The organism is Acinetobacter sp. KB005 (assembly GCF_049949095.1).
GTDB lineage: Bacteria > Pseudomonadota > Gammaproteobacteria > Pseudomonadales > Moraxellaceae > Acinetobacter > Acinetobacter calcoaceticus.
Genome location: NZ_CP188191.1, coordinates 230,685 through 288,355, shown reverse-complemented (window position 1 = coordinate 288,355; position 57,671 = coordinate 230,685). Strand labels below are relative to the sequence as shown.

53 protein-coding genes, 1 tRNA gene, 1 pseudogene and 1 riboswitch (2 of these 56 cut by a window edge) are annotated in these 57,671 nt (G+C 38.5%); of the genes and pseudogenes, 24 read left to right on the top strand and 31 right to left on the bottom strand.

Annotation, left to right across the window (positions count from 1 at the left end; all coding sequences use genetic code 11):
- The 4 genes in view from mnmC to ACPF64_RS01385 are tightly spaced (at most 34 nt apart) and all read right to left on the bottom strand, a layout consistent with a single transcriptional unit that may run on beyond the window.
- A protein-coding gene (gene mnmC, locus ACPF64_RS01400) for an FAD-dependent 5-carboxymethylaminomethyl-2-thiouridine(34) oxidoreductase MnmC (RefSeq protein ID WP_426455313.1) crosses the window boundary here: on the bottom strand, positions 1-792 show its 5' end (the start). Its footprint begins 1,083 nt before the window's first position; only the first 792 of its 1,875 coding nucleotides appear in the window; it begins with the start codon at positions 790-792; its stop codon lies beyond the left edge, outside the window.
- A gap of 23 nt (positions 793-815) precedes the next feature.
- Positions 816-1,280, bottom strand: coding sequence for a hypothetical protein (locus tag ACPF64_RS01395; RefSeq protein ID WP_426455311.1), 465 nt, complete (start codon positions 1,278-1,280; stop codon positions 816-818).
- A 4-nt stretch (positions 1,281-1,284) separates the two neighbouring features.
- On the bottom strand, positions 1,285-1,587 hold the full coding sequence (locus ACPF64_RS01390) for a YciI family protein (RefSeq protein ID WP_005309522.1): 303 nt from the start codon (positions 1,585-1,587) through the stop codon (positions 1,285-1,287).
- A gap of 34 nt (positions 1,588-1,621) precedes the next feature.
- The gene (locus tag ACPF64_RS01385; RefSeq protein ID WP_045435602.1) at positions 1,622-2,236 is read right to left on the bottom strand and encodes a septation protein IspZ; all 615 of its coding nucleotides are present in this window, start codon (positions 2,234-2,236) and stop codon (positions 1,622-1,624) included.
- A gap of 44 nt (positions 2,237-2,280) precedes the next feature.
- On the opposite strand from ACPF64_RS01385, the gene ACPF64_RS01380 reads away from it, so the two are divergent.
- Positions 2,281-3,132: a PHP domain-containing protein gene (locus tag ACPF64_RS01380; protein ID WP_004638753.1), complete on the top strand. Its 852-nt coding sequence runs from the start codon at positions 2,281-2,283 to the stop codon at positions 3,130-3,132.
- Positions 3,133-3,136: 4 nt separating this feature from the next.
- Here ACPF64_RS01380 and ACPF64_RS01375 read toward each other — a convergent pair whose 3' ends face one another.
- Positions 3,137-4,048: a bestrophin family protein gene (locus ACPF64_RS01375; RefSeq protein ID WP_003655126.1), complete on the bottom strand. Its 912-nt coding sequence runs from the start codon at positions 4,046-4,048 to the stop codon at positions 3,137-3,139.
- Between the two features lie 61 nt (positions 4,049-4,109).
- On the bottom strand, positions 4,110-4,829 hold the full coding sequence (gene radC, locus ACPF64_RS01370; RefSeq protein WP_426455307.1) for a RadC family protein: 720 nt from the start codon (positions 4,827-4,829) through the stop codon (positions 4,110-4,112).
- 99 nt (positions 4,830-4,928) lie between these two features.
- Here radC and coaBC point away from each other — a divergent pair, with 99 nt between their 5' ends.
- The gene (gene coaBC, locus ACPF64_RS01365; RefSeq protein ID WP_003655128.1) at positions 4,929-6,182 is read left to right on the top strand and encodes a bifunctional phosphopantothenoylcysteine decarboxylase/phosphopantothenate--cysteine ligase CoaBC; all 1,254 of its coding nucleotides are present in this window, start codon (positions 4,929-4,931) and stop codon (positions 6,180-6,182) included.
- A 63-nt stretch (positions 6,183-6,245) separates the two neighbouring features.
- On the opposite strand, the gene secF is transcribed toward coaBC, so the two are convergent.
- The 7 genes from secF to queA form a co-directional block, all read right to left on the bottom strand.
- On the bottom strand, positions 6,246-7,211 hold the full coding sequence (secF, locus tag ACPF64_RS01360) for a protein translocase subunit SecF (RefSeq protein ID WP_017392409.1): 966 nt from the start codon (positions 7,209-7,211) through the stop codon (positions 6,246-6,248).
- An 8-nt stretch (positions 7,212-7,219) separates the two neighbouring features.
- Positions 7,220-9,121: a protein translocase subunit SecD gene (gene secD, locus ACPF64_RS01355; RefSeq protein ID WP_004638762.1), complete on the bottom strand. Its 1,902-nt coding sequence runs from the start codon at positions 9,119-9,121 to the stop codon at positions 7,220-7,222.
- Between the two features lie 51 nt (positions 9,122-9,172).
- Entirely contained in the window at positions 9,173-9,502 is a 330-nt protein-coding gene (yajC, locus tag ACPF64_RS01350; protein WP_003655131.1) for a preprotein translocase subunit YajC, read from the bottom strand.
- Positions 9,503-9,599: 97 nt separating this feature from the next.
- Entirely contained in the window at positions 9,600-10,733 is a 1,134-nt protein-coding gene (gene tgt, locus ACPF64_RS01345) for a tRNA guanosine(34) transglycosylase Tgt (RefSeq protein ID WP_004638765.1), read from the bottom strand.
- A gap of 153 nt (positions 10,734-10,886) precedes the next feature.
- Positions 10,887-11,456, bottom strand: a complete 570-nt coding sequence (locus ACPF64_RS01340; protein WP_426455302.1) for a LemA family protein — start codon at positions 11,454-11,456, stop codon at positions 10,887-10,889.
- A gap of 84 nt (positions 11,457-11,540) precedes the next feature.
- Positions 11,541-12,569, bottom strand: coding sequence for a hypothetical protein (locus ACPF64_RS01335; RefSeq protein ID WP_426455300.1), 1,029 nt, complete (start codon positions 12,567-12,569; stop codon positions 11,541-11,543).
- Positions 12,570-12,804: 235 nt separating this feature from the next.
- Positions 12,805-13,842 (bottom strand): tRNA preQ1(34) S-adenosylmethionine ribosyltransferase-isomerase QueA, encoded by a 1,038-nt coding sequence (gene queA, locus ACPF64_RS01330; protein ID WP_426455298.1) that lies wholly within the window; start codon positions 13,840-13,842, stop codon positions 12,805-12,807.
- Between the two features lie 182 nt (positions 13,843-14,024).
- Between queA and ACPF64_RS01325 the strand changes: the two genes are divergently transcribed.
- The 4 genes from ACPF64_RS01325 (at position 14,025) to ACPF64_RS01310 (ending at position 17,871) form a co-directional block, all read left to right on the top strand.
- A tRNA-Leu gene (locus ACPF64_RS01325) sits at positions 14,025-14,111 on the top strand.
- A 143-nt stretch (positions 14,112-14,254) separates the two neighbouring features.
- A complete protein-coding gene (locus tag ACPF64_RS01320) occupies positions 14,255-15,202 on the top strand; it encodes a hypothetical protein (protein ID WP_426455296.1) in 948 nt (315 codons plus the stop codon).
- A gap of 127 nt (positions 15,203-15,329) precedes the next feature.
- Positions 15,330-16,589 (top strand): nucleoid-associated protein, encoded by a 1,260-nt coding sequence (locus ACPF64_RS01315; RefSeq protein ID WP_426455294.1) that lies wholly within the window; start codon positions 15,330-15,332, stop codon positions 16,587-16,589.
- Positions 16,564-17,871, top strand: a complete 1,308-nt coding sequence (locus ACPF64_RS01310; protein ID WP_426455292.1) for a hypothetical protein — start codon at positions 16,564-16,566, stop codon at positions 17,869-17,871. The genes ACPF64_RS01315 and ACPF64_RS01310 overlap by 26 nt, the downstream gene beginning before the upstream one ends.
- Before the next feature lie 313 nt (positions 17,872-18,184).
- On the opposite strand, the pseudogene ACPF64_RS01305 reads toward ACPF64_RS01310, so the two are convergent.
- Positions 18,185-18,325, bottom strand: a pseudogene (locus ACPF64_RS01305) (TraR/DksA C4-type zinc finger protein); the annotation flags it as partial.
- A gap of 295 nt (positions 18,326-18,620) precedes the next feature.
- On the opposite strand from ACPF64_RS01305, the gene ACPF64_RS01300 reads away from it, so the two are divergent.
- The 8 genes from ACPF64_RS01300 (at position 18,621) to ACPF64_RS01265 (ending at position 28,228) form a co-directional block, all read left to right on the top strand.
- Positions 18,621-19,892: a sensor histidine kinase gene (locus ACPF64_RS01300; protein ID WP_426455290.1), complete on the top strand. Its 1,272-nt coding sequence runs from the start codon at positions 18,621-18,623 to the stop codon at positions 19,890-19,892.
- A gap of 67 nt (positions 19,893-19,959) precedes the next feature.
- Positions 19,960-22,710 (top strand): bifunctional [glutamate--ammonia ligase]-adenylyl-L-tyrosine phosphorylase/[glutamate--ammonia-ligase] adenylyltransferase, encoded by a 2,751-nt coding sequence (glnE, locus tag ACPF64_RS01295; protein ID WP_426455288.1) that lies wholly within the window; start codon positions 19,960-19,962, stop codon positions 22,708-22,710.
- Between the two features lie 24 nt (positions 22,711-22,734).
- Entirely contained in the window at positions 22,735-23,661 is a 927-nt protein-coding gene (locus tag ACPF64_RS01290) for a branched-chain amino acid transaminase (RefSeq protein WP_151743457.1), read from the top strand.
- A 67-nt stretch (positions 23,662-23,728) separates the two neighbouring features.
- Positions 23,729-24,619, top strand: a complete 891-nt coding sequence (locus ACPF64_RS01285) for a mitochondrial fission ELM1 family protein (protein WP_426455286.1) — start codon at positions 23,729-23,731, stop codon at positions 24,617-24,619.
- Between the two features lie 22 nt (positions 24,620-24,641).
- Entirely contained in the window at positions 24,642-25,670 is a 1,029-nt protein-coding gene (locus ACPF64_RS01280; RefSeq protein WP_426455284.1) for a glycosyltransferase family protein, read from the top strand.
- Positions 25,667-26,422, top strand: a complete 756-nt coding sequence (locus tag ACPF64_RS01275; RefSeq protein ID WP_426455282.1) for a polysaccharide deacetylase family protein — start codon at positions 25,667-25,669, stop codon at positions 26,420-26,422. Before ACPF64_RS01280 ends, ACPF64_RS01275 begins: the two co-directional genes overlap by 4 nt.
- Entirely contained in the window at positions 26,419-27,186 is a 768-nt protein-coding gene (locus ACPF64_RS01270) for a glycosyltransferase family 2 protein (RefSeq protein WP_426455280.1), read from the top strand. Before ACPF64_RS01275 ends, ACPF64_RS01270 begins: the two co-directional genes overlap by 4 nt.
- A 7-nt stretch (positions 27,187-27,193) precedes the next feature.
- Entirely contained in the window at positions 27,194-28,228 is a 1,035-nt protein-coding gene (locus tag ACPF64_RS01265; RefSeq protein WP_426455278.1) for a glycosyltransferase, read from the top strand.
- On the opposite strand, the gene ACPF64_RS01260 is transcribed toward ACPF64_RS01265, so the two are convergent.
- The 4 genes from ACPF64_RS01260 to ACPF64_RS01245 form a co-directional block, all read right to left on the bottom strand.
- Positions 28,225-29,118 (bottom strand): glucosamine inositolphosphorylceramide transferase family protein, encoded by an 894-nt coding sequence (locus ACPF64_RS01260; RefSeq protein ID WP_426455276.1) that lies wholly within the window; start codon positions 29,116-29,118, stop codon positions 28,225-28,227. The two genes, ACPF64_RS01265 and ACPF64_RS01260, sit on opposite strands and share 4 nt — an antisense overlap.
- 11 nt (positions 29,119-29,129) lie before the next feature.
- Positions 29,130-29,954 carry a glycosyltransferase family 25 protein gene (locus ACPF64_RS01255; protein ID WP_198079398.1) on the bottom strand — a complete coding sequence of 275 codons (825 nt, stop codon included), beginning with the start codon at positions 29,952-29,954 and terminating at the stop codon, positions 29,130-29,132.
- A gap of 284 nt (positions 29,955-30,238) precedes the next feature.
- Positions 30,239-31,012, bottom strand: a complete 774-nt coding sequence (locus ACPF64_RS01250) for a glycosyltransferase family 32 protein (RefSeq protein WP_426455273.1) — start codon at positions 31,010-31,012, stop codon at positions 30,239-30,241.
- 64 nt (positions 31,013-31,076) lie between these two features.
- Complete coding sequence (locus ACPF64_RS01245; protein ID WP_005036150.1) at positions 31,077-31,292, bottom strand: hypothetical protein; 216 nt, start codon at positions 31,290-31,292, stop codon at positions 31,077-31,079.
- Between the two features lie 204 nt (positions 31,293-31,496).
- Here ACPF64_RS01245 and ACPF64_RS01240 point away from each other — a divergent pair, with 204 nt between their 5' ends.
- Positions 31,497-32,525, top strand: coding sequence for a stealth conserved region 3 domain-containing protein (locus tag ACPF64_RS01240; RefSeq protein WP_426455271.1), 1,029 nt, complete (start codon positions 31,497-31,499; stop codon positions 32,523-32,525).
- Positions 32,526-32,590: 65 nt separating this feature from the next.
- Here ACPF64_RS01240 and aspS read toward each other — a convergent pair whose 3' ends face one another.
- Entirely contained in the window at positions 32,591-34,375 is a 1,785-nt protein-coding gene (aspS, locus tag ACPF64_RS01235) for an aspartate--tRNA ligase (protein ID WP_132071537.1), read from the bottom strand.
- A 172-nt stretch (positions 34,376-34,547) separates the two neighbouring features.
- A complete protein-coding gene (locus tag ACPF64_RS01230; protein ID WP_426455270.1) occupies positions 34,548-35,312 on the bottom strand; it encodes a DUF4184 family protein in 765 nt (254 codons plus the stop codon).
- A 137-nt stretch (positions 35,313-35,449) separates the two neighbouring features.
- Between ACPF64_RS01230 and znuD the strand changes: the two genes are divergently transcribed.
- The gene (gene znuD, locus ACPF64_RS01225; protein WP_426455269.1) at positions 35,450-37,495 is read left to right on the top strand and encodes a zinc piracy TonB-dependent receptor ZnuD; all 2,046 of its coding nucleotides are present in this window, start codon (positions 35,450-35,452) and stop codon (positions 37,493-37,495) included.
- A 75-nt stretch (positions 37,496-37,570) separates the two neighbouring features.
- Positions 37,571-39,034, top strand: coding sequence for a phospholipase D family protein (locus tag ACPF64_RS01220; protein ID WP_426455268.1), 1,464 nt, complete (start codon positions 37,571-37,573; stop codon positions 39,032-39,034).
- A gap of 215 nt (positions 39,035-39,249) precedes the next feature.
- On the opposite strand, the gene ACPF64_RS01215 is transcribed toward ACPF64_RS01220, so the two are convergent.
- Positions 39,250-39,696 carry a hypothetical protein gene (locus ACPF64_RS01215; RefSeq protein ID WP_004638883.1) on the bottom strand — a complete coding sequence of 149 codons (447 nt, stop codon included), beginning with the start codon at positions 39,694-39,696 and terminating at the stop codon, positions 39,250-39,252.
- A 165-nt stretch (positions 39,697-39,861) separates the two neighbouring features.
- On the opposite strand from ACPF64_RS01215, the gene ACPF64_RS01210 reads away from it, so the two are divergent.
- The gene (locus tag ACPF64_RS01210; protein WP_424608069.1) at positions 39,862-40,251 is read left to right on the top strand and encodes an RcnB family protein; all 390 of its coding nucleotides are present in this window, start codon (positions 39,862-39,864) and stop codon (positions 40,249-40,251) included.
- Positions 40,252-40,299: 48 nt separating this feature from the next.
- Here ACPF64_RS01210 and ACPF64_RS01205 read toward each other — a convergent pair whose 3' ends face one another.
- From ACPF64_RS01205 to ACPF64_RS01190, 4 genes are all read right to left on the bottom strand, one after another.
- The gene (locus tag ACPF64_RS01205) at positions 40,300-40,782 is read right to left on the bottom strand and encodes a phosphate-starvation-inducible protein PsiE (protein ID WP_005036172.1); all 483 of its coding nucleotides are present in this window, start codon (positions 40,780-40,782) and stop codon (positions 40,300-40,302) included.
- A gap of 120 nt (positions 40,783-40,902) precedes the next feature.
- Complete coding sequence (locus ACPF64_RS01200) at positions 40,903-42,684, bottom strand: acyl-CoA dehydrogenase C-terminal domain-containing protein (protein WP_426455267.1); 1,782 nt, start codon at positions 42,682-42,684, stop codon at positions 40,903-40,905.
- 167 nt (positions 42,685-42,851) lie between these two features.
- Positions 42,852-44,654 carry an acyl-CoA dehydrogenase C-terminal domain-containing protein gene (locus ACPF64_RS01195; protein WP_426455266.1) on the bottom strand — a complete coding sequence of 601 codons (1,803 nt, stop codon included), beginning with the start codon at positions 44,652-44,654 and terminating at the stop codon, positions 42,852-42,854.
- 289 nt (positions 44,655-44,943) lie between these two features.
- The gene (locus tag ACPF64_RS01190) at positions 44,944-45,321 is read right to left on the bottom strand and encodes a hypothetical protein (protein ID WP_017392434.1); all 378 of its coding nucleotides are present in this window, start codon (positions 45,319-45,321) and stop codon (positions 44,944-44,946) included.
- 133 nt (positions 45,322-45,454) lie between these two features.
- On the opposite strand from ACPF64_RS01190, the gene baeS reads away from it, so the two are divergent.
- Positions 45,455-47,113: a sensor histidine kinase efflux regulator BaeS gene (gene baeS / locus ACPF64_RS01185; RefSeq protein WP_035360300.1), complete on the top strand. Its 1,659-nt coding sequence runs from the start codon at positions 45,455-45,457 to the stop codon at positions 47,111-47,113.
- 21 nt (positions 47,114-47,134) lie between these two features.
- Complete coding sequence (locus ACPF64_RS01180; protein WP_003655179.1) at positions 47,135-47,821, top strand: response regulator; 687 nt, start codon at positions 47,135-47,137, stop codon at positions 47,819-47,821.
- 71 nt (positions 47,822-47,892) lie between these two features.
- On the opposite strand, the gene ACPF64_RS01175 is transcribed toward ACPF64_RS01180, so the two are convergent.
- The 3 genes from ACPF64_RS01175 to ACPF64_RS01165 form a co-directional block, all read right to left on the bottom strand.
- Positions 47,893-48,474 (bottom strand): L,D-transpeptidase family protein, encoded by a 582-nt coding sequence (locus ACPF64_RS01175; RefSeq protein WP_080027761.1) that lies wholly within the window; start codon positions 48,472-48,474, stop codon positions 47,893-47,895.
- A gap of 77 nt (positions 48,475-48,551) precedes the next feature.
- Positions 48,552-49,994 (bottom strand): protein adenylyltransferase SelO, encoded by a 1,443-nt coding sequence (locus tag ACPF64_RS01170; protein ID WP_426455265.1) that lies wholly within the window; start codon positions 49,992-49,994, stop codon positions 48,552-48,554.
- Between the two features lie 99 nt (positions 49,995-50,093).
- Positions 50,094-51,266: an acyl-CoA desaturase gene (locus tag ACPF64_RS01165; RefSeq protein ID WP_017392438.1), complete on the bottom strand. Its 1,173-nt coding sequence runs from the start codon at positions 51,264-51,266 to the stop codon at positions 50,094-50,096.
- A 208-nt stretch (positions 51,267-51,474) separates the two neighbouring features.
- Here ACPF64_RS01165 and ACPF64_RS01160 point away from each other — a divergent pair, with 208 nt between their 5' ends.
- Positions 51,475-52,014 carry an META domain-containing protein gene (locus ACPF64_RS01160; RefSeq protein ID WP_005050118.1) on the top strand — a complete coding sequence of 180 codons (540 nt, stop codon included), beginning with the start codon at positions 51,475-51,477 and terminating at the stop codon, positions 52,012-52,014.
- A gap of 30 nt (positions 52,015-52,044) precedes the next feature.
- Here ACPF64_RS01160 and ACPF64_RS01155 read toward each other — a convergent pair whose 3' ends face one another.
- The 3 genes from ACPF64_RS01155 to ACPF64_RS01145 all read right to left on the bottom strand — a co-directional run bounded on the left by ACPF64_RS01155 (position 52,045) and on the right by ACPF64_RS01145 (position 55,424).
- The gene (locus ACPF64_RS01155) at positions 52,045-52,758 is read right to left on the bottom strand and encodes a glycerophosphodiester phosphodiesterase (protein WP_426455264.1); all 714 of its coding nucleotides are present in this window, start codon (positions 52,756-52,758) and stop codon (positions 52,045-52,047) included.
- Positions 52,759-52,832: 74 nt separating this feature from the next.
- Positions 52,833-53,411 (bottom strand): cob(I)yrinic acid a,c-diamide adenosyltransferase, encoded by a 579-nt coding sequence (locus ACPF64_RS01150; protein WP_209831998.1) that lies wholly within the window; start codon positions 53,409-53,411, stop codon positions 52,833-52,835.
- A gap of 96 nt (positions 53,412-53,507) precedes the next feature.
- Complete coding sequence (locus ACPF64_RS01145) at positions 53,508-55,424, bottom strand: TonB-dependent receptor plug domain-containing protein (RefSeq protein WP_426455263.1); 1,917 nt, start codon at positions 55,422-55,424, stop codon at positions 53,508-53,510.
- Between the two features lie 24 nt (positions 55,425-55,448).
- Positions 55,449-55,655: riboswitch (cobalamin riboswitch) on the bottom strand.
- A gap of 126 nt (positions 55,656-55,781) precedes the next feature.
- On the opposite strand from ACPF64_RS01145, the gene ACPF64_RS01140 reads away from it, so the two are divergent.
- The 3 genes in view from ACPF64_RS01140 to ACPF64_RS01130 are tightly spaced (at most 12 nt apart) and all read left to right on the top strand, a layout consistent with a single transcriptional unit that may run on beyond the window.
- The gene (locus ACPF64_RS01140) at positions 55,782-56,450 is read left to right on the top strand and encodes a phosphoribosylanthranilate isomerase (RefSeq protein ID WP_426455262.1); all 669 of its coding nucleotides are present in this window, start codon (positions 55,782-55,784) and stop codon (positions 56,448-56,450) included.
- Positions 56,425-57,654: a tryptophan synthase subunit beta gene (gene trpB, locus ACPF64_RS01135; protein ID WP_003655197.1), complete on the top strand. Its 1,230-nt coding sequence runs from the start codon at positions 56,425-56,427 to the stop codon at positions 57,652-57,654. Before ACPF64_RS01140 ends, trpB begins: the two co-directional genes overlap by 26 nt.
- A 12-nt stretch (positions 57,655-57,666) precedes the next feature.
- A protein-coding gene (locus ACPF64_RS01130) for a DUF1543 domain-containing protein (protein ID WP_017389847.1) crosses the window boundary here: on the top strand, positions 57,667-57,671 show its beginning. The gene runs 508 nt beyond the window's last position; the window shows 5 of its 513 coding nt (coding positions 1-5); its start codon is at positions 57,667-57,669; its stop codon lies beyond the right edge, outside the window.

Sequence of the window (57,671 nt, the reverse complement as noted above, 5' to 3'; positions counted from 1 at the left end):
TCCCTTACCCAGTGAGTGAACTAGGTCTAATGGGGAGGACTCATCATCAGATTGAGGTGGATTCCAGATTGCTTTGAGCATTTCACGTTTATGCCGAAAACCACGTGGACGAGAAATATTAATACCATGCGCTTTTAGCCCACGTTTTAAAACACCCGCGACACTAAAAGAGGAAAATGTACTGCCATAGTCAGAAAGACGGACAATATGGTTTAAAACATTTTGTTCCCACATGTCTGGATTGCAAGAGGGCGCAAAGCCATCTAAAAACCAAGCATTTACTGCTTTAGTTTTAGCCATGCTTGGGAAAATATCTTGTGCATCTCCTAGCCATAAGTCGATGCTAAAACGCTCTTCAGGGAAACTTAAACGATGACATCCGGCAATAGGTAGCGGATATTGTTCAATTAACTGGTCTGCAAGTGGTTTAAGCTCATCCCAGACATTTAAAGCGCGAATGAGGTCGGCTTTACTTAATGGAAATTTTTCAACACTAATGGCGTGTAAATGGCTTTGATTATCAGGACGGACTTGTTGCCAAAGTTGCCAAAGTGCAAGAATGTTTAAACCCGTACCAAAACCGGTTTCTCCTACACTGAAATATTCAAAATCTTTTAGATTGGCTAAGCGCTCTGATAAGTCGTTACCATTTAGAAAAACATGCCGTGTTTCAAGTAGGCCATTATCTTTAGAGAAATAGACATCACCAAATTGTTTGGAAATGGGAACCTCGATACCATCGATTAATTCCCAGTCCAGTTGTGCTGTTTGTATGCGGTTTGATACGTTCATTTAGTTTAATAGATCGCTTGGATTTACCACTGGCGTCGACGTTTTGTATGGATATAACTAGAGATAAAGAAACCCAGCAATACGCCACCCGCTAAGGTAACCGCGCCATATAAAAACATTTGCGCACTACGTTCGCTTTGTAAGACTTGAACCTGAACAGAGAGGCTATCATTTTTTAACTGTAACTCTTGGTTCTGGGCGAGTGCTTCAAGATTGGCATGTTCTAACTGTTTTAAACGAGATGCCTGATCCTGAACTAAAGCTTTGATTTTCGCATCTTGCTGTTGTTTATTCTTTGCAAGTTGCTCAGCCGTGAGTGGTTTTGTTGCGGTCGATGCCGTTGTAGCAGCTGTTGGAACTGGCTGATTCGCAGCCTGAGTTGAAGGCGCACTTGGAGGAGTCGTTGCTGGTGTGGCAGCAGGTTCAACTGCACTAGTAGTTGAACAGATCAAACACAAGCCGAGAAAGCTTTTGATTGCAGGGTGCATATGATTACCCTTTTGGAAATGCTTTATTAAACGGTTTTACATCAATATGAGCATAAATGCCTTCTTTGAGAAATGGTTCTTCTTTTAACCATTCGTCTAATGCTTCGCGACTGTCGAATTCAACAATCATGGTGCTGCCATAAAAACCTGCTTGAGGATCATTCGGGTCTTTTGGCATAGCTCCTGCTGTAACAAGGCGGCCTTCATCATCAAGTTTTTGCAAACGTTCGATATGCTGAGGGCGTACGGCCAAGCGTTTTTCTAAAGTTCCTTCGTTATCGGTACAGCTTAGAACAAAAAAAGGCATGTAATCGTATCTCTGTAATCAATCAGGAATCATTTTAAGCTTCAGGTGACTTAAAATGTTTACGTAAAATAATGAACTGAATAATGATAAATGAAAACATGACGATCATGTCACCAAATGCAGTGAATTCACCCCAATATTTTCCGCCGTGAAATAAAAACGCGAAGAAGATATGTAAACAAGACATCACCACAAACATGACTGCCCAAGCAAAATTTAGATTTTTCCAACCTTTTTCACTTAACTCTAAAATAGGGTCAAATAGACGGCGTATGAGTGGCTTACGATCTTTACCAAACCAAGGTGAAACTAAGAATGCACCTGCAAAAACCAAATTCAAAATTGCAGCTTTCAGACGAATATAGAAATCATCACTTAACATGAGGGTGATGCCACCAAAAATGACAGTCATAAACAATACAAACCACTGTTGTTTATCTAGACGGAATTTTTGGAAAACAAATAGGGCACCATATACCACAAGCATTGAAATAATTAAGCCTGTAGTCGCTACAAGAATATTATTATTATCGGCACCACCAGCAGACCCGATCAGTTTAAGTAAAGGATGCTGTGTATCGGTTGGATCAACTGTTTTATATAAATAGAAGAAAATAATTAATGGAACAAAGTCCAGAAGTGCTTTCATGTTAGAGTATCTGATCAGGTTTGGTGAATGGCATAGTATAAAAGATGCAAGGCATAGATTTACATACACATAGCAATATTTCTGATGGAACTTTGTCTCCGGAATTACTGGTGCAAGCTGCTATAGATGTGAATTTGCATACTTTGGCTTTAACTGACCACGATACAATGGATGGGTTGCAGCGAGCTAGAATTGCTGCACAAGGTCATGATTTAAAAATCATTTCTGGTACAGAGATTTCAAGTCAGTGGTCACGTCCAACAACGAAGAAGAGTTATGGCGTACATATTGTTGCTTTAAACATGCAAAATGAAGCACCAATTTTAGAAGCATTAGAACAACAAAAAAGAGTACGAGCGCAAAGAGCTAAAGTAATTTGCGATTTATTAGAAAAATGTATTGGTTTTCAGATTTATGAGGATGTTCTTGCCAAAGTAGAAGATCAGGCAGACCGCATCACCAGAACACACATTGCTAAAACACTCGTCGAGAAAAAAGTTGTAACCCGTCCTCAACAAGCGTTTGATCGTTTCTTAAAAGAAGGAAGACGTGCTTTTGTAAAGTTTGAAGGATTAGGATTAAAAGAAACAATTGACATGATTCACGAAAGTAAAGGGTTGGCAGTTTTAGCACATCCGACTCGTTATGATTTATCTGCAACTAACGTTCGATATTTAATTGAATTGTTCGCAACTTCAGGTGGAGATGCAATTGAGTTACCTCCACCGATGGAAACTTTATCTACTCGCCAGATGATTGATCGGATGATTGAGCAATATCAATTAGCCGTATCGATTGGCAGTGATTTTCATGGTGAAAATATGCCATGGATTAAGCTGGGAAATACACCTAAACCAACGGCTAATCAGCAAGGTGTTTGGGAACGTTTTCTCTAACACATTACAACAAGTTATTATCTTGAGCTTGAATTGGTGGTGGGGTAGGTTTCCCCAAAGTCCCTAAAAGTTCAATTTCGATACTACGTACCATGGCATCTAAAGGTAAATCATTACTTTGAGTACCGAAAGGCTCTTCAATTTCCGAGCTGAGTGCATCAAGTCCTAAGAATGTATATGCCAAAATTCCCACCAGTAAAGGTGTTGCTAACCCAAGCAATGAACCAAGACTAAATGGCAACATAAAACAGAAAAAATAGACAGTGCGATTGAGCAAAACTGAATAGGCAAATGGAATGGGCGTATTAGCGATTCGGTCACAGCCAGTTTGCACGACACTTAAATCTGCAACATTTCTATTCATCTGTGCATAGATGATGTCTGAGATTTCACCTTCTTTAAGCGCTTGCAATAATTCCCAATGAATGAGGCTAAGTGTGTACTGAGGGGCATTATTTTGCTGATAGAGCTGGGTGAGTGCTTGCTGGCTCATACCGCTGGTTTGTATGAGCTCAGTTGGGTTCGCAGTCTGACGACGTAAACGATCTCGTAACACATTAGCAAAAACAATCACATGCTGAATAACACGTTCACGGCGGGCTTGAGTCAAAATTCGACAGTCACGGTCAAAATGGCGTGAAGTTGCAATTAAAACACCCCATAATTTTCGGGCTTCCCACCAACGGTCATAACATGCAGTATTTTTAAATCCTAAGAAAATAGAAAGTACGACGCCAATAAGAGTAAAGCCAACCAAAGGAATCTCTGGAAAGCGATAAAGATTGATATATTCTACACCCCCAATGATTGCCGAAATCAGCATAACGACCCCTAGAGAGGGTAAAATTTTGGGTAAAATTGTCCCTCGCCAAGAGAATAATACTTTGAAAATACTAGGCTGCTCACGAACAATCATTTTATTTTTAACGTCACTATTTTTGCTTTGATCTTCTAGGCTTAGTGCCCCTTTGTCAATATCATTGAACTGATATTATTGCTGGGTTGAGCAGTTGTTGTTCAGCAAATGAAAAGCTTCCTTCTGGTGAGATAATAAAATGATCCAAAAGGCGTATTTCGACAAGCTGACAGGCATGTTCCAGTTGTTGAGTTAAGGCAATATCTTCGTTAGAAGGCTGTGCTGAACCAAATGGATGATTGTGTGCAATGACCAGTTGGCAAGCATGTTGTTGTAGGGCGTAGCGTAGGGTTTGATTGACTGAAACTGCACAATGTTGAACTGACCCAAAAAATAACTTTTTAAAGTGAAGTTTTCTTAATTCAGGGTCTAGACAAAGCACTGCAAAGACTTCTTGTTTCTCGCCTTTTAATTCGTAGCGCAAATAATCCAAAACTAAATCAGAAGAGTGGAGACTAAGATTGTTTTGCTGAAAGTGATGATCGAGATAACGCCGTCCGAGCTCTTTGACTGCCAATAATTGTGAATATTTTGTTGCTCTAATTCCATTAAATTGAGTTAACTCACTTAACGATGAATCAAATACTGCATTTAGGCTACCAAAGTGCTGAATGAGTAACCGTGATAATTCGACTGCTGAATGTTGTCGTGAACCTGAGCGAAGAAAAATCGCGAGTAGCTCTGCATCTGATAGACTTTGCGGACCTTGTTGTAATAACCGTTCTCTTGGCCGTTCTTGTTCGGGCCAATTTTTAATAGAAGTATTCATATTCCCCAGCATAATTCGCTTAAAATTTTATTTTGTTTGCCCAATCAATCTTGGGTCTGCGCGTATTTAATGCTATTGTGAGCGCCACTGCAACAGTAAGGTATCCTGTTCGTGAGCTTTGATCTAAGTGTTATTCCTCATAAAAACATTGTTTTAGCTGTTACTGGCGGAATTGCTGCCTATAAAAGTGCCATTTTAGTCCGTCGCCTTAAAGATTATGGCTTTGACGTGCGTGTGGTCATGACACATGGTGCACAGGCATTTATTACCCCACTAACGTTTCAGGCTCTTTCTGGCAATCCCGTTCATACTGAACTTTTAGACCCTGCGGCTGAAGCCGGGATGGGGCATATTGAATTAGCGCGTTGGGCTGATTTATTACTGGTTGCGCCTGCAAGTTGCGATACTTTGGCAAAATTTGCGCATGGTTTGGCAGATGACTTGCTCAGTACAGTGTTTTTGGCAACAAAATCTCCTGTGTGGGTTGCACCTGCCATGAACCAGCAAATGTGGGCGGCCAAAGCTACACAACGAAATTTACAAACCTTGGTCGAAGATGGCGTGCATGTGATTATGCCAGATGCGGGTGAGCAGGCCTGTGGTGATGTCGGTTTAGGCCGTATGCCAGAGCCAGAGGAAATTGCAAGGCAAGTGGCTGGCTATTTCCATCAGGCTCAACGTGCAATCGCTGAAAAATTTGGGTTGTTGGCTGGAAAGCGAGTTGTTATTACCGCTGGGCCAACGCGTGAAGCGATTGACCCTGTTCGTTATATCTCAAACCATAGTACTGGTAAAATGGGCTTTGCTTTAGCTGCTGCTTGTTACGCGGCTGGTGCACAAGTGACGCTAATTGCTGGACCTGTAAGTTTAGATACACCGAATGGTGTAAAAAGAGTAAATGTTGCCTCTGCAAGACAAATGTTAGATATCAGCATGAACTCGTTAGAAACAGGCTGTGATATCTTCATTGCAACTGCCGCAGTCGCAGACTATCGCGTAGCAGAAGTTGCCGAGCATAAAATTAAGAAGGCAGGGGATGAGTTGAATGTTTCCCTTGTGAAAAATCCAGATATTGTGGCAACCATTGCGGGTCAGGAAAAACGTCCATTTATGGTGGGCTTTGCAGCTGAAACACAAAATGTTGAAGAGTATGCGGCAGGAAAACTGGTCGCTAAAAAACTAGATATGATTGCATGTAACGATGTGTCTCGTGCAGATATTGGTTTTGCTTCTGATGAAAATGCCATGACGGTTTTCTTTGCTGAAAACTATCACATGAAAAAGCGTGAGTTAGAGAAAGCATCTAAACAAGAAATTTCGCAACAGTTGGTTGAAGCAATTTCGGATGCATTGCGCCGTAAATAATATGTTTTAAATAAAAAAACCGCGAATTAATCGCGGTTTTTTATATGTCTTACTTTATCCAACTTAAGGAATTTCATCTTCAAATTCAGGTTTAACCTGAACGATGAAGTCCTGACGGTTAAGACCACGCCATAAGGCAAAAGCTGTACCGATATAAATTGAAGAGTAAGTACCAACAAAGACACCAACAAACATTGCAACAGCGAACCAGTGTAGACCATCACCACCTAAGAACATCATTGCTAGAACGACAAGCAATAAGGTCATTGATGTATGAATGGTACGACGTAAAGTTTCGGTTAAAGCAATATCGATGATTTCACGAGGAGTCGCTCCGCGAATTTTACGGAAATTTTCACGGATACGGTCTGACACTACAATGTTATCGTTAAGCGAGAAGCCAATGACAGCAAGTACCGCAGCTAAAACCGTAAGGTCAAATGGCCACTGGAATAATGCAAAAGCACCAATAATAATGATGATGTCGTGGAATAAAGACATCACGGCGCCCATCGCGAGTTTGAACTCGAAACGGATCGTCACGTAAATCAACATTAAGATAAGTGCAAGTGCAACCGCACCAGCAGAGCGAACATAAAGCTCGTTACCAACTTGACCACCTACAGAGTCCACTTTATGAACTTCTGCGGCATTGTTTGGCAACTGTACAGCCTTAGTAATCGCATTATTAAGGTCTTCAACCTTAACTTCTTGTACAGGCATGCGCACAAGTAAGTCTTTATTACTACCAAGTGTCTGTACTACAGCATCTTTAAAACCAGCTTTATCGAGTGCTTGAATAACTTCAGACTGATTTGCTGGTTGAGCGTAGTTAAGCTCAGCTGAAACACCACCTGTAAAGTCCAAACCGAGGTTAAGACCTTTAGTTACAATAAAGAAAATACTCGCTAACGTAATAAGGATCGAGAAGATTGCCGCAGGTTTGGCAATCTTCATGAACGGGATGATTTTTGCATCATCCGGACGTCCATATTGTTTTGAATCTTGTTGAGTCACTTTAGTCATCATCGATCTCCTTAAATGCTCAACTTTTTCAAATTACGGCGTTTACCATAAATGATTTGTACAATTGCGCGAGTCACTGTAATTGCAGTAAACATCGAACACACGATACCAATCATTAATGTTACGGCGAAACCTTTGATCGGGCCTGTACCAATTGCAAACAAAATGAATGCAACGAGGAACGTCGTTAAGTTCGAGTCAAAAATGGTGTTGTAGGCTCGATCATAACCGGCCACAATGGCCTGTTTGGGCGATGCACCCCAGAGCATTTCTTCTCGAATACGCTCACATATCAATACGTTCGCATCGACGGCCATACCAATGGTAATAACGATACCCGCAATACCTGGTAAGGTGAGGGAAGCCCCAATCCATGACATAACCGTTAAAATCATTGCCAAGTTAACAACGAGTGCAAAGTTAGCGATTAAACCGAATAGACGGAAGAAAACCACCATCCAGATTGCAACAAGCAAGAAGCCGATTTGAGTTGATAATACGCCCTTATCAATGTTTTCTTGACCAAGGCTTGGACCAACCACACGTTCTTCAACAAAATACATTGGCGCAGCCAAAGCACCTGCACGTAGCATTAATGCAAGTTCTGATGCTTCTTGAGGAGAACTTAAACCAGTAATACGGAAAGTTGAACCTAAAACAGCCTGAACTGTTGCAGCATTGATGACTACAGATTCAGTGTATGGAGTACGAACTTCTGTTTGTGCACCAGTTTTAGGATCTGTGACATAAGTGATTTTTTGCTTATTTTCGATGAACAATACCGCCATGCGTTTACCAACAGCATTACGAGTTGCATCGGACATAAGCTTACCGCCAGCACTGTCGAGAGTAATATTTACTTCGGCACCACCAGAATCTTGGCTAAAGCCAGAACTTGCATTTTGAACACGCTCACCCGTCAAGATACGGTTACGTTGCAACAAAAGTTGACGACCGCTATCTAAAGACTCATAAGCAAAAACTTCTGTGCCCGGAGGTAAAGGTTGACCATTATATTTACCTGTATATGGGTCAATATATTGATCATTTGCGTCAGAAACCAAACGGAATTCGAGGTTTGCAGTACGGCCTAAAACACGTTTAGCTTCAGCTGTATCTTGAACACCCGGTAATTCAACGACAATACGGTTGCTACCCTGACTTTGTACCAATGCTTCTGCAACACCAAGTTCGTTAATACGATTACGTAATGTTGTTAAGTTTTGATTCACCGCATATGACTGAATTTCTTGGCGACGTACATCAGTATAAGAAAGCTTTAAAGTAGAACCTGTAGAGCTTGCTAATGCCTGTTGGGTATATTCATTCCCATTACGACGTAAAAAATCCATTGCTGCATCACGGTCAGCATTGTCAGCAAATTGAACAGTGATCACATTATTAGTTAATGCAAGACTATTAAATTTGATCTTGTTTTCACGGAACTGACGACGCAAATCGGTGGCAGAGGTTTCCATACGTTGGGCAACGGCTTTGTCCATATCTACTTCAAGCAAGAAGTGGACACCACCACGTAAGTCCAAACCAAGTTTCATTGGTTTTGCCCCAATCTTTTGCAACCATTCCGGTGTGGTTGGTGCAAGGTTTAGGGCGACAACATATTGATCACCTAAGTCACGGCGTAATACTTCTTTTGCTTTCAACTGCGCTTCAGAAGAGCTGACACGCAATAGGGCAGCATTATTTGTAAAAGTATTATCGTGACTTGCAATATTTGCTGTTTTTAAAATTTGCTCTGCTTTTTGCACCACACTTTGATCAATTTGGGTGCCAGCTTTGGCACCGGAAATTTGAACGGCGGGCTCATCCGGATATAGACTAGGCAGTGCGTATAATGTACTGATTACCAGAACAACCAGAATCAGTAAATATTTCCATGCAGGGTAACGCATTCGCTTTCTTCTTAAATGAAAAAGCCGTGCTAAAGCACGACTGTTTTATGATTAAAGGTTATTTAGAGTGCCTTCAGGTAATACTGAAATTACGCTGGCACGCTGAATTTTTACTTCTACACCACGGCTAAGTTCAACAACTGCATAGTCACCTTCAATTTTGGTCACTTTGCCCATTAAACCACCAGCGAACACAACTTCACTACCTACACCTAAGCTCTCGATTAAAGAACGGTGCTCTTTAGCACGTTTTGCTTGAGGGCGCCAAATTAAGAAATAAAAGATTGCAACGAATACGACAATCATCAAGATGTTTGGCAAAATACCTGTAGTTGGGCCAGCTGCCGGTGCTGCATGTGCAGCAGAAATTAAAAAGCTCATTTTGATTTCCTAAAGTTAAAAATATGAGTCAGATACCTGACATAATCCTAATTCGTTTTGCAATTTACCTTGTCTTGAGGTTGAGCGCAAATCGGGCTTATTCATCAACCGGACATGGTGGAACTTCTAAACCACGACGGGCATAAAAGTCCTGAACAAATTCATCAAATGTGCCATTCTCTAATGCATCACGCATACCTTCAGTTAAACGTTGGTAATAACGTAAGTTATGAATAGTACCGAGCATAGACGCTAACATCTCTCCACATTTTTCAAGATGGAATAGATAAGCACGGGTAAAGTTCTTACAAGTGTAGCAATCGCAATGTGGATCGAGCGGGCTCTGGTCATGGCGATATTTACTATTACGAATACGTACCAGACCATCAGTGACAAAATAATGACCGTTTCGCGCATTACGGGTTGGCATTACACAGTCGAACATATCGACACCGCGGCGCACCGCTTCAACGATATCTTCCGGTTTACCAACGCCCATCAAGTAACGCGGTTTGTCCTGTGGCATTTTGCTTGGTAGATAATCTAAAACCTTGATCATCTCATCTTTAGGTTCACCTACAGATAAACCGCCAATCGCATAACCATCAAATCCGATTTCAAGAAGACCATTTAAAGACTCATCACGTAAGTCTTCATACATACCGCCTTGAATAATGCCAAATAACGCATTCTTATTTTTGAGTTCATCATGATGATGGGTTTTACAACGTTTTGCCCAGCGTAAAGAAAGCTGCAATGATTTTTGTGCTTCTTCATGCGTTGCAGGATATGGTGTACATTCATCAAAAATCATGACGATGTCAGAGTTCAATACCTGCTGAATTTCCATAGAAATTTCAGGCGATAAAAATACTTTTGAACCATCAATCGGCGAGCGGAAAGTAACACCTTCCTCTTTGATTTTGCGCATTGCGCCAAGACTAAAAACCTGAAAACCGCCAGAGTCAGTCAAAATTGGCTTATCCCATTTAATAAAGTTATGCAAACCGCCGTGTTCTTTAATCACTTCAAGACCCGGACGCAAATATAAATGGAATGTATTTCCTAAAATAATTTGTGCCTGAATATCTTCGATATCACGCGGTAACATACCTTTGACTGTGCCGTAAGTCCCCACTGGCATAAAAACAGGTGTTTCAACAACACCATGCTCTAAAGTTAAACGACCACGACGGGCGCGCCCCGACTGACCTAATTTTTCAAACTTCATCTAAAAATCCTGAACACGAGCAGAGGCGAAGAAACAGTTCGCTGCTAAAAAGAGAGCTATTTTCCTTGATTCTGCGATGTAGTTCTACTACTAAATGTAGCTGGCTATAAAATAGATAAAATTTCCGACAGGTTAGGGGCTATTTTTTTCCTATTAAAAATTAGGTTTATAGTCAAAATTTTCATTAACAAGATTATCCTTAAAAGGACGAATAGGTTTCTTAGATAAAGTTAATGTATTGATGAGATTGTTAGGGAATACTTCAATTTGGTTATTAAATAATTCGACATTACGGTTAAAAATGGTAATAGCCGCACCCACATTTTCGTTTTGTTCCTGAATGTCATCCATCATTTTGCTATAGAGTGAATCGGCTTTAAGCTCAGGATAATTTTCAACAACCACATTTAAGCTTCGAATCAGTTCTTGGCTCATTTTTTCAATTTGCTGTAGCTGAGAAATATCAGTGTTATTCACATTTAAATTAAGAATTTGCTGACGTAGTTCGGTGACTTTTTCTAATGTCGATTTTTCAAACTGAGTATATTGATTCAGTGTTGTCTCAAGCGCTTCTAAAGTTTTGACTTTTTGACGTTCGAAATTGGCAACCTCAGACCAAGCACGTTTGGTCGCATTAAAATAACGTACGATGGTATTACGGATGTGAATGCCCCAGACAATCAGTACAACAAAAATCCCCAGGAAAATAATTAAACCAGTCATGGTCAGTTCCTTATTGTTATTCCCTCAGTACACTTTTGGATGTCTCATTTTTTAATGAGTCACCAGTTAAGTAATACGAGAGATTTATTTAATTAAGTTCAACATTACTTGCTGAAATTTTTCATATTGCGGCATGGTCATGGTACGCAAGTGCCCACGCAATGCTGAAACATCATGAATTTCACTTTGCTTACCGGTGGTCTGAAAAAGGTTTTGCTCACCCAGATAACACAAAATTTGTTCTTCGTGATGATAAATTAAATCACCTGTAAAGTGCTGAAAAAAGTCATGTAATTTTAAAGTTAGACTTGGGCTGACTTCTTTGGCTAACTGATATTGATTAACCCCAAAAATATTAAGTTCTTGATTAATTAAAATGTCACTACTTTGCCATTTACTGCTGTAGGGAGTAAAAAACCGAGAACGCTGATTGCTGACAGCAATACCTAGGGCAGGCATTTCAAATATAAAAGCGCCCCATAGATCTTTATGAATTTCTTTTATAATTTTTTTATCGCTACTTTGATCTTGAATAATCGGTATTTCATTAACGTAATGATATTGAAACAGCAAGACTTGATGATCGGTTACGCCATCGTTCCATGTGACCGAAGCATATTGGGTAATTTCATTAGATTCAGTCCCTCGGTTAAACAGTGGGAAATACTGTTTTAATTTGCTCAGAACTAAAACTGGCTGCGCATGAATGGGAAGATAGGCTGGCAACTGCTGAAATTGTAAACCATAACGCAATATCACCATGTGCTGTTCCAGATAATGAATGACTTGCGTTAAAGGTTCTTGAGATTGATAGAGTAAATACGCTAAAAACCCCGTTAAAAAGGCGCCTAAAAAGCTCCAAATATATTGAATATACGGATGAAGAAAATAGCCAAAGGCCAATATTGTGATGCTGCAAATTGCGAGTAAGTAGGGGAGCACATTAAAAAAGCGAAGGTTGTGATCTTCACGCCATGGATGTAAAGCATCTAAAAGATCTTGGGCTGAATGAGATTTTTGTCCAGCATCCCAAAGTCGAGCAATATTGCGGAAAACCTGTGTATTTTTTTTACGTCTTATATGAAGAGCTTCTTGTACGGTATCGATTGGCATGGAGGTAATGAGTTGATTATCATAAAAAAGTGCTATCTAAGATTATCTTTTAAATTGAAAGAGATAAATACTAAATGCTTTTAAATTAAGAAATAGTCTTCAAAAAATTGATGCTTGAGTTTTATCTATAAATTTCTGCAACACACAGGGTTAAGTTCATTATTTTTTATTGTAAATATCTGGGCTGGGTTAAACCTTTTAATTCACCAGTATGGTTTAACCCAACCTTAATTTTTTAAACTTCTAATTTATCGATCAGCATTGCATCGCCATAACTAAAGAAACGATAGCGGTTTTTAACTGCATGTTCGTAGGCAGCTAAAATGTTGTCGCGATTTGAAAGAGCTGACACCAACATGAGCAGGGTAGATTCTGGTAAATGGAAGTTGGTAATTAAACGGTCTACGATGCAGAACTCATAGCCTGGATAGATAAAGATTTGCGTGTCGCCAGTCCAAGCTGCGATTTTACCGCCATGAGCTTGAGCTGCACTTTCCAAAGCACGTGTTGCAGTTGTACCTATGGCAATCACTTTATTTCCGCGTGCTTTAGTCGCCAAAATCAGATCAATGGTTTCTTGAGGTACATCGCACCACTCACTGTGCATGATGTGGTTGGTAATGTCATCAGTACGAACAGGCATAAATGTGCCAGCACCAACGTGTAAAGTCACAAAAGTTTTTTGAACATTTTTTTGTTCTAATTTTTCTAAAAGTGCTTCATCAAAATGTAAGCTTGCAGTGGGTGCGGCAACACTGGCAATTTTTTCAGGATTATGAAAAACCGTTTGATAACGTTCGGTGTCAATTTCTTCTGCTTCACGGTTAAAGTAAGGCGGAATAGGTAACTGACCATATTGCTCAAGGACAGGCAAAATTGGCTGTGAAAACTCAACCACAAATAAATTTTCGTGACGGCCACGGACAATCACAGGAATGTTATCTGCACCAACAAAAAGCTCGGCACCTGCTTTAGGTGAGTTACTTGATTTAATATGACAATACGCTGTGGTGTGGTTCAGCATGCGCTCAACCAAAATCTCAATAGCACCACCTGTAGAACGTTTTCCTTTAAGTCGTGCTTTCATGACTTTTGTGTCATTGAGCACTAGCAGATCACCTTCTTCAAACAGATCGATAATGTCTGTGAACATGTGATCGTGATATTGACCCTTTGAGTCTAAGTGCAACAACCGTGAAGCACTACGTGATTCGAGAGGGTAACGGGCAATAAGTTCATCAGGTAATTCAAAGGAAAAGTCAGACAGTTGCATATTTAGAAAAAAACACCGCAAAAATTGCGCCTAGTATAAACTTTTTCGCTTTTTTATGGCTGTGCTTCTGGCTTAAATCATGAAAAATGTTTAAGTGATCTAAAAGTGAACGATAATATTCACTTAGGGTTTGACAAGTTTTACAAACGCGCTAATATACGCAACACAAACATACTTCCTCTCCCGAGGTGGTGAAATTGGTAGACGCGGCGGACTCAAAATCCGCTGTCAGAGATGACGTGTCGGTTCGAGTCCGACCCTCGGGACCATATTCAGAATCGTAAGATTCTACGAAAACCCCTAAACTAACGGTTTAGGGGTTTTTTGTTGGGTAATTTTTATTGTAGAAAGTTTAGAAAAGCTTAGATACTATTAAGCATCAAGACTTTATAATAATTTTTGGGGTGGGGAAGTGGCTGAGGCACCATTAACGGAAGAAGAACTTAGAATTAACCATTTGAATGTGGAAAATTTTAATCAAACAAAGTCAAAACTTTTTGAAAATATTGATATTGTTGCTAATAAAATTAATACCAGTGGTATTAGGCCAGATATAAAAGATAGAATAAGAAATGAATTAGGCCATATCATTACTATTTCTAGAACCACTTTTGTACACTACAAAGAAAAAGGTTTTTTAGAAGTTATTGATAAGGAAGCGAATGATATATTAAAGCTGATTAATGACGGTTTGGATAATGAAAAAATAGAAAATATTTTAGATAAAATAAGAGATTTGAGATATTTAATAGAAAATTATAGTGTGATGAAAAATACATTTAGAGATTTATCTATTAATGTATTAGGTCCTGTTATACAAGAAGTAAATGAAGAGTTAACAAGCTTTAGAAGATTGAGAAATATTTCTGATAACGCGCGAACGGAAAATATTTATAATAATGCTGTAAATAAGTATCGTGATTTAGAGAAAAATTATAGATCATATTTTTATGGGGGACTAGGGGTTGTATTATGTTTATCTGTAGCTTTATTAACACTTAAACAAGTATTAGTTCCTCATCTTTTTTCTACTGTTGAGTTTTGGGCTGTAAAGGTATCCTTGCTCTTAGTTGGTATTACTCTAATTAGTTACTTTTTAAAACAGTCAGCACATTACCAGCGTTTAGCTGATCAAAATTATCAAACACAGGTTGAACTACAAGCTTACCCAAGTTTTATGGAAAGTATTCCATCAGAAGAAGCAGCCAGTGTACGTAAAGAACTTGCGCTTAAATACTTTGGTCGTGAAATTGATGGGGCTGCTCATAAAGATATGGGTAATTTAGTTTCTGACCAAATGAAAAGCACAACAGAAATGGTTAAGGCCACAACAGAAGCTATTAAGAATTTAAAGGGGTAATTAAGACTAAAGATACAGATATAAGTTCTTAAGAGTTAATAAAAAATATAGATTATCAATAGTATCTTGGATACTATGTAAGCAATTTGACTTTGATAAGAAATTTTTAAATAAGGGTGGGGTAGTCGTGAGTGATTCTAATAAAATTATTGTCCATGCAATGATTATTAATAAAGTTATTCGAGAGCAGCATCAAAAGAAAGAAAATCGTTCACCTCCATTAATACGAGGAAATCTACATCCACATAATCAAAATGCATTCAAATTAATTAAATTTTTAGATGCTCAGTTAAATAAATATGGAGCGGCAAGTTCATGTTCCTCAGATTTTCAGACATTACCAACATTAAGTAATCTTACAAAACAATATCTATTTGAGGATACTATTTTAGGTCACGAATTTGATTCTGAAAAAACTAACTTAAGTAAAGAAAGTAAGTGTGAGACACAGTATCGACGTTATATGGGAGCTATTACGAGTGCTTTAGACCATCATGTCTATAACCAACCCGCTACTACGGGAGACCATGTTCCTATTATAATTTATGAGCAAAATAATATATTCTATCTTTATATAGCTTTATTAAATGTTCAAGATGATATAACAATTGATGAAAATACTGGTGAAATATTAGATACAACAACGTTGAATTCAAGTACTTTTAAAATTGCTTTAAAAGTAGTTCTTAATGATATGTATGATCATTATGATAATTTGGAAATAAATGATTTAGAAGAACCCAATTTACAAACTAATGAAACTTCTAATGAACAAAATAAAAATATAATAAACTATGTTTTTTGGGTTCAGAAAGGTAAAGAACAAATACCACAATATATACAGAATTTTATTCCTGTAAAATATAAAATTGATGATGCTAAAACAACAAAAAATCTGATGCTTACCCTTAGAGGGTATTTAGGTACAAGCCCATTTTCTAACAATGATAGAGATGCTATCGATAAGTTGGTTTATAACTTACTTGCTGATAAAGCTGAGCAAAAACTTGCTGTTAATATTACGACTGATATTGATCCAATCATTAATACAATTGCAGAACAACGTGAAATAGATCTATCGTCCAATTCATTTAAAGATTATAGATTGAACAACGGATTTAAAGATGATGAGGTTGGTAATGTCTTCTTTCCCGATAGAACAACTGTAAAAGGTTTGGGTCAATTAAAATTTGATATCAAGGTTGAAGGGAATGAACCAATAAAAATTTCTGGTATGAGATCCCATGCTGGGCATACAATAGACCTAAATGATGATGACCCTACCAATCCATATGTCCAAATTAAAGTTGAGCCTCGAGATGTGCCAGCAATTAAACAATTACTGAGTCAAGGTAAGGTTAATGAATCCGAAGAGAGCGAAGATTGAGGCATTACTTGCTTTAAGTAGTGATCTCGATTTTAAAAACAATAGCATTTCTGGGACTGTACAACCAGTCTCAGCGGATGATATCACTCTCATAAATACTTTCATTGATAGAACTTTTCATGATGATTTTCACTATGAGAGGATTACTCCAAAGATAAATGAAGTTAGTACATATAGATTAAATCTGATTCGTGATGAAAAAAATTATGCTTCTTATCAAAGTTATATAGAACATAAGCTAGATATTAGTAAAAAAGTTAAATTTAATGATGATGTAATTTATCAGAACTTGGATTTAGTCAAGAAAGGTCAGGCGGATTGTGTACTTGAGTTAGAATTATTTGCTAAATTTATACGATGTCTTTCTGATAATTATTTTCAGAAAGACAATGTTTTAATTTTTTTCTCAAAAAATTATTGTGAAGTCCCAGTACAACCCCGTGCTTTTGAAAATTATCTTAAATTAGTAAAAATATATAAAGAAAATAATACCTTAACTAAATCTCTTCAAGAGTTTTTAAATTGGATCACTGAGCAAAAAACAGAGGTTGATACTACTGAACCTTTAAATGCTCACAAAAGTGAATTATATGTCATTGTTGCCACTGAAATTATAGAGAATCTGGCAAATGTAGATAAAAATGAAAGAATTTTTAATTTAATTAAAAATATAGAAAATATTATTAATGATACAAAATCTAAATATAGTTTATATTTGGATGACTTTAAGTATTCTAAATTTATTGAAAAAATTAATAAGTATGCAGATGAATTTTTAGTAAAGGTTAATAAGGTTATTACTGATTTACAAACCCAAGTCCTAGCTATACCTTTAGCTGTTGCCGCAATTACAGCATTCAAAGAAACTGATAAAATCAACGATTTTATTTATGCTGGTTTTTTGATATATCTAGCTATGGTTTTTTATGCTAGCTGTCAGCAAGCATATAATTTAAAACATATCGAGATTCAAATTAAACAATTTGACTCTATTGCAAAACTACCAAAAGATTTATCATCTAAATGGGAAGAAGAAATACTCCCTGTAAATAAAAAAATACTATGGCATAAAGCGTACCTTGTTGCTATCTCGATTTTTATAGGAGTTTTAGCAGGAATTTGTATTATAAATATTGAATTTTTTAATAATTTAATTCTTGAAATTAATTATCTTATATTTTTTATAGCTTTATTTATTATCTCTAGTCTTTTAAAGGTTTGGCATTATTTTTTTAATAAAAATAAAAATATAGATGAGCAAGAAAATATATCGGAAAAATAATTTTCTAATTCAAATATCTATAGGTTAAAGAAAGCCATAGAGCCTTCTTTAACCTATAAAGTAAAGAAATAATGTACTACTTAAAATAATGCCCATGATCATGCCGATTAAGATTGGGTATAGCCACATTTATTGCTCCCATGATGGATCTGCTGACTTAACTTGGTTGGCTTTTGTTTTGGAGATCTTCTTCCTTATAAAAAGCTTTCATTTCACGGATGTATCGAGTGAATTGATAATCCAAGATCATCCAAAAAATAATGAGGTTTAAAATAAGAATAATAACGATGAAAAAGATTAGGAAATTTGTCATTTAAAAGTACCTTTTTAAAAGTTTTTCTTGTGTATTTTTACATTCCACACAAAGGGTTACAGAGCCATAGCGCTGACGCTCAACGGGAATATCATTTCCACATTCTTCACATTTGGTAAGGGAAGGGCGGCTAAAGTGTTTAAGGTGTAATTATTAGAAAATTTAAAGATGGGTTTTCTCTTTTTTTGTTATGATTCTTAACTCGCATTTCTACAATCTTACAATTCTCTACCTTCAAAAATTTGTTGTATTTTCCTAAAAACTACCCACTTTGTGTATCTAAAAACCTTTAATTGAAACTTCACATTTCTATTTTGAAAAGAAAGTTGCTCTTTTAATGTACTGTGTTAAAGTTTGTAGTAGATCATAATGATTATAAGTACATTTCTTTTAAGAGCGGTTCCGACCAAAAACGACAAAATCTGTGAGGCGGGCAATGACATTCCAACATTTAGAACTAAACCAGATTGAGCAGTTAAGTGCTTGTAGAATATCGCTTTTGCTTGGATTAAATGCCGAGCAGAACTATATCGAGCAATTTTTCCGGTTTAGTCTTCGTCTTTTGAAGTGTAAAAAAGCCTTATTGACTTTTAATCAAGAACCTTACTTTTGGCATCGTTGCCCAGATGGTATGACCGCCATTTCGTTTAAACCTTCAAAACATTTAAAACAGTGCTTTGCTAAACAACAGATCATTAATCACTCACACCCTTCTTATCAAAACTTAACCAACTATTTAAAAGAATTAAATATTGAGTGCAATAGGGCATTGGCCGTACATCTTCTACACCCTGATAAAACCTCTATGGGCTTCGCCGTTTTTTTTGATGATGATGCAGCAACATTTGAAGATGAAGATATCCAGTTATTGCTCGATTACTGTTCTACTTTTATGCAACAGGTCGAGTTGAAGTTTAACTATGAAGAGTTAAATGAATTGTATGAGCAACAAGTCGCGATTAACTCAAGTAAAACAAAATTCTTTTCAATCATTTCACATGATCTCCGAGCGCCATTTCATGGTCTGCTAGGTTTTTCAGAAGTACTCGCCAAAGAGCGTGAAACTTTAGATGAATCAAGCATTCAAAACATTGCAGACTATCTATATGACACTTCTCAATCGACCTATAACTTGCTCGAAAGTTTATTGACATGGGCGATGGCTGAGGGTGGGCGTTTTGTTTATCACCCAATTAACTTTAACCTTAGACAAGTCAGTAATATCGTATTTGATGTTTTATATACCTTAGCTTTAAAGAAAAATATTGAATTGGTGAATGCTGTACCAGAAGATTTAAAAATCTATGCCGATATCAATATGATGACGTCGGTAATTCAAAACTTGGTGTCAAACGCGCTGAAATTTACAGATGTTGATGGTTCGGGCAAAGTTTTTATTGAAGCCAAACAAACTGGCGAAAATATTGAAATAACAGTGCGAGACACAGGTCTAGGCATGACCAAGCAACAAATGGCGAATTTGTTCCATCCACGTATTACTGCCAGCTTTAAAGGTACCGCAGGTGAAAAAGGCGCGGGTTTAGGTCTGAGCTTATGTAAACGTTTTGTCGAGATTAATCAGGGGAAAATTAATGTCAGTTCCAAAGAGGGTGTTGGAACCACATTTAAAGTTTTATTACCTTCGGCTCAAGACACTCATGATCCTCATATCGAATATCAATCATCATCGGAAGCAAAATTAGTCTAATCCCTTTTCCTACCACTACTCGAACTGCTATAACTAAAAACAGAGTACGAGGAAAAGAGCTTTTTATATGAATGCGGAGCAGTTACAAAAAACATTGCGTGCTAGTCAGTATGCGGAACAAGTTTTAGGCCTGCATCAGGCTGTTTTAGATCAAGATTACCAAATAGATCAATTTACTGCACCGCTCTCAACTGATCAAATTTATCAATTTGTACAAACCACATTAGATGGAATTGGTGATGAAACATCTTGGATGCGCGCACTTCGTATTTTGCGTGGTCGTTTAATGTTTCGCTGGATCTGGCAAGATGCCAATCAGCTTACCGATGTTGTCACACTCACTCGTGAACTTTCTGATTTTGCCGATGCCAGCATTTGCGCGGCAAAGGCTTTTGCACGTGTAGCACTCGTAGCGAAACATGGCGAACCTATAAGCTATTCAGGCAAAGTTCAAGATTTGATTGTAGTTGCCATGGGTAAGCTCGGTGCACAAGAGCTTAATCTCTCGAGCGATATTGATCTAATTTTTGCTTTTGATGAACAAGGCGAAACCAATGGTCGTAAATGCATTGATGTACAGCAGTTCTGTATTTTATGGGGACAAAAACTCATTTATTTGCTTGAGCACATTACCGCAGATGGTTTTGTGTTTCGAGTAGACATGCGCTTGCGTCCTTGGGGGGATGGCTCGGCATTGGCGATTAGTCATGCAGCTTTGGAAAAATATTTAAGTCAGCATGGTCGTGAATGGGAACGCTATGCATGGATTAAGGCACGTGTTGTAACTGGAGATAAAGAAGGGCAAGACTTGTTAGAAATGACACGTCCTTTTGTTTTTCGTCGTTATGTTGATTACACCGCCTTTGCTGCTATGCGCGATATGAAAGCGATGATTGAGCGTGAAGTTCTGCGCCGTCATATCGAGGATGATATTAAACTCGGTGCGGGTGGTATTCGCGAAATTGAATTTATTGTTCAGGTGTTCCAACTTATTTATGGCGGGTCTAAACGTGAGTTACAAGACCGCCAATGTTTAGTCAGTCTTGAGCACATTGGCGAAGCGGGTTTGTTAGAAAAACAAGCCGTTTTAGAATTAGAAGATGCCTATCTGTTTTTACGCCGCGTTGAACATGCAATTCAAGCCCTCAACGATCAGCAAACTCAGCTATTGCCAGAAGAAATTGACCTAAGACAACGCATTATAGATACCTTGGGCTTTGCGAGCTGGAATGAATTTATTGATGTTCTTAACGAGAAACGTCAAAAAGTTAAAGTTCAATTTAAGCAATTGATTGAAGATACAAGTTCAAATGCTGCAACTGAAAACTTTGGACAGTTAGAGCAGCAGTTAGATGAAGTGTTGGACGACAATGCAAAAAATCTGATTCATGAATTCTGGCACGGTCACGCACTCAAAAAATTACCTTCAAATGCTGTCCAGCGTTTAAAAACATTCTGGCCTCATCTAATTGAAGTGATCTTACAGTCTGAACAACCTCAAACTGCACTTTTACGTTTAATGCCGCTGATTGAATCGGTTATGCGCCGGACAGTGTACTTAGTCATGCTGATTGAAAGTAAAGGGGCATTACAACGCTTAGTGAAAATGGCGACCGTAAGTCCATGGATTTGTGAAGAGCTAACGCAATATCCAGTACTGCTTGATGAATTTTTATCGATGGACTTTGAGTTGCCAAAACGCAAAGACTTAGAAGACTCTTTACGTCAGCAGTTACTTCGCATTGAAATTGATCAGGTTGAAGATCAAATGCGAGCACTTCGCCTGTTTAAAAAGAGCAATGTACTCACTGTCGCTGCAAGCGATGTGTTAGCTGAAAGCCCGCTAATGAAAGTATCTGATGCGTTAACCGATATTGCTGAAGTCAGTGTAAACGCAACCCTCCATTTAGCTTATCAGACTGTAGCAAAGCGTCATGGTTATCCACGTGATGTCGATGGGAAACGTTGCTCTCTCGACTACAAAGCCTTTGCTGTCATTGGTTATGGCAAGGTAGGTGGCATTGAGCTTGGCTATGGTTCTGACTTGGATCTTGTCTTTATTCATTATCTAGATGAACAAGCCGATACGGATGGAACGAAGTCTATTACTGGCTTTGAGTTTGCGATGCGTGTTGCTCAAAAATTTATGTCGCTCATGACCACTCAAACGCTTGATGGTCGTGTCTATGAAATTGACACGCGATTAAGACCCTCAGGTGAGGCGGGTTTGTTAGTGACAAGTCTTAAGGCCTACGAACACTATCAGTTGAAAAGTGCATGGCTTTGGGAGCATCAGGCACTCGTTCGTGCACGCTCTATTGCTGGCGATGAGGTGCTTTGCCAGAAATTTGAAATATTTCGCCGCGAGATATTGACTCAATCTAGAGATGAGGCTTATGTTCGTGAAGAAGTGTTGAAAATGCGTCAGAAAATGAAAGACCACCTAGGTTCGTCTTCTGAACAAAAAAAACATGGTATTTTTCATTTAAAACAGGACGCAGGTGGTATCGTCGATATCGAATTTATGGCACAGTATGCTGTACTTGCATGGAGCGGGACGAAACCCGATCTCGCCCATTATTCTGATAATGTAAGAATATTAGAAGATGCTGCTAAAGCAGACTGCTTATCCAGTGAAGATGCCACAGCATTAATTCGAGCCTATCTTAGTGAACGTGCCGAAAGCCACCGTTTAGCCCTTGCAAATCAATCCATGCAAGTCAGCGCAGCGGACTGGCGTAGTACCCGTGCGGTCGTTTGCAATTTATGGCAAAGATTAATAGACCCAACCGCCTCGGTTGAGTTGGATAGTGAATGATTTTATAACAATTTGGAGTGTTCCATGAATTTGGCTGATCGTGATGGTTTTATTTGGCAAGATGGAAAATTAATTGATTGGCGTGATGCAAAGATTCACGTTTTAACCCATACATTACACTACAGTATGGGCGTATTTGAGGGTGTTCGTGCTTATGAAACGCCTAAAGGTACTGCTATTTTCCGTCTTCAAGACCACACAAAACGTTTGTTAAATTCAGCAAAAATTTATCAAATGAAAGTGCCGTATGATCAAGCCACGCTTGAACAAGCACAAATCGATGTTGTTCGTGAAAATAAATTAGCTTCTTGCTATTTACGTCCATTAATCTGGATCGGTTCAGAAAAACTTGGTATTGCAGCAACAAATAACACCATTCATGCCGCAGTTGCAGCATGGGCGTGGGGCGCATACCTTGGTGATGAAGCAATGGCGAATGGTATTCGTGTTAAAACTTCATCATTTACTCACCATCATCCAAACGTGACGATGTGTAAAGCAAAAGCATCTGGTAACTACACGTTGTCAATTCTTGCTCACCAAGAAGTTGCACATTCTGGTTACGACGAAGCAATGTTAATGGACCCACAAGGTTATGTATGCCAAGGTTCAGGTGAAAACGTATTCTTAATTAAAGATGGCGTTTTACACACTCCAGATATCGCTGGTGGTGCGCTTGATGGCATTACACGTCAAACAGTAATGACGATTGCTAGAGATCTTGGTTATCAAGTTGTTGAGCGTCGTATTACACGTGATGAATTCTACATTGCAGATGAAGCATTCTTTACTGGTACTGCTGCGGAAGTAACACCAATTCGTGAATACGATGACCGTCCAATTGGTTCAGGTGGCCGTGGCCCAATTACTACTGAAATTCAAAAGACTTACTTTGATGCAGTTCAAGGTAGAAATCCGAAATATGAACACTGGTTAACTTACGTAAAATAAGTTAATCCGTTAACATAAAAAGGCGAACTTTGGTTTCGCCTTTTTATTTTTGGCTTATGGAGCTTTTATGCATATTGTCTATGTCTCTGATGGTAAGGCAGGACATCGCTCACAAGCATTAGGCTTGTTTCAGGCGATGCAAAGACAACAGGCAGATACAACTTTTGAAGAGATCCTCATTTCTGATTTACCTATTATTTCTTTAATTCAGGTACTTTTCTCTTCAAAAAACTCCTTATTTCAACAAGCCCCCGATTTTATATTTGGAGTGGGCAGTCACACTCATTTTCGGGTCTGGTTACTCGGTAAAATTTTTAGAAAAGCTAAAACTATTATTTTGATGAAGCCTAACTTACCTGTGGTTTGCTTTGATTATGCTGTTATTCCAGAACATGACGGTATTCATTCCGATAGCCATGTGATTGTCACGCGTGGTGCACTCAATCCAATTCGTAATGAAAACCGCCATCAAACAGCCAGAATTTTAATAGCCTTAGGTGGCTCATCTAAACGACATCAATGGAACCAAGATAAAGTATTAAGCAGTGTTCAAAAAATTGTTGAGAATAATCCAGACTCTGAAATTATTTTGACAACTTCACGCCGCACGCCAGCAGAATTTATCGATACTTTAAGACAGCAAAGCTTTGCCCAGCATTTACACATATTTCCGGTTGAGCAAACACCTCAAGGCTGGATTTTTGAAGAAATGCAAAAAGCAGAAGCTGTTTGGGTGACAGAAGATAGCGTATCTATGATTTTTGAGGCACTTACTGCGGGTTGTCGAGTAGGGGTAATGGCAATGGACCGTTTGAAAGACGACCGCATTACCTACTCAGTTGATCAAATGTTAGAATCAAAGTTAATTTCACAGCAGACTTGTGTTGTACAGTTACCACAACCTTATGCTTTTAAAGAAGCAGACCGTGTGGCAACATACCTTTTAGCGAAAAATTAAATTTTTTATTTTGAGTAAATAAATGAAAATATTGCATATTGCGAATTTTGGCTTTAATAAACAAGGCGCCCATTTTTACTGCACAGACCGTAAAATTTCTGCCGGATTAATTGAAAATGGCCATTTCGTTTATGACTTTAGTTTTCGTGACATGGCTCGGATGGGAACCATTTTTAAAACAAAAAAACTGGGTGCCAGTTGGGCCAATAAAGAAGTACTAAAAGTCGTTAATAATATTGAACCTGATCTGGTACTCATCGGACATAGTGATTTAATGAGTCCAGATGTTTTAAAACAGATTAAAGAATCTTATCCAAATACTAAAATTGCATTTTGGTATGTTGACCCGCTTTATCTCGAAAGCAAACTCGATTTCGTAAAAGCATTTTCGCCTTACCTAGATGCTATTTTCTGCACAACAGGTGGCGAATATCTACAAAAATTAAAGCAGCCTCATTTAAGCGTCGCCTATTTGCCAAATGTTGGTCACCGTAATGTAGAGACGCTACAACAATTTTCAAACGCTAACACAGACAAGACTTTTATTTTCTGTGGCGTGGTTTATAAAGAACCTGAGCGTGAGAAGTTCTTAAAAGATTTGGCAGATGCATTGAAACAAGGCCATGTGAACTATCAATATTATGGTTGCTTTGAACAGCCGGGTGTTTACGGTAAAGGTTATTATAAAGTTTTGTCTGAGACAAAAATGGGACTCAATTACTCACGTCGTAATGATGTAACCTTGTATAGTTCTGATCGTATTGTACAACTGACCGGTAATGGTTTACTCACCTTTAGCCCAAGAATTCCTGGCTTTGAAAAACTCTACACTGAGCAGGAAGTAGTTTACTTTGATGATCAGTTCGACTTGGCCAAAAAGATACAATTCTTTGATCAGAATCCAGAGCAAGCTGAAAAAATAGCGAAAGAGGGATGGGAGAAAACACGCAAATCTTTCAATGCTAAGCGTATCACCCAATTTATGGTTGAAGTGACATTTAAGCAGCCCCTTTCAGAAAATTATGAATGGTCACATGAGGTTTATGCATGATGTGGTTTTTGTACGTTGCGGTAGGCCTACTAGCACTTGCTGCACTGTTATATGTGCTGGGTAATTATACTTTCTGGCTTCCGTTTCGTTCGAGCAAACTACCACGTATTGTCATGCTGCATCAGGTGACCCCTAAAGATGCGGCCTCTGGCATGAATATGCCTCCTGAAAAGTTTGAACAACTCTTACAGTTGTTGACGCGTAAAAGAGCTACTTTTTGCTTTGTCTCTGAGCTTGAACAATATCGTGGTCAAAAGAACGTTGTTGCTTTAAGTTTTGATGATGGATTTATGGATAATTATCTATATGCCTATCCGTTACTTAAAAAATATAATGCAAAGGCAACCATTTATTTGGCTACGCAAATTGAAGGAATCGAAAAGCTAACTCATGAGCAAATACATGAAATGGTAAGTTCTGGTTTCATAGAGTTTGGTGCGCATACCCAACATCATGTGAACTTACTTAAGCTTGATGATCAAACTGCTTACGATGAAATGCTTCAGTCTAAACGTGATGTTGAAGCATTAGTTGGGAAGTGCCCAAGCTTTGCTTATCCGTTTGGTCGATTTAACGAAAAGCACCAGAAAATGGCGCAAGAGATTGGCTTTAAAAACGCCGTATCAACTCGTAAAAAAATCGAAGCGTACGAAGCGGTTAATCAATTTAATATTCCACGTGTCAGCACGCATGGAGCCATGAATGCTTTACAGATGCGTATCGCCCTTGCTAAAGGACGTTATAAGTTATGAATAAAATTCCATGTAGTGTCTATGTTGTCACTTTAAATTGTGGTGCTTGGTTAGAGCGAACTTTGCAAAGTGTCAGTGATTTTGATGAAGTCATTATTTTAGACTCTGGCAGTACTGACAATACTTATGAAATTGCACAGCGCTTTGAAAATACGCAAATCTCTCATCAAGATTGGCAAGGTTATGCTGGGCAAAAAAGTTTGGCTTTAGCAAAATGCCGAAATGATTGGGTACTCAATCTAGATGGTGATGAAGTCTTATCTAACGAGTTAAAACAAGAAATTGTTGAGACTATTCAACAGAATAAGCTTGATGCATTAATCACACCCATTAATGATGTGTTCTTAGGTGTTCCCAACAGCAAACATACTAAAAAGCATGCAAAAGTGCGTTTTTTTCGCAAGCCTAAAGGGCATTACGATCTTGCCAATAAAGTCCATGAAAATGTGATTGTGGATGGTGAATCTCAGCGCGCTCAACATGATATTTATCATTATGGCGAGTCGAGCATTTTTGTTAAAGTCGAAAAAAATAATCAATATTCCAACCTCAAAGCACTAGAGAAATACCAAAAAGGAAAGTCTCCAAGCGTTGCAAAATTGGTTTTGGTAATGCCAGTGACTTTCATGAAGTCTTATTTTATTCGCCGTAGTTTCTTAAATGGTTGGCGTGGTTTCGTAAATAGTATGATTAACGCGTTTTATGCTTTTCTAAAAGAAGCCAAACTATTTGAACAGACCATGAATAAAGATAAAAATAAGTAGGCAAACTATGAAAATTGTTCAGGTGTTGGCAACGAGTGGTGGAATTGGAGGATTAGAGCAGCATACTTTTAATTTGGTTAATGAGCTTGCTTTGAACCATGAAGTGCACGTGATTGCACATCCTTGCTATGTAGACAAGTTTAGCCAACAGGTACATTTTCATGCTGTCGACTTTGCTCGTAGTCGTTGGAATATCTTTTTACTTTGGCAACTTAAAAATCTGATCCAGCAAATTCAACCTGCTATTGTTCATGCACAAGCAGGAAAGGCGGCTGAGCTGATTGCCCGAATTAAGCCATTTTTATCTGGCCCTAAATTTGTAACGACGGTACACGGTACTAAAAAGAATAAATCTGCCTATTTAGCCGGCGATGCGGTTATTGCGGTGAGCCAAGCACTAACACAAGGGATTCCCGAGTCGAAAGCACACGTAGTTTACAATGGGGTTTATCCTCAACCTGCTCTTACAGCTGAAAATAAAGAAAAATTACTTCAATCGATTCAAAAAGATTTTGCTGAGCTAGACCCTAGCAAAAAAGTTGTCATGTGTATTGGACGTCTAGAACCAGTAAAAAATATCAGTTTATTGATTGAGTCGATGCAACAGATTGATGCCAATTTATGGATTGTAGGTGATGGTTCACTTCGAGCAAGTTTAGAAAAACAAGTCAGTGAACTGAATATGCAAAATCGGGTTGCTTTTCTTGGCTTTAGAACTGATGCTCGAGATTTGGTTCAGTTGGCAGATGTTGTAGTTTTATCTTCTGACCGTGAAGGTTTTCCGTTAGTGATGGTAGAAGCTTTACAGGCCGATAAAGCTATGGCTTCAACTAAAGTGAATGGTGTGATCGAGTGGCTGCCAGAACAATATCTAGCAGAAATTGGAGAGGCAGAGGGCCTAGCAAGTGCAATTCAAGCTGCACTTAAGCCAGATGCACAAAATGACTTTAGCCCTCTGTATGAAAAAGCCAAAGCTGAACTAACTGTGCCAGCCATGGCCGAGCAGACGCTTAATATTTATAAGCAGCTGTTGAAAACTTAATTATTTTTTGGCGTAAGGCGGATGGCATCAAGTACCACGAAGTTATCTTCGACATTAATGGTATGGCAACCGTCATCTGCTGCATTCCAGTCTGGTAAAACCACTTCTAGTAATTTTTCTTCATAGGCTGTTGGGCTAAGCTGAGTAATCGCTTTTAATTCGATATTGCCGCCATAACGTTTTAAAGAATCTTGGCTTGGTCGAACCAGTTGTCCTTTATAAATAAAAGGTTTGCCTGCCATACGGAATTGCTGACTGCCTCGGCACACTGGATTCATCGAGTGCTCTTGCCATTGAGGATTCAAAATATCTTCGGTAAAGAATAGATCTAAACGGTCACCAAACTTCTTACAATCACGACGTGTTGAAGTAAAAAGATACCATAAGCCTTCATGATAAAAAGGTGTACTGTCGACTGCTTCGATATTCTCGATTAGATTCGAATGCTTTTCCCATTTCAGTGGAAACTCAGTACATTTCCAAAGCTCAATGGTTTTATTAGCAGAAGTCTCAGGAATCATGTACCAAGTTTCTTCTACTTTAAATACACAAGGATAAGAAAGGTGATAGTCGAGTTTTAAAATAGTCTCAGGCTGTGTGTAGGTGCCATCCTTAAAGACTTCTAAAAAAGACAGAAAGCCGACAGGATGCTGATCATCGACTTCTTCAAAAAAAATGAAATGACGGTCATTTTCATAAGCATAAAAGCTATCTGCAAATGTAAACTTTTTAGGGGAATGGATCTCAAAAAGAGAATGTAATTGCTCAAGTGTTGTAAAGGGTTGTTCTAACCAGCCGAAACGCATATACCAATGAGAGTCAAAAGATTTTGCTTTTTTTGCTTGTTGGTATTTGTACCATTTTTTTTGAAGACTGCGAGTGATTAACATCTAAGTACCTGCTAGCTGCCCGTTTTATGTGATTGTGTAGAGTTTAGGAAAAATGCTAATCGAATAATTTTTTTGAAAATGAATAGAGATATAATTCGAGAAATTAAATCATTTCTCATTTTGTTAAAGTTCTTTTTAAAACGATTTGGTTTTTTCATGTACGTTTTTCTATCTGATGCAATATGACTTTGCATCTCATCATCATGTTCAAAGCAATAATAAAAGGGCGTTGAAACATCGCCTGCTAATAAATACTTCCAGTCATCAATGTAAGTCAATTTCTGAATTTGCTTGCAAACAAAATTTTTGGCTGTTTCTGTAGTTAAAGAATAAGCATATGTGGCAGTATATAGGTCTTTGGGCCCAGTCATATTGAAGTAAAGTTCATCATTACTTATATAACCTCTTATACGTCGTCTAGAAGGTTCAGAGTGCCCTCCTAAGAATGCGAATGAAGGATTGGTTTCTAATAGAGAATGCAGCTTCTTCTGTATATGTTTAGTTTGAAAAATCACATCATCTTCAATGATAATAATACGGTCATATGCTTGATAATCACCTTGAGCTAGGCGTTGCCAAATAATCATATGACTTAACCAGCATCCTAGTTCACTTGGCCCTAGTTCATGATCACATAAGCCAGCAAATTGACGACTTAAATTTAGAAAAGTTAAATATTCTTGAGGAAGTTTTTTTCCATAAATAGCATCGAAAAATTCAAAGTCAATTTTTATATCAGGAATAATCGATTGTAAATCTTGATGTTGCTGTTTGATTTTTTCTTGACGTTCATTACTTCCTTGCAAAGAGACGCATAGAATAAGAATCTTTTTCATGTTTCAACTAACTTGATACAATACATTCTAGATATTCTATCTTGCTATGCTCATTGTTGATAGCCTTGCGATATCATAGAAAACTCTCATTTAGGCAACAATCTGAGTAACATTTTAGATTTTGCATATCATAACTAATTCAATAATATTCTGGGTGGAAAAATTATTGGAAAATAGTGAGCTGTATCATCAAATGGCTACCGCTAGTAATCCTTATGGAGATGGTACAGCTAGTGTTAAAATAAAAAAAATTCTGTTAGATAAATATAATTATACAATATAAATTATTTCAATTTATATTGTATAAAATAGCGAATAAGTTTAAATAAATCTTTAATTTTAATGTGAGTAGCTAGAGTTTTTAGAAAATCTTTACTGTGAGTAATATTTTCTAAAGATTCTAACTGTTCATTAAAATATATCTCTGATGCATTCTCTTTATAACTTTTTGTTTTATCGGGCAGCCAAGATCCATAAAAATGATGTGTAGCAAAGTTTTTAGGTAAGTCTAGGCAAAAGTGCGTTGATGGATATACATGAATTGTATTTATAGAGTCGTTCCCGACTTGCAGGGTATTGTCCATTGGATCAATAAAAAACTTTTCTCTTAATATTTCTGATACTGAAAATGTATTGGTATTTTCTTTAATTGTATAAATCCGATGTTCATAATATTCTAAGATGGTTTTTGTTAGGCTATGATTTGGTATTGCTCCCCAAACAGCAGTAAAAGGTGAACCTTTACCTTCAAAACCTGTAAAAGCCTCATGCTCTAGAAAAATATCTAGATTTTCTTTTAGTTCTACATCTGTATCTAAATATATTCCGCCCAAGTTGTGTAAAGCATATGCTCTAACATAGTCAGAAACATAAGCATATTTTTTTTCATTATAGGCCGATAAGGTAAAAGGATGACTTTTTATATCAAAAGATTCCTCATTCCATAATTTTATTTCGTAATTAGGGCAAAATAATTTCCATGACTCCATGTATTTAAGAAGTTGCTCAGGAATTTTATTAGGACCAAACCAGCAATAATGTATTATGCGCGGAATCATATATAATCTTTTTCGTATTTCAAATTAATGTCTATAAGTAAAAATGTATTTATTTATACAATTTTTATTTATCAGTATTTCCTTTTAAAACCATATAAATCAGCGCAACAAAAATAAGCAATGCACCTGCTAAGCTACTTACGCAGAAATAAAGAATACGTTGATTTGTATTGATGTTAAATAATTCATTTGCAAGGATATAGCGCATGAAAAACCATTGCGCAAGAGAGAATACAATTACGATTAAAGCATGTCGACGTACATCAGGGCGCATTGCCATAATGAATCACCAAGGGAGAAAAAGTGGAGGTATTATGCCATTTGCCCACTCTCATCTCAATAGAGCCTTAATTGAGTAAAATTGTGTAGAAAAACTAAAATTATGAATAAATTGTGAATTTTTATTAACATTAATAAACTTTGAGGTCCATTTTTTATCTGAAATTTTCTAGTAAATTTCTGTACTTATTTGGATATATGTTTAATGCAGCCTGTTGATTTTGTAATGATTTGGGTGGATTCAACCGATACGAAATGGCAGCAACAATACATATATTATAAATCCAAAGAAACTAAAACAAAGGTAGTTGAACTTGTTGATCAATGCCGGTATCGCGACTGGAATAATCTTCATTACTGGTTTCGATCTGTTGAGAAATATTGTCCGTGGGTCAGAAAGATCCATCTGGTGACTTGTGGTCATTTCCCTGAATTTTTAGTCAAAAATCATCCTAAGTTAAATTTGGTCACACACGATCAAATCATGGAACCAAATTGTTTACCGACATTTAACTCACATGCCATTGAAATCAATATTCATAAAATTGAGGGATTAGCAGAGCATTTTGTCTATTTTAATGATGATACCTTTATCAATAGACCTTTAGAGCCAGAGTTCTTTTTTAAAAATGGTTTACCTTGTGATGGTGTGCGTTTACAGCCACTCATGGTAGTAGGTGAAGAGAACTTTTTAGGCGCAGTTGCTTTGACTGATGTTGCAATTATTAATAAACATTTTGATAAGCGAAAATTATTTCATAAAAATCCTTATGCTCTTTTTAATTATCGCTATTCTATGAGCAGTAATTTGGGGAATTTTTTAAGTTTATATAATCGAAAATTCTCAAGCTTTTATAGTACTCATTTGCCTCAACCATTTTTGAAGTCAGTTTTTGAAGAAGTGTGGAAAACTGAAGAGGCTTACTTAAAAGAAGTATCAAGTCATCGGTTTAGACAGCCTTTAGATGTTAACCAATATCTTTTCCGATTATGGCAATTATGCTCAGGTCGCTTTTATCCTGTAAATATACTTGAACGTGGTCAAAACTTTAACTTAAGGCTACAAAATCTTCCTGAAATTAATAATGTTATTAAGAATGAAAGGCTTCCACAGATTTGCCTAAATGACGATGAACACGTGGTCGATTTTGAAAAGCTTAAAACAGAAATTATTCAAATTTTTGATCAGAAATTTAAAAAGCTCTCAAGTTTTGAAAAAGAAATATCTCATTAAAATTTGAAAATTACTCAATAAAAAACCCTGCATAAGCAGGGTTTTTTAATTTGAAAATCTAAAAATTATTTAGTTTCTTCAGCTTTTGGCTTTTCACGTAAGCGGATGCCCAAGTCACGAAGCTGATTTGCTTCAACAGGAGCAGGTGCTTGAGTAAGTGGGCATTCAGCAGTCTTAGTTTTAGGGAATGCAATAACGTCACGAATTGAAGTCGCGCCAGTCATTAACATCACTAAACGGTCAAGACCAAATGCCAAACCACCGTGAGGAGGAGCACCATAACGAAGCGCATTTAATAAGAAGCTGAATTTCTCTTCTGCTTCTTCATCAGAAATACCAAGCGCTTCAAAAATCGCTTTTTGCATTTCTAATGTATAAATACGAAGTGAACCACCACCAACTTCAGTACCGTTCAATACCATGTCGTAAGCAACAGAAAGTGCTTCACCTGGATTGCTCTTCACTTCTTCTACGCTTGATTTTGGTAGCGTGAATGGATGGTGAACAGAAGTCCATTTGCCATCATCAGTTTCTTCAAACATTGGGAAGTCAACAACCCAAAGTGGAGCCCACTCACAAGTTGCAAGATTCAAATCATGGCCAATCTTCACACGAAGCGCGCCCATTGCATCATTTACAACTTTAGCTTTATCTGCACCGAAGAATACGATATCGCCATCTTGCGCACCAACACGTGCCAACAGTTCAAGTACGATCGGCTCAATGAATTTCACGATTGGAGATTGAAGACCTTCAATTCCTTTGGCGAGTTCATTAACTTTGATGTAAGCCAAACCTTTTGCACCATAGATGCCAACGAATTTGGTGTATTCATCGATTGCACTACGTGGCAATGACGCTGCACCTGGAACACGTAAAGCAACAATACGACCTTTAGGATCTTTTGCAGGACCCGCAAATACTTTGAACTCTACTTCTTGCATTAAGTCTGCAACATCGACGAGTTTCAACGGAATACGCATATCAGGTTTGTCTGATGCATAGTCACGCATTGCATCTGCGTAAGTCATACGTTGGAATTTATCGAATTTAACGCCAAGAAGTTCATCGAACATCTTCACAGTTAGGACTTCCATTAAGTCCATAATGTCATCGTCACTCATGAACGATGTTTCAACGTCGATTTGAGTAAATTCTGGTTGACGATCAGCACGTAAGTCTTCGTCACGGAAACATTTCGCGATTTGGTAGTAACGATCAATACCACCCACCATCAACAATTGTTTGAATAATTGTGGTGATTGTGGAAGTGCATAGAAACTGCCATTTTGTACACGACTTGGTACTAAGTAGTCACGCGCACCTTCAGGTGTGGCACGTGTCAAAATAGGTGTTTCAACGTCTAAGAAACCATTGTCTTCGAAATAATTACGAATAAGATTGGTTAATTTAGAACGGAAGCGTAAACGATCCAACATTTCAGGACGACGAATATCTAAGAAACGATATTTCAAACGAATTTCTTCAGAAATATTGGTATTTTCATCATTTAACGGGAATGGAGGTGTTTCTGAAGCGGCAAGAACTTCGATGTCTTTACCTAAAACTTCAATTTGACCACTCACCATATTGGCATTTTCAGTACCTTCATAACGGCGACGAACACGACCTGTAATTTTTAATACATATTCAGAACGTGCTTTATCTGCAGTTGCAAATGCTTCTGGAGTATCTGGGTCAATAACCACTTGAACGAGACCATCACGGTCACGCATATCAAGGAAAATAACACCGCCATGGTCACGGCGACGATGTACCCAACCGCATAGTGTAACGGTTTGGTCGATTTGGGCTTCAGTTAAAGAGCCACAGTAATGAGTTCGCATCATAATGAAGATTATCCAAACTATATTGGCTGAAAAGACGGATGCGTAAACCGCGCACCGTCAAAAAAAAATAAGTTTTCGATTATGCCTTGTTGCATGGTTTGTCACAAGAAGTAGATCAAAAAACCGCAGAAATTAACCTGAAAATGAGCAATTTGGCAGCAAGTTTCCTGATTCATCCCATTCTTTGTTGCCGATCTAAAAACAAGAATAATAAGCATCCTAAGCTAAAGGTGCTTAACCAGCCCTGCATAAACTCATTAATCGAACGGCCTGTAAAATAATAGGTGTCGGCGTGCCAAACCTCATGAGGAATGTAGCGAGCATAATCCCAAAAAGAAAATAAACCCAAGAGCGTAGATAGAATAAATAAAGACCATGCAAAAATTTTAATTTTTCTACTTACTTTCCAATGCTGTTTATAGCGCTGGTAATAGTGAAGGCACATCCAAGCGAGAAAAGGTAAAGCAAGAGCAGAAGAGCCTAGTTGCAAAAGACGATGTAATGGATATGGACGTCCAAAAAGATGAACTGTTGTCGCTAATACATCTTTAAATACAAAGGTCCGAAAGTCTGCATGCGTTAAACCATCCCAAATCAGATGAGTCGCTATACCGATGATGAGTGCAAATATGATTCCAATAAAAAATATAGAAATACGTTTTAAAGAATTGAGCGCAAGATCATGTTGCACACCAAAAAAACGGTACACCACTGGACGATAAAGAAAATACCAAACTGCACAAAAGACGAGACCTAATGTAAGGTTGGGATAGATCAGGCCTTTCCATTGGTGAGTCAGCATGCTGGCATGAACTGTAAATAAGCGGTAAAGATCGGGTGTCATACTCCCAATTGCTAACGCAGCAATTGGTAAAGTATTTTGGCTAAGCTTGGAAAGAGGAGGGGCTATAACGGCATGAGAGATTGTAAAAGGCATTAGAAATCAAAAATTACTCACATCATTCAAACGACCAGTCTAACGAATCGTCTAATTAAAAATGTTTTTTATTGCAAAACAAATGAAATGTTATAGTATAACAAAAATAAAACATATCGTGATTCGGGACACATCCAATGCAGTTTTATAAAAATATTTTGACCTTATCCATTTTAGCTGTCATATCCGTTCCTTCGTTTGCAGCAGAAAGTGAAAATGTTGAAAAGTTAGAAACTATTCGAATTAAGGCTCATCCACTTGAGCAAACTTCACAAGATTTTGCAGTTGCAGATACTGTTGTTGACCAAAAGCATTTATCGCAAGGTGCCGCCACCATTGGGGATGCACTTAGTAGTGAAGTAGGAATTTACGCTAATCAGTTTGGGGCTGGTTCGAGTCGTCCAGTCATTCGGGGACAAGATGGGCCACGCGTTAAAGTACTTCAAAATTCATCAGAAAATATTGATGTCTCAACCTTATCTCCTGACCATGCGGTAACTGTAGATCCTGTTCTTGCAAAACAAGTCGAAGTGATTCGAGGTCCTTCAACTTTACTGTTTGGTGCTGGAACTGTGGGCGGTTTAGTTAACGTTATTGATAACAAGATCCCTACGCAAATGCCTGAAAACGGTTATGAAGGACAAGTTGGCTTACGTTACAACACTGGAAGTGATGAAAAACTGGCGAGTGCTGGTGTAACTGTTGGCTTGGGTAGTCAAGTGGCTTTACGTGTTGAGGGGTTAACACGTGATGCGAATAACTACATTGCGCCAAATTATATTCATGAAGGTGAAAAAGAGCGTCGTGTAGACAATACTTTTGCTCAGGGTGATTCAGTTAACATTGGATTGTCTTGGATTTATGACCGTGGTTATACAGGTATTTCTTATAGCAACCGTCGAGACCAATATGGTTTGCCTGGGCATAGTCATGAATATGAAACCTGCCATATTCATGATCTGAGCTTGCATTGTGGAGACCATGAGCATGAAGATGGTGAAGAAGCTCATGATCATGAACATGGCGGCCCATGGATTGATTTAAAATCTGAGCGTTATGATTTTAAAACTGAGTTAAATGATCCATTTGCAGGCTTCCAAAAGTTACGTGCTCAAGCAAGCTATACCGACTATCAGCATGATGAAATTGAAGAAGGCGCGATTGCTACCCGATTCCAAAACAAAGGCTATGACGGCCGTATTGAGTTAGTACATAACCCTATTGCTGATTGGGAAGGGGTCATTGGCGCGCAGTTAGGCCAGCAAAAATTAGATTTGACTGGCGAAGAAGCTTTTATGGCGCCGACCACTACCAAAAAGTGGAGCGTATTTGCCTTAGAACATAAACAATGGAAAGACGTACATTTTGAGCTTTCTGCACGTGCAGATCAGCAAGAAATTGATGTAGACGATAACTCAAAACAAGATTTTGATGGTTCTGCCTTTTCTTATGCTGGTGCTGCGAACTGGGAGTTTGCGCCAAACTATAAACTTTCTTTTGTAGCCTCTCATCAAGAACGTTTACCTTTAGCTCAAGAGTTATATGCAAATGGTGGGCATTTTGCGACGAATACTTATGAGTTAGGGAACGATCAGCTCAGTAAGGAAAAATCGAATAACGTTGAGTTAGGTTTGCATTTTGATAATGACAAACTTGATTACCATCTTCATGTTTACCATAACTGGTTTGATGATTATATCTATGCGCAAACCCTTGACCGCTATAAAGACTTCCGTTTAGTTCAATACACCCAAGATAAAGCACGTTTCTATGGTGCAGAGGGTGAAATTGGTTATCAAATTACCCCAATGTACAAGATCAGTGCTTTTGGTGACTATGTGCGCGGTAAAATTGATGCTGAAGGAAATGCACCACGTATTCCAGCTGGACGTTTAGGTACTAAAGTCGACGCAGATTTTGGTGATGGTTTTAGTGGTTCTGCTGAGTATTATCATGTCTTTAACCAAGACAAGATCGCAGCTTACGAGACCGAAACTGAAGGCTATAATATGCTCAATCTTGGTGTGGCATATTCAGGGCAATATGCTGCAAAAACGGATTATCGTGTGTACTTAAAAGCGAACAATTTGTTAGATGACACGGTTTATCAACATGCTTCGTTCTTATCAAATATTCCACAAGTTGGACGCAATTTTACAGTAGGTATTGATTTTAGTTTTTAAGGCTTTAACACGAAACTAAACTTGAAAAATCAATCTAAAAGACCTAACTTGAAGCTATCAAGTTAGGTCTTTTTTATGCGTATTTTTCAACGAATTCATCAAAAAATAAATTGGTCAGGGCGTCGTTATATGGCGATATTACTTTGCGTTGTTGCTATTGCATATATTGCATCGGCAATTTACCACACAGTAAAACCATTGCCACAAGGGATTAACTTTAGTGGCAAGCTTAGACATGCCGATGTCAAATTTTTAGCAGATAAAACCTACCTTGATGCAAAAGGGCAACAACAGGTTGATCAGCATATCTTTAATGAAATCTTGAAAATGATTGATGAGGCCAAAACCACGATTGTGATGGATATGTTTTTGTTTAATTCAGAAGTTGGCGATTCAAAAATAAAGCAAAGACCTCTCATGCAAGAGTTAACCGATGCATTGGTAAGTAAAAAAAGACAAAATCGCCAAATTCAGATTGTAATGATTACTGACCCGATTAATTCGGTCTATGGGGGCTTAAACCCTGAAAATTACCGTCAGTTACGTCAAGCGGGTGTTGATGTGATTGAAACCAATTTAGGCCCTTTACGTGCGTCTAACCCATTCTGGTCAGGTTTATGGTACATCTGCTGTCAGAATGTTGGAAATAATCCTGAAAAAGGCTGGTTACCAAATCCGTTCGGTGATGAAAAAATTACACTGCGTAGCTATTTAAACTTATTTAACTTTAAGGCAAATCACCGTAAAACCGTGGTCGTTGATACCGATGCTGGCTGGAAATCACTTGTAACTTCTGCAAACCCACATGATGGTAGTTCTAGACACTCAAATGTTGCATTGGTTGTAACGGGAGCCACAGCAGCTGATGTTCTACAAACTGAAGCGGCGGTTGCACGAATGTCAGGCAGTAGTTCTCCATCGCTCATTTTAGGTGATTTTGAAAAAGACGTAACCAAACCTCAAGTCCAAGTCTTAACTGAAGGGGCGATTTATCAATCTGTATTAAAATTGATTAACTCAGCTAAGCCTAAAGAGCACCTTGATTTAAGTATGTTCTATTTATCTGAACGCAAGATTATTCAGGCTCTAAAAAGTGCTCAAGATAGAGGGGTTATTGTCCGAGTTCTACTTGATCCAAATAAAGATGCATTTGGCCGACAAAAGAATGGTATTCCAAACCGTCAGGTTGCGTCCGAATTACATGCGGCAGGCATTCCAATCCGTTGGTGTGATACGCATGGCGAGCAGAACCATAGCAAAATGATATTAAAATATAACGCTCAGCAAGCTGAGTTGATTGTAGGATCGGCCAATTTTACAGCCCGTAATTTAAAAAATTATAACCTTGAAACTGACATGCTGGTTATGGGCAAAGTTCAAGATCTAGTCTTTAAAGATGCTCAAAATTACTTCAATACATCGTGGTCAAACCTGCAAGGCAGACAGATGAGCGTGGACTATGCGAAGTATGCAGATGAGTCTAAAGTGAAGTATTGGATTTATCGTTTTATGGAATGGTCAGGATTGTCGACTTTCTAATGACCATCCTTGGGATTTTCCAGAAAATGGCAAGGTGATTGGCGACATGGATGTCGCCGTTTCACTGTGTTGCAGGGAAGCAACATCAGTGAAACAAAGGTTTTTGTCACTTTTGACCTTTCAAAAGTGAGGCATTAGCCTATACAAAAGAAATTAGAACATCACTGTAAGTAAAGGCTGTGCCACAAGAGCGATAAAATTAAATAAGATGATTTTTAAGGCGCTGGCGGAATCAATTGATCCAAAGTCTTATCATCTAACTTTTCCAATTCACTCAAATCAGTCTTAATTTTCCACTGTGACTCATCATCAACAGGATTTGGTAAACGTGCCTCAAGCCAATCACAGACCACATCTGGAGAAAACTCTGGATGATTACATTGAATAATCCACGATAAAAAATCTTTTGCTTCACCATTCATATACGGAGGTGGAGAAACAGGAAAGAATAAGGTCGGTAGGCGTTCGTTTGTTGATAGGTAGTTTAAAACATGCCCTAACTCTTGAACTGTTTGCCATGCAAGTGGGTGTTCTACATCAATACTGAACTTAAACCACCAAGCGTGTTCGCCATCTGCTCCATTCGCCATGATACGTGCTTCTTGCACACTTGGAACTTTGCAGAAAAACTGATGAAGACGTTCAAAACTGATTTCAGACACAGCAATTGACCTAGCTAGAAAAAAGCTAATGTTAGCATAGATACAGATTCTTCATATTTTCTTTATAGTCATTACAAACCTTAGCAATGTTATCTGTTTTATTCATGGTTTCTCCTTGACTGTCTTCTAATCTAGCTTCATATCAAGATTAAAAGGAAATAGGGCATGAAAAAGCCAATCGTTCTTGTACTTTCGACGTTAATGTTAGGTATATCAGCTACCGCGATGGCCGATACAAATCATCGTTGGGATAATAACCATGGTAGAGACCATGACCGATATGAACATCGTGATCGTGATGACCGTCGCCACGATTATCGTAATGATCATCGGGCTCCAAACTGGTCAAATGCCGATCGTGGTAAGCACTATGGTCGATATGTAGCATTTAAACGCGGTGATCGTATTCCTGCGGAATACCGTAATAGTCGCTATTATGTTTCGGACTGGAGATCGCATCGTTTGTATGAGCCGCCACGTGGATACCGTTGGGTTAAAACGCCTAACCAATATTTACTCGTAGACTCGAAACATCAAATTTATCGTGTTCGTTAATTTTGAAATATAGAATATATAAATGGCCTCAATCTTGAGGCCATTTTTTTATGCTAATTCATCATCTTGAGGCTGAGGAGGCTTTAAGGTTGTGGGTGTTTTCGCATGCTTTTCTTTCATCACTGACGGATAATTCCAAGATGCAAAACGAACAACCAAGATAGAAAGAGCTAAAATAAGAATTGAGCCTGTAATAATGACTTGGTCCATATCCGCTTTATGGTCATGTTGGATATCTGAAATGAGTAGACGGGTTAATGCCGTAATCGCAACATAAATAAGAAAGCGTACAGGCATATGATTGGTTTTAAAGTAAATCCCAACCATTGCTCCAAGCTCTAAGTATATAAATAATAATAAAATATCATCAATTGAAGCATACTTTTTGACTGTCAAAATTTCAAAAACAGTATTGGCAGCGGACCACGCCACCATACAGCCAATAATAAACAGGGCTAAATAATGAAAAGCTTCAACGGCATAATGACCAAATCGGTCCAGAATACGCTCATACTTTTTGGGATCAGGCATAGTAAAATCTTTTGTTTGCTTCGTAATGTTTAGAAATTAAACAAATTTCATGCCAATTGAAATAGTAGATACAAAATAAAAAACGCCTGATTTTTCAGGCGTTTTTTATAAAGAACTTAATTAAGCTTGGTTCGTAAAGTAATCTTCACTAAAGCCCATAATTAAGTCAGACCCTGCTTTGATTTTAGCAATACGCGCATCAATATCTGGCAAGATACGTTCAACAAAGTATTGAGCTAAAGCAAGTTTGTTTTGATAGAAATCACCAGATTTATCTTTGGCAGCAGCAGCAATCTTCGCAAACATATAAGCGAAGCTGAGTAAACCAACTGCATGTAAGTAATCAACAGCAGCAGAGTTCGGGAAGTCTACATTTTCAGCAGCTTGTTCGATAATAAACTGAGTAATAGCTTCAATTTCAGTTGCAGCATCTAAAGTTGCATCTTTAATAAAGTTCAAATCTGTGTCTAAGTCATTTGCAAAGTCACGAATTTCAGTGATGTATTCAGCAATGAACGCACCGCCACATTTAATGGTTTTACGACCAATTAAATCTTGAGATTGAACGCCGTTTGTTCCTTCGTAAATTTGAGCAATACGAAGATCACGGATACATTGTTCCATACCCCATTCACGAATATAACCGTGACCACCGAACACCATTTGAGCATCTAAAGTTGCTTGGAATGCTGTATCGGTCAGGTAAGCTTTAGCAATTGGCGTTAAAAGCGCAACGCGATTGTTGGCTTTTTTCACTGCTTCGGCATCAGTTGAGAATTTAGTGATATCGAGCTGTTGACCTACATAGACTGCAAATGCACGTGATGCTTCATTGTTTGCACGTACATTCAATAACATACGACGCACGTCACCATGTACCAAAATGCTATCTGCTGGTTTGTTTAGTGATTGAACACCTAAAGCACTACGGCCTTGTAAGCGGTCAGTCGCATATTGAGCTGCATTTTGATATGCAAACTCAGATGCACCTAAACCTTGAATACCCATAGATAAACGTTCGTAGTTCATCATGACAAACATGGCAGCAAGACCTTCGTTTTCTTTACCAACGAGGTAACCTTTTGCTCCATCAAAGTTCATCACACAAGTTGCAGATGCTTTAATCCCCATTTTATGTTCGATAGAACCTGGACCAACTAGGTTGCGTTCACCTAATGAACCATCTTCATTAACAAAGTACTTAGGTACGATGAACAAAGAAATACCACGTGAACCAGCAGGTGCATCTGGAGTTTTCGCAAGTACCAAGTGAATGATGTTTTCTGCTAAATCGTTATCACCACCAGTGATGAAGATTTTAGTACCTGTAATGTTATAAGTACCATCTTCATTAGGTTCAGCTTTAGTTTTGATAATACCTAAGTCGGTACCTGCATGTGGTTCTGTCAAACACATAGTGCCTGACCATTCGCCTGAGTAAATCTTAGGTAAGTAAGTTTCTTTTTGTTCTTGAGATGCATAGCTGCTTAAAGCCATGCCTGCACCCACAGAAAGAAGCGGGTAGAGCATAAATGATGGGTTAGTAGCAAATAACATTTCATCAGAAAGAACGGTGAGCATTTTTGGCATGCCTTGACCGCCCCATTCTTCGTCAGCCCCTAAGCCAATCCAACCACCTTCTGCATATTGACGGAATGCATCTTTAAAACCAGCTGGTGTGAACACCTCGCCGTTTTCATAGCGAGCGCCTTCTTCATCACCGGTACGGTTTAATGGATGAGTCACGTTCTGAGCAAATTTAGCCATTTCTTCTAAAATTGCTTCAGCAGTTGCAGCATCTACATGAGCGAGTTTCTCATTAGACTGCCAAAATTGTTCTGCTTTGAATACATCATTTAAGATGAATTTCATATCAGCTAAAGGAGCATTGTAAATTGGCATAATCGTTCACCTTTTTTGTGCACATTGGCCTGTGCTAGATATCCTGTTAAACGAAATGGATATGGAATTTAAAGTGTAAATTTATCATTGATTTTATAAAAAAAGGACCGTCAAAACTGAGCAGTCCTTTTTCGTTTTTTAACATTGCATATCGCAACTAACTATGGTTAGAAAGCGAAATGTTCAGCATCTAATGACATTAATGGATCTAAGCCACCAGCAATAACATCTACATGTGAGCGAACACGTGGCAAGATTTTTTTGAAGTAGAATCGAGCAGTTGTTACTTTTGCATTGTAGAAATCAACTTCGCTAGTACCTTCTGCTAATTTCTCTTGTGCAACAAGTGCCATACGAGCCCATAGGTACGCTAAAGTGATATAACCTGAGAAGTAGAGGTAGTCTACAGCAGCAGCACCTACTTCATCTGGGTTTTGCATTGCACGCATACCAATTTGCATGGTGAGATCGCCCCATTCTTTGTTAAGCGCTGCAAGCGGCTCAACAAATTCTTTCATGGCAGCGTTGTCTTTGTTTGCTTCAACAAATTTGTGAACCATTTTGGTAAAGTCTTTCAGCATTGCACCTTGAGTTTGCAATACTTTACGACCTAACAAATCAAGTGCCTGAATTTCAGTTGTACCTTCATACAAACATGAAATACGTGTATCACGTACGATTTGTTCCATGCCATGCTCAGAAATGAAACCATGACCACCGAAGACTTGAACACCGTGCTTAGCAGACTCAGAACCAGTTTCAGTTAAGAATGCTTTTGCAATTGGAGTCAATAAAGACAAGATGTTGTCAGCAAACTTACGCTCTTCTTCTGTTTCGCCTTTTTCAACGATGTCAGCGTATTGAGCAAGTAAGTAAACAAGTGCACGACCGCCTTCAGCAAACGCTTTTTGAGTTAAAAGCATATTACGTACAGCAGGGTGAACGATAATCGGATCTGCATCTTTTTCTGGAGCTTTCGGACCAGAAAGTGAACGCATTGCTAAACGTTCTTTCGCGTAAGTTAACGCACCTTGGAAAGATGATTCAGATGCTGCTAAACCTTGAACAGCAGTACCAATACGTGCTGTGTTCATGAAGGTGAACATACAGTTCAAACCACGGTTTTCAGGTCCAATCAAGTAACCTTTAGCTTGGTCAAAGTTAATGACACAAGTCGCGTTACCATGAATACCCATTTTGTGTTCGATAGAACCACAACGTACCGCATTACGCTCACCCACAGTTCCATCTGCATTTACATGGAATTTAGGAACGATGAATAATGAGATACCTTTAGTACCTTTCGGTGCACCTGGTAAACGTGCAAGAACGATATGGATGATGTTTTCAGCCATGTCGTGTTCACCAGCAGAGATAAAGATTTTCTCGCCAGAGATTGCATAACTACCATCAGCATTTGGTTCTGCTTTAGAGCGGATAATACCTAAGTCCGAACCTGCATGAGATTCAGTTAAGCACATCGTACCTGTCCAAACACCTGAAACAAGGTTTGGTAAATAAGTATCTTTCTGTTCATCAGAACCATGATGTTCTAATGTACGTACAGCTCCGTGAGACAAGCCTGGGTACATACCCCAAGACCAGTTTGCTGTACCAACCATTTCAGAAATTGCAATACCTAAAGAGTTAGGTAAAGCCTGACCACCGTATTGTTCTTCTGCTGATAAAGACGGGAAGCCAAGTTCAATATATTTTTGATAAGCTTCTTTAAAGCCTGTTGGAGTGGTAACTACGCCATCATTCCAAGTACAACCTTCGCGGTCGCCAACTTGGTTTAAAGGAGAAAGTTCATTTTCACAAAAGTCTGCCGCAGCTTCTAAATATTGATCAACCAATTCACGGCTTACGTTACCTTGGAAATCAGGTAATTTTGCATAGTGTTCTTCAGCATTTAATAATTCATGCAAAACGAATTGCATATCACGTAAGGGCGCTTTGTATTGTGGCATATCGGGTTCCTCAATACTGGTGAAACCAGAGTTATAATCTTAATCTATGATAATGTGCCATGAGGCACCTTGGACTATTACATCGTGCAACAACTTGCATAACTGCACAAGCACCTCAGGACCTTTACTTTGTGACTGCAAAGTCAAGAAAAAAATGCTTAAACTAGCTAAGTGCTTTGAGTGTAAACACTTTTGGTTATGTTTATATGATACAAATAGTCAAAATCGTAAATAGTTATGTATAAACAAAAGGCGCCTATAGGCGCCTTTTGTTTCATGATTTTTAGAATTATTTTGCTTGAGCTGATGCAGGAGCAGGGGCATTAACAGGAGGTTGAGGGCGTTTTGGTTCAAAACGGAGGTTACAAGTACCTTCAAGTGTCTTATCTCCAACTTGAACATTTACTGCTTGTCCGTTGGCCTTACCATCACATGCTTTTTGGATTTGTTCAAAGCGCGCTTGACGTTCGGCACGGTGCTGTTCCCATGCTGCTTTTTGTTCTGGTGTGAATTCACGGTGCTTCATACGATGGTGACCCTCACGTGGGCCATCTTGCATCATGCGATGTTCTGGTTTTTGTGGCTGAGTCGTTGATTGACAAGCCGCTAAACTTCCCATAGTTACAATTGCCGCACTGAATAATGCAATTTTTGCCGTCATTTTCATGTTTAAGAGCCTTTTAATGTTGTGTTTTAAGATGGCTTAAAGATTAGATAATAAAGATGTAGAAACAATGGAGAGTTTTTCTTTTCGTTGTTGGTTACAATGCCAAATATAGCGTAAAAATGAGAGAGTGCTTTTGAACGTTCTACGTGTTCCCATTGCATTACGGTTGTTTTTGACAGTCTTGCTCACCACATTGCTTATTGCGACTGCAAGCTTGAGTGTTTTGCACTGGACAATGCAAAAGAACTTTGCCAAATATGTGGCCGACGTTGAAATGCAAAAGCTCGACCGTCTCATTACCAATCTTGGCAATGTCTATACGGTGTACCATGATTGGGGAAATGCGATTCAGGCACAAATTTTACAAATCGAAGGGACTGCGGCTCCCGATGATTATGATCGCCTCTCGCAGTGGTGGCTTCGTCGTCAATATGATATTGCCATACAACAGCACTCTTTCGATGAACATGCCCTCATCAATATTTCACCCGAAGTTACGCCAACAAATAAAAATACTATTTTTAGCGATGAAGAGTTAAAAACGCTTGAGCAAAATTTACCTTCTCAATATCAACCGTTTGAAGGGCTACGTTTCCCTTTAAGTGCAAACCAGTTTCGCCCAAGTGATGATAAAAATAAGTCAAAGAAGGGGAGCTTAAAAGATATTGAAACTCAAAATGGTAAGAAGCGTTTTATTGCTTTGCCTGACCGTTTGGGTTTAAGTTCTCGTTTATCTTTATATGATGCAAATCACCAGTTTGTGGTTGGTGAACCGCCTTCTTCAGATCAGATGTCATTTCGCCCGATTATCTTAAACAATCAAGTCGTGGGATATTTGGGCTTAAAACCCGTTTTGGATAAAGAAGATGCTTTAAGTATTAATTTCTTTAGTAATCAAAAACGTTATTTACTCTTAATTTATGCTTTAACCTTGCTCTCAAGTTTAGTTGCAGCGCTATTGATGGCGACTTATTTTAAGAAACCGATTCAGCGTTTATTAAATGCGACAAATGAATTAACTAAAGGAAATTATCAGCATCAAGTTGTTATTAAACGAAATGATGAATTAGGTGATTTATCTACCCAATTGAACCATTTGGCAGAGATTTTACATCGGCATGAAGAATCACGTCGTCAATGGGTAGCGGATACTTCCCATGAATTAAAAACGCCATTGGCTGTATTGCAAGCACAAATTGAAGCGATGCAAGACGGTATTCGAAAGGCAACCCCTGAACATCTAGATGCGATGATGCGTCAGGTTTCAAGCCTGAAAAAACTGACTCAAGACCTTGCGGACTTGGCGCAGGCAGATGCACAACAACTCAAGTGTTATTTGAGTTCTGTAAATCCGTGGGAAGTGGTATTACAAGAAGTTGAGAACTTTAAACCGAAACTTGAGCAAGCTGATCTCGAAATTCAAGTTGAAGGAACAAGCTCTCCGCTATTATTAGATCGTGATCGGTTTAAACAGATTATTGTTAATTTAATTAGTAATAGTATTCGTTACACAGAAACAGGTGGCAAAATTCATATTCATACAGCTCAAACTCCGCAGGAGTGGACTTTGTATGTTGATGACAGCCCATTTGGTTTAAACGATGAGCAGTTATCTCGTTTAGGTGAACGATTCTATCGCGTAGATGATTCGCGTACGCGTAGTACAGGTGGAACAGGGCTAGGCTTGGCTTTGTCTTGTAAAATTGCGCAGGCGCTCGGTGGTACACTCAGTTTTGAACATTCACCCTTAGGTGGTTTACGTTGTGTACTCACTTTTAAAAAGCAGAGTTAAATATAAAAGGAAAAATATCTCATGAAACATGTGATGTTGGTTGAAGATGAAGTCGAATTGGCGCATTTGGTGCGTGATTATCTTGAAGCTGCCGGTTTTGAAGTAAGTATGTTTCATGATGGTCAAGATGCCTATGCAAGTTTCCAGCAACGTAAACCTAATTTAATGGTTCTGGACTTAATGGTTCCACGAATGGATGGTTTGACCATTTGCCGTAAGGTTCGTGAACAATCAGATTTGCCGATTATTATGGTGACTGCTCGTACCGAAGAAATCGACCGCGTCTTGGGTCTGAATATGGGCGCTGATGATTATGTATGTAAACCGTTTAGCCCAAAAGAGTTGGTTGCTCGCGTACAGGCAGTTTTACGCCGTTTAGAACGTAAGGCAGAGCCCGAACAGAATGATTCTTTCCGAATTGATAAAGCACAGCAAAGAATTTGGTATCAACAAAAATCGTTGAGCTTAACGCCAACCGAATTTCGTTTACTTGAGCTATTTTTAGAGCATGTTGGACAAGTTTATTCACGAGCACAATTATTGGATCATATTAATCCAGATAGTTTTGACGTTGCCGATCGTGTGATTGACAGTCATATCAAAAACTTGCGTCGAAAAATTAGTGAAGCGGCTGAAACTGGTAACCGCCATGAGTGGATTCAAGCAGTTTACGGTGTAGGTTACCGCTTCGAATATCCTGAAGAGTAAAACACTAGCGAAAGTTATTCTGTGGATAACCACAATGTTATCCACAGAAAATGTGGATAATTTTAAAGATTTTATGGATAAATTATAATCTTTGTATGATTCGGCACGAATTGCCAAATCTCGTCTATATCTACATTTCTAACGGCGATACATCCTAAAGTCCAATCCTTATGTGGCATATAAGTCGAGCTAAAAGGTATAGATAAAAAGGACTTTGGAACAGATCCATGAATCATGATATCTCCACCGGTTGGTTGATTATGTTGCTTGGCATAAGCAATATCTTTCGCATCGGGATAGGAGATATGCAAAGATTTATAGTACGCACTTTGTGAGTTTCGCCAATCTATAGAATAAACACCTTCAGGTGTTTTACCGTCATTTTCAAAGTGTTTATGTCCTTTAGGGTTAAAGCCTAGACGAATAGGATAACGACGAATCACCTCCTGATTACTCTTGAGTAGAAGTACGCGTTGATTTTTAAATACTTCAATTGATGTGATGGGCTTAGTCTTAATGAGTTCTAAGATCTGTTCGGTTGAAAGAGCTTTATGGGATGATGTAAAAGTCGGTAAATATTTTTCATAATTATAAAAAGCGATTCCCAATGGAATCATGAGAAGTGTACAAATAATGATAGGTCTAATTTTCATATATTATTCTTTAATGTTTAAGAAACTCTCTAAGCTACCATTAAAGCGGCTTAAGAGAGTTTTAGTCTTTTAAAATATTAAGAAGAACAGCTTACCGCTACATCTGGTACGTCACTGGGTAAAGGACCTAAATCTTGTGGCTGTTCAAGTTCTGGTTGTCTTGTATATGGCTGATTAAGCAGCTTAAATAAGCGATCTACTTCGCTAAAATCATCTCGCTCAGCTGCCTCAATAGCACGTTGAGCCATGTGATTCCGTAATATATAAATTGGATTAGCTTTTTGCATATTCGCATCAAGCTCATCTGTATCTTGATGTTCACGAATGCTTTGATATTGGCTAAGAAATTCATCAAACTGTCGAATATCAAGGCAATCATCTCGTAAAGTTTTATATTCTTTATTTTGAAGTCGGATAAAGCTCTGAGTGTAGTCGAGTTGTTCAGTCTGTAAGATTTTTAAAAAACTAAAACTACAATCAAGGCTGTTTTTATGAAAATGAGGTAATCCCATTTTTTGACATAAACCAGTTGTGTAATGTTCCATGAAGGTTGGTTCAAATTGTTCTAAGCAACGCGCTAACTCTTCTTTGAACTGATCCTTTTGTTCAGGCTCAGCGAGAGGGATTAAGTTGTTTAACCACGTCCATAAATTCCAATGACCTATACTTGGTTGATTTTGGTAAGTATAACGGCCTTGATAATCCGAGTGGTTATTGATCCAGTTCGGACGGAAGCGCTCCATAAAGCCATATGGACCAAAATCGAGTGTAGAACCAGTAATGTTAAGATTGTCTGTATTCATCACACCATGAGCAAATCCAACCAACTGCCATTTAGCGATCATGATTGCAGTATGCTCAACCACCTTTTTGGCAAAGGATAAAATAGGGTTCTCGGTTTCTAGACACTCAGGATAATGCCATTCAATACATTTTTGAGTGAATTCTGGCAGTAACTCTGGAGCGTATTGATTAATCCATTCAAAATGTCCTAAACGGATATGACATTCAGATGTTCTTAGTAACATTGCTCCCAATTCTAGTTTTTCGCGCTGTACCCCTTGGGTGGAGGTTGTAAAACCTACTGCGTGGCTAGAAACGACTCCTAAGGCATTTAAAGCATGCCCAGCTAAATATTCACGAACCACAGAACGCAACACTGCGCGTCCGTCTCCCATTCTTGAATAGGGCGTCGGGCCTGCACCTTTTAGATGTAGATCTATGGTTTGACCCTTTGTATTAAGTATTTGCGCAATCAGTAAGCCACGACCATCACCGAGTTGTCCCGCCCATTGTCCGAATTGGTGACCAGCATAGACCATAGCAAGAGAAGGAAATTCAGAGAAAGTACGCTGTCCGCTACAGATTTCAACCCATGCATTTTTTTCGTCTTCTGACCATTGCAGCTCATCAGCCAAAGCAGTATTGAAATGACCTGCTTTTGCACCACGTAAAGGTGAGGGTTGCTGAACATGGAATAATTTAGAAGGAAGTGAAGGGTAGAGCGGATTAAATTGCATGGGCTTGGCAAAATAGAGAAAGCAGATTTCACTATACCATAGTTAAAAAGCGGGCATAAAAATAGCTCCCGAAAGAGCTATTTTAGATAAGAACTTATTCTAGTCTGATACTACATTAGTGTTCTTTTTAATGTTACGCATTAAAGTTTCTAAACACTCACGATGATGACTTAAACGGTGTTCAAGCAATTGAAAATCAACTTTAAGCTTGTGATCCATTCTATGAATCTTTTCAGCCATTGCTGCTTTTTTCGCTTGTAGTTCTTGCTCTTTTAGCTTTGCCCAGTCATTTAATGTATGGGTAAAAGCTTCGTATTCCTGAGCAATACGTTGTTTCATCTGAGTCATATCAGCATTTACATTGTGACCATAAATAGCAAGGTCTTGTTCAGCGTATTTAAATTTCATCGCCAATTCTGCTTTTTTAATATTAAAGCTTGGAATACGACGTAAATTTTTAGCTAAACCAAGTTTAGAACATGACCAGATCAACCATTTTGTTGGATCATATTGCCACCATTTCACACCATTACGATAATCGTATTGGAAGATGTGATGATAGTTATGGTAACCCTCGCCCCAGGTAGCAATGGCTAACCAGAAATTATCACGTGCAGTGTTTTCGTCTGTATAAGGACGTTTACCCCACATGTGGCAAAGCGAGTTAATAAAGAAAGTCACTTGATGGCTAATGATTAAACGCAATAGACCGCCTATGAGGACTACACCCCACAAATCGCCAGTTGCCCAACCAATTAAGCCTAAAATTCCAACATGAACTGCAACTACGAGTAAACCATAGTATTTATGCTGGAACATGACCAGTTTATCGTTCAATAAGTCTGGTGCATTTTTAAAATCTGGTTCAGATGGTGAATGATCGCGGATCATCCAACCCATATGGGCATACCAAAAACCACGATTAATTGAATATGGATCTTCATCAACATGATCAACGTGTCGATGGTGTGTACGGTGACCAGATGCCCAGAACAAAATACTATTTTGTACGGCAAATGTACCACCAATCATTAAAAGAATTTTAAGTGGTAACGACGCTTCATAAGCTCGGTGAGCCCAAAGGCGGTGGTAACCAGCAGTAATCCCCATACTACTTAGAGCTAAAAGAAAAAATAAGCTTACCCATGCACTTACACTAAAATCATAATAATACGCATAAATCGGGATTATGATTGCAGCAAGAATTGGTAAACCAATTAAGGTAATGCTAGCGGTCCAGTTAATTGGGGCTTTGAGTGGGGCGGAAGTCATATCCGGCAGCGCTCCTAGAAACCTTGTCAGACAAGGTACAAAGACAAAACGACATAGCAAAACCAATCATCAAGATATATTGCTATTCTATCCTTCATATTAGCACGTGCTTAGTGAGAATCACTAACATTATTGTACAGATGTATTGAAAGAACGGTAACAGATTTAAACCATGTCACAGAGTTTTTCAAGTAGGAGAAGTTGTTTAATGAACGTACAACGATTGAAAAAAAAGAACAGCATTGATATTGCAAGAAAATTATCATTGAAGTGTGTCTTGGTCACAATCAGTCTTGTATTAGCCGCATGTCAAAGTACCCCACAACAAAATATTCAGAAAGGCCAGAAAGCTCAAGTAAAACCAGTCCATCGCGTACAACCTCCTGTAGTAAAAAAGAGAGTAAGTCCTGATGGCATTCAAGATATTGATTGGCAGATTACCCAGATTAATGGTCACAAGGCTAAGTTTTTTAATCAATGGCCAGTTCTTTCTTTAAATTCTGCTGTCAAAACAGTATCAGGCCATACGGGCTGCAATGGCGTTTTTGGTCGATATACTTTTGATTTTAGTCAACAGAAGCTTGATATGCAGGTCAATGCAGGACATTCAAGTTGTGATGGCGCATTGGCTCAAGAGGCAGAGTTGATTGATTCTTTACAACGTATTCAAAAGTTTCAGTTGGTAGGGAATACACTCTATTTGCTTGACCAAAGCGGTCAGCGATTGATTCAGGCACAAAAGAAATAATAAAAGGTGGTTTTACCACCTTTTTTATATTTACAGAGCTTGTAACATCGTAGTTGGAATATCTGTAATTAGCCCCTGTACATCTAAATCCCGTAAAGATTTAGCTCGTTCAATGTCATTTACTGTCCAAACACTAATATTTAGGTTTGCTTGTTGTGAAAGCTGAATCATTTCATCTGTTGCGAGTTGATCATGCCAGCCAATATGACAGCAACCATATTCATGAGCGAGTTCAATTGCGATTGCACCCACTGGAAGTTCAACTAATAAGCCTCGTTTAAATTGAGAATTGATGTCGCGTAAGGCGGTTAGAATTTGAAGGTCAAAACTTGTGATTGTTACGACTTTCTCAAAACCCTGCAATTCAGTCTCAAGCTTTTGAACGAGTTTTTCTGCTAAAGCCATGTCTCTTACAGCTTTCACTTCAACTTCAATATGATCAACGTTATCAAGTAAGTTTAAAACGCCTGTAAGTGTAGGTGTTGGTTCAGAGTTTGGCCAATTGGGCCAGTTTTGACGATGATCAAATGATAATGCTTGAGACAAATTAGATTGCTCAACAATTTGATCTATTCCTGCGGTACGTAAAAAGTTATCATCATGGATAACAACTAATTCTTGATCTTGAAGCTGACGAATATCAAATTCAACACCACGAATACCTAGATTTTTTATGTGCTGAAAACCACCTAGCGTGTTTTCAGGAGCTTCTTTGCGTGCACCACGATGACCAATAATGCGCATAATTTTCTTCTATCAACTATTTTTAATGATGGTCTCTTCAAAAGAGCAGAGACCATTCTTAATCTAATCTATTTTTAAATAATCTCATTAATATTTTTTTGCCAAAGCACTTCTTGTCCACCTTCAGCACGTTGTAAAGCGCGAGATGCGACAAACAACCAGTCAGACAGACGGTTTAAAAGCTGGAGCGCTGTGGTTTGAATATTTTGGTCGCGTGTTTGTACTGACATTAGCGACCTTTCTGCACGACGGCAAACAGCACGTGCCTGATGGGCATAACTGCAAGTTAAAGAGCCAGACGGTAGAATAAATTCTTTAAGCATGGGTAAGTCTTCATTCATACGGTCAATTTCTTTTTCAAGAAATTCAATGCAAACAGGCTGAAGTAAATTGTAGTTTGGAATACAAACCTCGCCGCCTAAGTCAAAAAGCCAATGTTGAACTAAGCTTAGACTCTTATCCCAATTTGCTTTGTCTATTACTTGACTTGCAGTGATTTGAGCTCGAAGAACGCCAATAATGGCATTGAGTTCATCGACATCACCAAGCGCTGCAATTCGTAAATCATCTTTAGCAACACGAGAGCCATCGCCTAAACCTGTTGTACCTGAGTCGCCTGTGCGTGTATAGATTTTGCTTAAACGGTGTCCCATGATGGATATCCTGAACATAAAAAAGGGGATAATGTCGGTCAGAACATTACCCCGAAACTGGAGTTAAGAAAATATTTTTATAATTAAAGTGAGATGTTAATAACGGAAAGTTACGCCAACAGAAGCTTGACGGCCACCATTTACATACCAGTTGCGCGAGTTATGAACTGTTTTATACTCAGAATCACCTACATTTTCGATATTAGTAAATACTTTAACGTTTGGATTGATATTCCAGTAAGCATTTAAATCGACAGTAGCATAGCCTGGGACTTTTTGCGGATTAGCGCTATTCTGAGCATTAGAGTTAGAGCGAGCAATAAGTGAAGCACTAACACCGTACACAGTATTTTCTAAACCAGTAGTTAAGGTGAGTGTTTGTTTCGGACGATAAGCAATTTCTAAACCAGTTTCTTTATTCTCAGTTTTTACATAGGCATATTCAGTTGATAAAAATAGATCATCTTGTTTCCATTTAAAACCAACCTCTCCACCAGAAAATTGTGCTTTGTTTAGATTTTCATAAGTACTTGTCGTTGTATTGGTTGCATCATCAAAATTTGAATTTGATGCAATTAAATTTTTGACCTGTGTTTTGTATGCAGATAAATATGCTTTTAATGTAGGAGTAAACTGATGATCTAAGCCAATTTCATATGAAGTACTTTCTTCTGGTTTTAGATTAGTGTTCCCATAAGTGTGATAAATTCCAAAAGAACCATAATCAGCTTCGCTGTGATAATACAATTCAGTAAGTGAAGGGGCTCTAAATGCTGTTCCGATATTTGCATAGATACTGGTTGACGGTAATACAAAGTAACGAACAGCCCCTTGTCCTACATTATGTGTTCCAAATTTTTCATTATCTTCGAGGCGTATGCCTAATTGCGTGCTGATTTTATCAGTTTTATATTGGTGTTGTAGGTAATAGCCAGTAGAATCAATATCTTGCTTTCCATTTAAAATAGAGGCATCTTGATACTCTGTATTATCAATGCTTGCGCCAACCAAAATATTTTGTGCTTGTGTAAATTGCCACTTAACATTTAAATCACCTTCATTGCGTTTAGTATCAGCATGATAAGGCGATGATTCACGATACTCTTGTGTATCTTTAAAATTAGAATACCTTGTATTGATAGTGATATTAGATGTCGGTTTATATTCGACTCTGGTACTGACTAATTGATTGTCAAACTCACGTTTAGCTGTATTGCTTATACCACCATTTTCTGAATAATTATTAGCGCCCTTGTTTTGAGAAATTTCAACATTTGCATTTAGATCGTTCTTATTGTCATAACCTATTTTTGCGCTATAACCTTTTTGATCATAAGCAGCTTTTAAATTGTCTGGTTGAGTGTTGAAAATATGCGTTCCATCACTTTCCATACTTTGCCCACGAATTTGAGCAAAGAACCCTTCATTGCTGACTAAATCTGTCCCAATAATTGCCTTATAGGTATTATCTTCACCATAAATACCTGTAACGAATGCAGAGTTTCTTTCAGGTGTAGATGTAATCATTTGGATCACACCACCAATCGCATCAGTACCATATTGAACTGATGCAGGGCCTTTTAAGATCTCAACGCGGTCAAGATTAGTTGTATCTAAAAGTTCAGGGTAGATTGGGGAAAGGGTATTTGGAGTATTTAGACGTGCTCCATCTTTTAATAACAATACATGATTTGGGTTTGTACCACGAATCAAAAGATTAGTACCTTGCCCAATACCGCCATTTTGTTTGATATAAATAGACGGATCTTTTTGTAAGATATTAGATAAATTTGAAATAGGATTTTTTTCAATTTCTTCTTTAGAAATCACTGAAATACGCGCCGGAACTTCACTGGCTTTTTCAGCACTTTTTGAAGCAGTCACTACAATTGGATCAAGCTGAGTTGCGTTGGTTGTATCTTCAGCAAAAATAACAGGTGAAAACCCCATCGCAATAGCGATAGCCCCTACCAGACGAGTAGGTTGAAAAGTCTTAGACATAACATGCTCCATACATTCACCCCACGTGAATGATCGGGTAGATAGATGAAACAAGTAGGTCTCCGGACTTCAGCGCCATATTTAAGTTATGGACATATTCACCTTCCCACATCATTGCAGTGGTGTAAGTCGAGAACGACTTAAAAAATATGCTTTACATTGTTACCGTTGCGGGGGCAGTGCCGGACTTTCACCAGCTTCCCTAAAGCATTAATTGCTTACACTTGCTTCCAATTTTACGCAGTATAAAGTGGCGATTTATTTCATACAATGTCATTTAGCCCAATTCCCAGAGAACTTTTACGCAAGGGACAAAAATTGCATTACAATGGCGCTTATTTTAAGAAATGGTTGTAGTTTAGGCAGATCATGAGCCCATCAAACCAAAAACGTACACGAGCGAAAATCTGTGGAATTACTCGCCCTCAAGATGTTCAGTCAGTAGTTGCGGCTGGAGCTGATGCAATTGGTTTTGTATTTTTTCCACCAAGTCCAAGACATGTCACACTCGAGCAGGCACAAGAACTAGTTAAATTTATTCCTCCTTATGTACAACTTGTTGGTTTGTTTGTGAATGCAAGTGCTACTGAGATTCAGTCAGTACTTGATTGTGTTCCCCTAGATGTATTACAACTACATGGCGACGAAACTCCAGAACAATGTCAGGAGATAGCTCGCCATTGTAAGCGTCGCTGGTATAAAGCGATTCAGGTTAAGCCTGGCCTTGATGTTATTGCTGAAATTCAAAAATATCAGGCAGCTGGAGCCAGTGCTGTCTTGCTCGATGCGTGGCATCCTGAGCTTAAAGGGGGCACAGGACATCAGTTTGACTGGTCTAAATTTCCAAAACTTGATATTCCATTAATCTTGGCAGGTGGTTTAACCCCTGACAATGTCATTGACGCTATTCATACTACCGGTGCTTTTGCAGTAGATGTGAGCGGAGGCGTAGAGTCCGCAAAAGGTATAAAAGACCAACAACTCATTGAACGATTTATGCAAGGAGTCCAACGTGGATCAGCAAAACAATGTGATTGACTATACACAGTACCCAGATGCTGCAGGGCATTTCGGTATCCATGGCGGACGTTTTGTGTCAGAAACTCTAATGGCGGCATTAGAAGATTTAGAAAATCTATATTCCCGCATGAAAAATGATGAACAGTTTCTGGCAGAATTCGACCGCGATCTCGCCTACTATGTAGGTCGTCCTAGTCCACTTTATTATGCTGAGCGATGGTCAAAAGAGTTAGGTGGTGCACAAATTTACCTGAAACGTGAAGACTTGAACCATACAGGCTCACATAAGGTAAATAACACGATTGGTCAGGCGTTATTGGCAAAGCTTTCTGGTAAAAAACGTATTATTGCCGAGACAGGTGCTGGGCAGCACGGTGTAGCAACAGCAACAATTGCAGCGCGTTTGGGTCTTGAATGTGTTGTTTATATGGGTGCTGAAGACGTTAAGCGTCAAGCTATGAACGTTTATCGTATGCGTTTGTTGGGTGCGACTGTTGTGCCTGTACAGAGTGGCTCTAAAACACTTAAAGATGCCATGAACGAAGCGATGCGTGACTGGGTGACCAATGTTGATAGTACTTACTATGTAATTGGTACGGTGGCAGGTCCTCATCCATACCCACAACTTGTACGTGATTTCCAGTCAATTATTGGGCGTGAAGCACGTAAACAGATTTTGGAACAAGCGGGTCGCTTACCAGATGCATTGGTTGCTTGTGTGGGCGGTGGTTCAAATGCAATGGGCTTGTTCTACCCATTCTTAAACGATGCCAATGTGAAAATGTATGGTGTTGAAGCTGCTGGTTTTGGTATTGAAACTGGTAAACACTCTGCGCCGTTAAATGCGGGTCACGTTGGTGTGTTACATGGTAACCGTACTTACTTGATGAGTGATGAGCAAGGCCAGATTATCGAAACACATAGTATCTCAGCTGGTCTTGACTATCCGGGTGTTGGTCCTGAACATAGCTTCTTGAAAGATATGAAGCGTGTTGAGTATGTGCCGATTAATGATACAGAAGCTCTACAAGGCTTCCGTGATTTAACCAAAATCGAAGGGATTATTCCTGCTCTTGAAAGCTCACATGCCATGGCGTATGTCTCTAAGCTTGCACCAACGATGTCTAAAGATCAGATTATTATTGCGACTGTTTCAGGTCGTGGTGATAAAGATTTAATGACTGTTGCACGCATTGATGGCGTAGAAATGGTTGAGATGTAAACGGGAATAAAAATGCC

Bases quoted from the DNA above. Each gene is read 5' to 3' on its own strand.
- ACPF64_RS01395 (WP_426455311.1), bottom strand. From the start codon at position 1,280: ATGCACCCTGCAATCAAAAGCTTTCTCGGCTTGTGTTTGATCTGTTCA.
- ACPF64_RS01390 (WP_005309522.1), bottom strand. From the start codon at position 1,587: ATGCCTTTTTTTGTTCTAAGCTGTACCGATAACGAAGGAACTTTAGAA.
- ACPF64_RS01385 (WP_045435602.1), bottom strand. From the start codon at position 2,236: ATGAAAGCACTTCTGGACTTTGTTCCATTAATTATTTTCTTCTATTTA.
- ACPF64_RS01380 (WP_004638753.1), top strand. From the start codon at position 2,281: ATGCAAGGCATAGATTTACATACACATAGCAATATTTCTGATGGAACT.
- ACPF64_RS01375 (WP_003655126.1), bottom strand. From the start codon at position 4,048: ATGATTGTTCGTGAGCAGCCTAGTATTTTCAAAGTATTATTCTCTTGG.
- radC (WP_426455307.1), bottom strand. From the start codon at position 4,829: ATGCTGGGGAATATGAATACTTCTATTAAAAATTGGCCCGAACAAGAA.
- secF (WP_017392409.1), bottom strand. From the start codon at position 7,211: ATGATGACTAAAGTGACTCAACAAGATTCAAAACAATATGGACGTCCG.
- secD (WP_004638762.1), bottom strand. From the start codon at position 9,121: ATGCGTTACCCTGCATGGAAATATTTACTGATTCTGGTTGTTCTGGTA.
- yajC (WP_003655131.1), bottom strand. From the start codon at position 9,502: ATGAGCTTTTTAATTTCTGCTGCACATGCAGCACCGGCAGCTGGCCCA.
- tgt (WP_004638765.1), bottom strand. From the start codon at position 10,733: ATGAAGTTTGAAAAATTAGGTCAGTCGGGGCGCGCCCGTCGTGGTCGT.
- ACPF64_RS01340 (WP_426455302.1), bottom strand. From the start codon at position 11,456: ATGACTGGTTTAATTATTTTCCTGGGGATTTTTGTTGTACTGATTGTC.
- ACPF64_RS01335 (WP_426455300.1), bottom strand. From the start codon at position 12,569: ATGCCAATCGATACCGTACAAGAAGCTCTTCATATAAGACGTAAAAAA.
- queA (WP_426455298.1), bottom strand. From the start codon at position 13,842: ATGCAACTGTCTGACTTTTCCTTTGAATTACCTGATGAACTTATTGCC.
- ACPF64_RS01310 (WP_426455292.1), top strand. From the start codon at position 16,564: ATGAATCCGAAGAGAGCGAAGATTGAGGCATTACTTGCTTTAAGTAGT.
- ACPF64_RS01300 (WP_426455290.1), top strand. From the start codon at position 18,621: ATGACATTCCAACATTTAGAACTAAACCAGATTGAGCAGTTAAGTGCT.
- glnE (WP_426455288.1), top strand. From the start codon at position 19,960: ATGAATGCGGAGCAGTTACAAAAAACATTGCGTGCTAGTCAGTATGCG.
- ACPF64_RS01290 (WP_151743457.1), top strand. From the start codon at position 22,735: ATGAATTTGGCTGATCGTGATGGTTTTATTTGGCAAGATGGAAAATTA.
- ACPF64_RS01285 (WP_426455286.1), top strand. From the start codon at position 23,729: ATGCATATTGTCTATGTCTCTGATGGTAAGGCAGGACATCGCTCACAA.
- ACPF64_RS01280 (WP_426455284.1), top strand. From the start codon at position 24,642: ATGAAAATATTGCATATTGCGAATTTTGGCTTTAATAAACAAGGCGCC.
- ACPF64_RS01275 (WP_426455282.1), top strand. From the start codon at position 25,667: ATGATGTGGTTTTTGTACGTTGCGGTAGGCCTACTAGCACTTGCTGCA.
- ACPF64_RS01270 (WP_426455280.1), top strand. From the start codon at position 26,419: ATGAATAAAATTCCATGTAGTGTCTATGTTGTCACTTTAAATTGTGGT.
- ACPF64_RS01265 (WP_426455278.1), top strand. From the start codon at position 27,194: ATGAAAATTGTTCAGGTGTTGGCAACGAGTGGTGGAATTGGAGGATTA.
- ACPF64_RS01260 (WP_426455276.1), bottom strand. From the start codon at position 29,118: ATGTTAATCACTCGCAGTCTTCAAAAAAAATGGTACAAATACCAACAA.
- ACPF64_RS01255 (WP_198079398.1), bottom strand. From the start codon at position 29,954: ATGAAAAAGATTCTTATTCTATGCGTCTCTTTGCAAGGAAGTAATGAA.
- ACPF64_RS01250 (WP_426455273.1), bottom strand. From the start codon at position 31,012: ATGATTCCGCGCATAATACATTATTGCTGGTTTGGTCCTAATAAAATT.
- ACPF64_RS01245 (WP_005036150.1), bottom strand. From the start codon at position 31,292: ATGGCAATGCGCCCTGATGTACGTCGACATGCTTTAATCGTAATTGTA.
- ACPF64_RS01240 (WP_426455271.1), top strand. From the start codon at position 31,497: ATGCAGCCTGTTGATTTTGTAATGATTTGGGTGGATTCAACCGATACG.
- aspS (WP_132071537.1), bottom strand. From the start codon at position 34,375: ATGATGCGAACTCATTACTGTGGCTCTTTAACTGAAGCCCAAATCGAC.
- ACPF64_RS01230 (WP_426455270.1), bottom strand. From the start codon at position 35,312: ATGCCTTTTACAATCTCTCATGCCGTTATAGCCCCTCCTCTTTCCAAG.
- znuD (WP_426455269.1), top strand. From the start codon at position 35,450: ATGCAGTTTTATAAAAATATTTTGACCTTATCCATTTTAGCTGTCATA.
- ACPF64_RS01220 (WP_426455268.1), top strand. From the start codon at position 37,571: ATGCGTATTTTTCAACGAATTCATCAAAAAATAAATTGGTCAGGGCGT.
- ACPF64_RS01210 (WP_424608069.1), top strand. From the start codon at position 39,862: ATGAAAAAGCCAATCGTTCTTGTACTTTCGACGTTAATGTTAGGTATA.
- ACPF64_RS01205 (WP_005036172.1), bottom strand. From the start codon at position 40,782: ATGCCTGATCCCAAAAAGTATGAGCGTATTCTGGACCGATTTGGTCAT.
- ACPF64_RS01200 (WP_426455267.1), bottom strand. From the start codon at position 42,684: ATGCCAATTTACAATGCTCCTTTAGCTGATATGAAATTCATCTTAAAT.
- ACPF64_RS01195 (WP_426455266.1), bottom strand. From the start codon at position 44,654: ATGCCACAATACAAAGCGCCCTTACGTGATATGCAATTCGTTTTGCAT.
- ACPF64_RS01190 (WP_017392434.1), bottom strand. From the start codon at position 45,321: ATGAAAATGACGGCAAAAATTGCATTATTCAGTGCGGCAATTGTAACT.
- ACPF64_RS01180 (WP_003655179.1), top strand. From the start codon at position 47,135: ATGAAACATGTGATGTTGGTTGAAGATGAAGTCGAATTGGCGCATTTG.
- ACPF64_RS01175 (WP_080027761.1), bottom strand. From the start codon at position 48,474: ATGAAAATTAGACCTATCATTATTTGTACACTTCTCATGATTCCATTG.
- ACPF64_RS01170 (WP_426455265.1), bottom strand. From the start codon at position 49,994: ATGCAATTTAATCCGCTCTACCCTTCACTTCCTTCTAAATTATTCCAT.
- ACPF64_RS01165 (WP_017392438.1), bottom strand. From the start codon at position 51,266: ATGACTTCCGCCCCACTCAAAGCCCCAATTAACTGGACCGCTAGCATT.
- ACPF64_RS01160 (WP_005050118.1), top strand. From the start codon at position 51,475: ATGAACGTACAACGATTGAAAAAAAAGAACAGCATTGATATTGCAAGA.
- ACPF64_RS01155 (WP_426455264.1), bottom strand. From the start codon at position 52,758: ATGCGCATTATTGGTCATCGTGGTGCACGCAAAGAAGCTCCTGAAAAC.
- ACPF64_RS01150 (WP_209831998.1), bottom strand. From the start codon at position 53,411: ATGGGACACCGTTTAAGCAAAATCTATACACGCACAGGCGACTCAGGT.
- ACPF64_RS01145 (WP_426455263.1), bottom strand. From the start codon at position 55,424: ATGGAGCATGTTATGTCTAAGACTTTTCAACCTACTCGTCTGGTAGGG.
- ACPF64_RS01140 (WP_426455262.1), top strand. From the start codon at position 55,782: ATGAGCCCATCAAACCAAAAACGTACACGAGCGAAAATCTGTGGAATT.